The sequence below is a fragment of the Protofrankia symbiont of Coriaria ruscifolia genome, from assembly GCF_900634745.1.
In the GTDB taxonomy this organism is placed as follows: Bacteria; Actinomycetota; Actinomycetes; order Frankiales; family Frankiaceae; genus Protofrankia; species Protofrankia californiensis.
On the sequence record NZ_CAAAFR010000047.1, the window covers coordinates 1 to 57671 of the forward strand.

Consider the following 57671-nt stretch of genomic DNA (forward strand, 5'->3'; position numbering starts at 1 on the left):
GGACCTGCCCCCGGACCCGGTCGGCAGCCGGGCCGGTAACGCCGCCCCGCCCCGGCCTTCGACAGCATCGGCCCCGTTGCCTGCCGTGGCCGCCGCCGCACCCGCCGGTCATCCGGCTGCCGACACCTTCGGTAACGCCCTGCGCTCCGAGTGGACGAAGCTGTGGACCGTCAGGTCCACGTACTGGACACTGTTCGCGGCCTTCGCCATCACCATCGGCCTGGCCGCGGTCGTGTGCGGAGCAACCGCCAACCAGGGCGGGGACGTCGGCGGGGAACCAGCCGCGCTCAGCCTCAGTGGAATCTTCATGGCCCAGATCGCACTGGGCGCTCTCGGCGTTCTCGTGATCAGCTCGGAGTACGGCAGCGGGATGATCCGGACGACCTTCGCGGCCGTCCCGAACCGGCTGGTCGTGCTTGCGGCGAAGGCCGTGGTCTTCGCGGGTGTGGTGATGGCCGGCTCGTTCGTCGCCTGCTTTATCGCCTTTGTGCTCGGTCAGCGACTGCTGCATTCGACCGGCCAGCAGGCCTCGCTCGGTGATCCGGAAATGTTCAGGATCATCCTCGGTGCCACCGCCTATCTCACGCTGATCGGGCTGATCGGGCTGGGGCTCGCGGCCGCGATCCGCCATACCGCGGGAGCTCTGGGCGTCCTGTTCGGCGTCATGGTGGTGCTGCAGATCGCCGTTCAGTTCCTGCCCGGGGGCCTGCAGGAAAACATCCTGCCCTACCTGCCCGCGATGATGGCGGTCTCGGTCGTCACCGTGAATCCTCCGGCTATGAGCCTGTCCGCCGGGGGAAGTATCGCGATGCTCGGCGTCTATGCGGCAATCGTGCTGCTTCTCGGGGCATGGTCGATGGTCGCGCGGGACGCCTGATCGGGTGGCATCCGGATTATGACCTCCCCTGGGCAGGCGTGCCGTTGAGGGCAGACCCTCGCATGCCGTCCAGTGCAGGTCTGGTGCCGGCTCCGGGCGCCCAGTGTGTGGATCAGCGGTCCGACGGGTTCGCTGTGACGTCGGGAACCAGACTGCTTCGCTAACCGTTCATAAGTCTGAGTCTGTTAGACTCAACAATTCTGAGACGATCCCAAGCCGGTGATGTTAGTCGTCGGTTAGTGGTTGGCCGGGGCAGGGGTCGAACCTGGAAGGAGTAGCCATGAGCACCTACCTGTGGGAGCCGTTCGCCGCGTTCGGGCGTCTGGACCGGGAGTTCCACGAGATCGTCCAGCGTAGCTGGGATGCCTCCGACCGGCCGCGGATGCCCCGCGTTGGTTTCGCCCCAGTAGCCGATGTGGTTATCGACGGCAATGATGTTGTCGTCCACCTCGAGCTTCCCGGTGCCGACATCGACAAGGACGTCGCGGTCGAGCTGGAGCGTGGCCGGCTCGTCATCCGCGGGGAGCGCGCGGACAGCCGCGAGAACGACAACGGTCGCGTCGTCGTGCGGGAACGCCGGTACGGGGCCTTCCACCGTGAGTTCACCCTGCCAGAGGGGGTAGGCGCCGACCAGATCTCCGCGACCTACGACAAGGGCGTGCTGTCGGTCCGGCTCGCGGGTGCGCTCGCGTCTGCCTACGGGACACGCATCCCGGTTATCCCGGGCACCTTCTCGGCCCTGGCGGATGCCGAGTCGTCCGAGACGTCGGACAGCCGGCCGTCCGAGCCGGTGCAGGCGGTCGAGGCCGAGGGGATGCCGGGCCGCTGACCACGGCGGCCACGCGTCGCCCGGTGGTGCCGGATCGGTCCACGGCACCACCGGGGCCTGCCCTACCTCGGCCGGTCAGTCCGTCTGCGTATCTGCTGTACCTGCTCTCCCGTGTTCTGGGTATCTGCGTCCGCGGCATCGGTGCCGGCATCGGTTCCGGTTCCGGTGCGGCTGGCCGCCGCGTCCGGCTTCGCTGCCGTCCTCCCCGGTTTTCCTGTTGTGCGGCCGCGGGCGGCGGCCGCCCGCGGCGCGGATGGCGGCGGGACCATCGGACCGATGTCGCCATCCGGTGCCTCGTCGAGGTCGACGACCACGGGCGCGTGGTCAGAGGTGCCCGTCCCCTTGCGGGCCTGCCGGTCGACCCACACCGCGCGTACCCGGTCGACCAGGTTCCCGCTGGCGAGGAGGAGATCGATGCGCATGCCCATGTTCTTCGGGAACATCAGCGCCCGATAGTCCCAGTAGGTGAACACCTGGTCGTCCGGCCAGCGCTTGCGCATGACGTCGACCAGGCCGAGGTCGGTCAGCTCCCGCAGTGCCCGCCGCTCGGCGTCGGTGACGTGCGTGGCACCGACGAAGGCGGACGGGTCCCAGACGTCGGCGTCGGTCGCGGCGATGTTGAAGTCGCCGCAAGCGATCACCGGAGCGGTCGTGAGGGCCTTTTCGACGGATGCGTGGAGCGCGGCGAGCCAGCTGAGCTTGTAGGCGTAGTGCGGATCGTCGATCGCGCGTCCGTTCGGCACGTACAGCGACCAGATCCGGATGCCGCCGCAGGTTGCGGCGAGCGCCCGCGGTTCGGGCTCGGGGAATCCCGGGCCGTCCACGAGACCGGGCTCGACGTCGTCGAGGCCGGCCCGTGAGAAGATCGCTACGCCGTTCCAGCGTCCGTCGCCGTGGTGGGCGACGCGGTAACCGCGCCGGAAGAGGTCCTCGTCGAAAAGCTCGAGGAAGGCCTCGTCGGACAGTTTGGTCTCCTGCAGGCACACGACGTCCGGCTGGACCCGGTCCAGCCATTCGATCAAGCGGGCCTGCCGCGCCTTCGCTGAGTTGATGTTCCAGGTTGCCACCCGCACACCATCCGACGTTAGTCTGCCGGCGCTGCTGCCGACGACAGCGGTGTCCGCAAACCGACTGTTGCCGATCGGTGTGACCGGCTGGGATGGTGCCTTGTGGGCGATAGCGTCATCAGGTGTCGGCGGCTCGCCGAATGCCCGGAGGGAGACCGGACCATGCCAACCATGGCTCGCAACCGTGCCCGGCGTGTCCGGCTGGTCGGCCCGGCCGTCACCACCGCGGTGGTCATCGGCCTGGTCGGTTGTGGCGCGGTGTCCGAGGAGACCAGACAGGCCGGCACCGATGCACTCTGCTCGCAGATCGACGCCCGGTCGGCGGACGTCCGTTCGAGCGCGGACGCGGCCCGGCTGGTCGCCCTGACGATCCGCGACCTTGCACCGGACGAGAACGCCCGTCAGCTTGCCGGCCGTGTGTCGCAGAGCCCCGGAGAGCTTGCGCTCCGGGGGCAGCTCGCCGATTGGATCGACAACAAGTGCTCACGGTGACCGGTCGATCGCAAGAGTCCGACTGACGAGGGTGCGACCGGGAACAGAACCGGGGACACAGTGGTGCGAACCGGGTGTTCAGGACGGCCCGGGCGGTCCTTGTCTCAGACGGCTCCAGGGGTCCTGCCGGCCGGGTCTTTCTGGCGAAGGTCTTGCAGATGCAGCTTTCATGTGATTTGCAAATAGTGGCCCTTTTTCTCCCTTTGGCACCACAGGAACCTGTATCACGACAGCCGCCACCACAGCGATCGGCACCACAACGATCAGCCGACGATCCCGCCGGACGTCGTGCCGTCCCCACACCCGAACGTCGTCCCCGGCGCCGTCACGGGCAGGCGCGGCCGCATCCTGGTGACGATCGGGGAAGGGAACAACGCGCCGGCCGCTCAGCCCGGCGTCACAACTGACTGGTTCCGCCGCCTTCGTGCGGGATACCGGTGGCGGCGAGGATCAGGTCGCTTTGCTGGGGCGAACGCTGTTGAAGGTCAGGCTGCTCGTGCGACCATCAGGCCGTGACCACATCGGCGAGCGCGTCCCAAGTCGAGGACCTGGTCCTGCTGGAGCAGGCCGGGCAAGAACTGGATCTTCTGTTCTTCTGGGGTCACCGGTCACCGCGCGGTGGTGCCCGCGGTGTCGGTACGGGATGTCTGAGCCAGTGGTGGCCGTCCGCCTTCACCGTGGACGGGCTGCGCTACCCGACGGCCGAGCACTTCATGATGGAACGCAAGGCCCGGTTATTCGGTGACCTTGTTGCCGCGCGAGGAGTTCTTGCCACCTCGGATCCCGCCGCCGCGAAAAAATACGGACGGCAGGTACGCGGCTTCGACGAGACAGTGTGGAACGAACACTGCTTCGACATTGTGGTCCAAGGTAACGCGGCGAAGTTCACTCAGCATCCGTCGCTGCGCAACTACCTGCTCGGCACGGGGGATCGTGTACTCGTCGAGGCGAGCCCGTTGGACCGGGTGTGGGGGATCGGCCTGGCCGCCGACGACAGCCGTGCCCACCGGCCTTCGGCATGGCCCGGACGCAATCTGCTCGGCTTCGCGCTCATGCGCGTCCGGGCCATGCTGCGTGACTCTGCGGCGGGCATACCCGGACAAGCAGGCAGACTCGGGTAAGGAAGCGCTGCTCACTCTCCCTTCACCCACCACCCCTCCCACTGCCCGCGGGTGGCGCGGGGCCGGACGTCTGCGCCACTGTGCCCGGATGCCTACCCCGCCTGGCCGTGTTCGGCGCGAGGATCAATACCAGATCGGGATGGTCAACGAAGTTGTGGAGCATCCTGAGAAGCGCGATACGCATGAACAGCTGTGCAAGTTCCCCCGACCGTGCTGACGGATCATGTTCGAACTCCTGCTGCACGCGCTCGGCGACGGGCGGAGCAAACAACGGGAACACCCACAGTATGGCCGCGCCAAGCCACGTGGACCGCTGCCCTGCCCTTCCCAATCCAGGAAGCTTATTCAGAACCTCTAGCTCAGGTGATCTAGATCATGCATCGTCACAGGTCGGAGCGTCGCTACAGATCTTGATCGGGGAGTTCTGAATAACTCTCGGGGGACTTTCCGTAGGCTCAGGTCCTCGGGTCGCTCAGAGCTGGTCGACGGCGGTGACGCGCAGGACGGCGCTGCCGGCCTCGTCGGAGGCGGCGAGGTCGACCTCGGCGCTGATGCCCCAGTCGTGGTCGCCGGCCGGATCGGCGAATATCTGCCGCAGCGTCCAGCGCCCCGGCTCGGTGTCGATGATCAGAAATCCGGGGCCGCGGGCGTCGGGGCCGGTGCCGATCTCGTCGTGGAGGTCGAAGTACAGCCGCAGGGCCTGCTCCCACCGGTCGGCGTCCCAGCCTGCGTCGGCGTCGAGCGCGCCGAGATCGTCATAGTGCCGCAGCGCCGCCAGTTCCACCCGCCGGAACAGCGCGTTGCGGACGAGCACCCGGAACGCGCGGACGTTGGCGGTCACCGCCGGGGGCTGGGAGTCGATTCGAACGGGCGGGCCATCCGGTGTCGGGTTGCGCAGCTGCTCCCACTCGTCCAGCAGGCTGGAGTCGACCTGGCGGACCAGTTCCCCCAGCCACTCGGTGAGATCGGTCAGCTCCTCGGTCCTGGCCTCCTCGGGGACGGTCTGCCGCAGGGCCTTGTAGGCGTCGGCCAGGTAGCGCAGCAGCAGCCCCTCGGAGCGGGCCAGGCCGTAGAACCCGATGTACTCGACGAAGGTCATGGCCCGCTCGTACATGTCCCGCACCACCGACTTGGGCGCGAGTTCGTGGTCGGCGACCCACGGGTGGCCGCGCCGATATATCGCGAACGCGGCGCCGAGGAGTTCGTCCAGCGGTTTGGGATAGGTGACCGTCTCCAGCAGTTCGAGGCGCTGTTCGTACTCGACGCCGTCCGCCTTCATCTGGGCGACGGCCTCGCCACGGGCCTTGAACTGCTGGGCGGACAGGACCTGACGAGGGTTGTCCAGGGTGGCCTCAAGGATCGACAGGACGTCCAGCGCGTAGCCGGGTGAGTCGCGGTCGAGCAGCTCCAGAGCGGCCAGGGCGAAGGGGGACAGCGGCTGGTTGAGGGCGAAGCCGAGCTGCAGGTCGACCGTGAGGCGGACGGTGCGGCCGGCCGCGTCCGGCACGGCAAGTTTTTCCACGACTCCGGCGGCGAGCAGCGCCCGGTAGATGGCGATGGCCCGGCGGATGTGCCGGCGCTGGGCGGGCCGGGTCTCGTGGTTGTCGGTGAGCAGACGGCACATGCCGGCGAAGGCGTCACCCGGCCGGTTGATCACGTTGAGGAGCATGGAGTGGCTGACGGCGAAGCTCGACGTCAGGGGTTCGGGCTCGGCGGCCACGAGCCGTTCGAAGGTTGCCGTGCCCCAGGAGACGAACCCTTCCGGGGGCTTCTTGCGGACGATCTTCCGCCGCTTCCTGGGGTCGTCCCCGGCTTTGGCCAGAGCACGCTCGTTCTCCACGACGTGCTCGGGCGCCTGCACGACGACCGTGCCGACGGTGTCGTAGCCGGCGCGGCCGGCACGCCCGGCGATCTGGTGGAACTCCCGGGCGCCGAGGTGGCGCGTCCGCGTTCCGTCGTACTTGGACAGGGCGGTGAACACGACCGTACGGATCGGCACGTTGATCCCGACGCCGAGGGTGTCGGTGCCACAAATGATCTTCAGGAGTCCTTCCTGGGCGAGCAGCTCCACCAGCCTGCGGTACTTCGGGAGCATGCCGGCGTGGTGGACGCCGATGCCGTGCCGAACCAGGCGGGACAGGGTCCGGCCGAACCCGGCGGTGAACCGGAATCCGCCGATCGTCTTGGCGATGGCGTCCTTCTCCGCACGGCTGCACACGTTGATGCTCATCAGCGACTGGGCGCGTTCCAGCGCCGACGCCTGGGTGAAGTGGACGACGTAGACCGGTGCCTGGTGGGTGCTCAGCAGCTCTTCCAGCGTCTCGTGCAGCGCAGTGGTCACGTAGCGGTGGAACAGCGGTACCGGGCGTTGCGCGGACCGGACGACGGCGGTCGGCCGGCCGGTCCGGCGAGTCAGATCCTCCTCGAAGCGGCGGACGTCACCGAGGGTGGCCGACATGAGGACGAACTGCGTGTCCGCGAGCTCGAGCAGCGGCACCTGCCACGCCCAGCCGCGGTCGGGATCGGCGTAGAAGTGGAACTCGTCCATCACGACCTGCCCCACCTGGGCGGCCGCTGCGTCCCGCAGGGCGATGTTGGCCAGGATCTCGGCGGTGCAGCAGATGACGGGGGCGGTCTCGTTGACGCCGGCGTCCCCGGTCATCATCCCCACACTCCCCGGGCCGAACGTGGCGCACAGGGCGAAGAACTTCTCCGACACCAGCGCCTTGATGGGCGCGGTGTAGAAGCTGCGCCGGCCGTGGGCCATCGCGGCGAAGTGGGCGCCGGTGGCCACGAGGCTCTTGCCGGACCCGGTTGGGGTGGCCACGATGACGTTGGATCCGGACACCACCTCGATGAGCGCCTCGGACTGGGCGGGGTAGAGGGTCAGACCCTGTCCCTGCGTCCACGCGGTGAACGCGTCGAAGATGCTGTCGGGATCGGGGTGCGCGGGCAGCTGGTCGGCGAGCGTCATGATAGGTCCGATCGTGCCTGACGAACTGTGTCCGGCAAACTCCTCCGCCCGATCGCCGGCTGCGGGACGGACCACGGGACCGCCGGGTCGTGGGCGTGGTCCCGCCCCGTTCGCTGCTCGGACGCCGTTGTTCAGCGGCTTTCCGGTCGGCTCGCCCGGCTGGTCAGCTTGGCTCGCCCGGCCGGTCAGCTCGTCTCGGTGACCTGGCCGGCCTCGACCTGCCAGCGGCGGGTGGTGTGAACCGCGCTCAGCATCCGACGGTCGTGGGTCACCAGGACCAGCGTCCCGGGGTAACCGGCGAGAGCTTCTTCCAGCTGTTCGATCGCGGGCAGGTCGAGGTGGTTCGTCGGCTCGTCCAGGACCAGCAGGTTGACCCCGCGGGCCTGCAGCAGGGCGAGAGCAGCCCGGGTGCGTTCACCTGGCGACAGGGTGGCGGCGGCTCGCCTCATGTGGTCCGCGCGCAGGCCGAACTTGGCCAGCAGGGTCCGCAGGTCGGCGGTGACCATGTCGGGCAGCAGTCGGGCGAGGACGTCGAGAACCGAGCCGTCGACCGCGAACAGCTCGCGAGCCTGGTCGATCTCGCCGACCAGCACCCCCGGCCCGAGTGCGGCCTGGCCGTGCTCGGGCGGGATCCGGCCGAGCATCGTGGCGAGCAGCGTGGACTTGCCGGATCCGTTCGGTCCGGTGATGGTCACCCGGTCGCCCCAGTCGATCTGTGCGGTGACCGGCCCCAAGGTGAATTCGCCGCGGCGGACCACCGCGGCGGTCAGCGCCGCCGCCACGGCACCGGATCGCGGTGCCGCGGCGATGTGCATCCGCAGCTCCCACTCCTTGCGGGGTTCGGCGACGACCTCAAGGCGTTCGATCAGGCGTTCGGTCTGCCGGGTCTTGGCGGCCTGCTTCTCGGACGTCTCGGCGCGCAGGTTACGGCCGATCTTGTCGTTGTCGCTGGACTTGCGCCGGGCGTTGCGCACCCCCTTGTCCATCCAGGACCGTTGGGTCCGGGCCCGGTCGCTCAGCGCGTCACGGCGCTGCGCGTACTCCTCGTAGGCTTCGCGGGTGTGCCTGCGGGCCACCGCGCGCTCATCGAGGTATGCCTGGTAGCCACCCCCGAAGAAGCCGACCTGTTGTTGAGCGAGGTCCAGTTCGCAGACGCCGGTGACGGTGCGGGCGAGAAACTCCCGGTCATGACTGACCACCACCACACCCGCCCGCAAACCGCTGACGAACTCCTCCAGGCGGGCCAGGCCGTCCAGATCGAGGTCGTTGGTGGGCTCGTCGAGCAGGAAGACGTCGAACCTGCTCAGCAGCAGGGCGGCGAGCCCCGCTCGGGCCGCCTGGCCGCCCGACAGCGCGGTCATCCGGGCGTCCAGGTCGATCGCGAGCCCGATGTCCGCTGCCACCGCCGCCGCGCGCTCGTCGAAGTCGGCGGCACCCAGGGCCAGCCAGTGTTCCAGCGCCTCCGTGTAGCCGTCGTCCGAGCCGGGTTCCTGCCGGGACAGCGCGTCGGAGGTGTCGTCGAGCCGGCGCTGGGCCTGCGCAACGCCGGTGCGCCGGGCGAGGAAACCGTGCACCGTCTCACCGGGACGCCGGTCGGGTTCCTGCGCGAGGTAGCCCACCGACGCCGTCGGCGGGCGTAGCCGCACCGTGCCGTGCGCAGGAGCGGCCAGGCCCGCCAGCAGGCGGAGCAACGTGGACTTGCCCGCACCGTTCGCGCCGACCAGCCCGATGACCTCAGCCGGGCCGAGGACGAGATCCAGCTGGCTGAACAGCTGCCGTCCGCCGTATCCGGCGGCCAGGCCTTTGGCGACGAGGGTAGCGCTCACGGACATGAACGCTACCGCTGCTGTGGAGCGGGTGACCGGGATCGAACCGGCATGGCCAGCTTGGAAGGCTGGGGCTCTGCCATTGAGCTACACCCGCGAGGCATCGTAGAGACTCTACCCCGTAGGATGGAGGAGCAACGCCACGGGGCGTAGCGTAGTGGCTAGCGCGCCTGCTTTGGGTGCAGGAGATCGGGAGTTCGAGTCTCCCCGCCCCGACCGGTAATCTCGGCGCGTCCATCCGATCCACCGCCGCATCAGGAGTTAGCCGCGCCGTGAAGGCCACTAAGGAAACCCTTAGCCCCACCCGGGTCAAGCTGACCGTCGAGGTGCCCTTCGACGAGCTCAAGTCGTCTGTCGACGCCGCCTACCGCAAACTCGCGCGGGACGTCCGGGTTTCCGGCTTCCGGCCGGGCAAGGTACCTCCGCGCATCCTCGACCAGCGTCTCGGACGGGGGACGATCCTCGAGGAGGCCATCAACAGCGCCCTGCCCCGGTTCTACACCGACGCCGTGCGCCAGGAGGAGGTCGACGTCCTGTCGCCTCCCGAGGTGGGCATCAGCTCGTTCTCCGACGGTGCCCCGCTGGTGTTCACCGCTGAGGTGGACGTCCGGCCGGACATCGCCCTGCCCGACTACGACGGTCTCGAGGTCACCGTCGATGCGACCGAGGTCACCGAGGAGCAGCTCCAGTCCCAGCTGACGACGCTGCGGGAGCGGTTCGCCGTCCTCAAGCCCGTGGAGCGTCCGGTACAGGCCGGTGATTTCATCTCGCTCGACCTGTCCGCGACCGTCGACGGTGAGGCCGTCGAGGGTGCCGACGCCACCGGCATGTCGTACGAGGTCGGGAGCGGTGATCTCGTCGACGGTCTTGACGAGGCGGTGACCGGCGCGTCCGAGGGCGAGAGCCGGACGTTCCAGACCGAGCTGCTCGCCGGTGAGTACGCCGGGAGCTCAACCGAGGTCACGGTAACCATCCGTGGCGTCAAGGAGCGTGAGCTTCCTGAGCTGGACGACGACTTCGCGACAACCGCCAGCGAATTCGACTCGCTGGAGGAGCTGCTCGAGGACGTCCGTGAGCGCCTTGACCGGGGCGCCAGGCTCAACCAGTTCAATCAGGCACGGGAGCGCATCCTCGACAGCCTGATCGAGTGGATCGACGTGCCGGTACCGGAATCGGTCCTCGACAGCGAGGTCGAGGCCCGTGAGCACCGTCTCTTCCGCGAGCTCGAGCGGCTGGGCCTCGACCGTGACTCCTATCTGGAGTCGCTCGGCCAGACCGAGCAGGAATACCGCGACGAGTTGCGGCAGCTGGCCGCAAAGGCGTTGCGGTCCCAGTTCATCCTGGATACCGTGATCAACGCCGAGCAGATCGGTGTCGAACAGGGCGAGCTGATGGAGCAGGTGATCGGCCGGGCGCAGCGCGCGGGCCTGAGTCCGGAGGTCTTTGCCCAGCAGATCTCCCAGGGCGAGGGGCTCGCCTCGATCATGGCGGACACCCTGCGTGGCAAGGCCCTCAACTTCCTGCTGGAGCAGGTGAAGGTCGTCGACGCCGAGGGTAACGCGGTGGAGCTGGCACTGCCTCGCCGGCCGGAAGCGGCGGCCGAGGCCGATGATGCCGAGGCTGATGATGAGGCCGAGGGGGTCGAAGAGGGTGCGGTGGCGGCATCCGCCGATGCCGGCGGCAGCGACGCCCGCGGTGCCGCCGCGAGCGACACCGCCACTGACACCGACGGCAGCGACGCGGTGGCCGGCGACGTTTCGGTCAGTCCCGCGCCCAACGCCTGACCATCCTGGCACTCACCGTCGCCGGGTGGATGAGGATCTTCCGGGCTGCTGCCCGGGTCCTCATCCACCCGACATCCACCTGACCGGTATTCGTATTACACCTGAATGTCCGAATTAAGATGATTTCGGACTGGCTCGTCCTCACGCCTAGCGCGAACATCGAGCATGAACTCCCGGAACCGCCGCGGGTCACAGATAGTGTCGAGCCGGTCAGATCAACCGCCGCCAGTGCGAGGAAGCCAAGGAGCTAACCGTGAGTGATATCGCAGCCCCGAGTTTGGCCGTCCCGCAGCTGCGCTCGCCGGGGCAGGGTGGGGTCGGTTTCGACGAGCAGGTCTTCAACCGTCTGCTGCGCGAACGGATCATTTTCCTGGGTTCGGTGGTCGAGGACCAGATCGCCAACACGATCTGTGCCCAGCTGCTGCTGCTCAACGCCGAGGATCCGAATCGGGACATCTTCCTGTACATCAATTCTCCCGGTGGTTCGGTCAGTGCCGGCATGGCGATCTACGACACCATGCAGTACGTCGAAAACGACGTTGCGACGGTGGCTCTCGGTCTCGCCGCATCGATGGGCCAGTTCCTCCTGTGCGCAGGCGCGGCGGGCAAGCGCTACTCGCTTCCGCACACAAAGATCATGATGCACCAGCCCTCCGGTGGTATCGGCGGTACCGCCTCCGACATCGCGATCCAGGCCGAGCAGATGCTCTACACCAAGCGGACGATGCAGGAGCGGATCGCGTTCCACACCGGCCAGCCCATCGAGCAGATCGAGCGGGACTCCGACCGCGATCGTTGGTTCACGGCCGAGGAGGCCAGGGACTATGGGTTCGTCGACCATGTCGTCTCGCAGGCCCGCCAGGTTCCCAGCGAGAGCTCGGTCAGCTAGCCAGTCGAGCTGGGGCCGGTCTGGTGGATCTTCAATCGTGCGAATCGACCGCTATCCACCGGACTGGCCCGAAGAGCGCGCGGGACGCTTGGCCCGCACCGTCGACATCGGCCACCGATCATCACAAGCCGTCGCGGAGGCACTCAGACATGAACCAGCCGATCACCGGTCAGGGCGGGAACAGCCGCCAGCCCGTCAGCCGATACGTCCTTCCGCGGGTCATCGAAAAGACCAGCCGCGGCGAGATCGCTCTCGATCCGTACGAGAAGCTCCTGCGTGAGCGCATCATCTTCCTGGGTGTGCCGATCGACGACACGTCCGCCAACGACGTGATGGCGCAGCTTCTGTTCCTGGAGTCCGAGGATCCCGATCGCGATATTTCGATCTACATCAATTCGCCGGGCGGGTCCTTCACCTCGTTGACAGCCATCTACGACACGATGCAGTTCGTCCGGCCCGACATCCAGACGATCTGCATGGGGCAGGCGGCCTCGGCCGCGGCGGTGCTGCTCACCGCCGGCACCCCCGGCAAGCGCTTCGGGCTGGAGAACAGCCGCATCCTGGTGCACCAGCCGTCCGGGCAGGGTGAGGGCCAGTCCAGCGACATCGAGATCCAGGCGCGGGAGATCCTGCGGATGCGCTCGTTGCTGGAGCGGATGCTTGCCCGGCACACCGGCCACACCGAGGAGGAGATCCGCCGGGACATCGAGCGCGACAAGATATTCAGCGCGGCCGAGGCCAAGGAGTACGGGCTGATCGACGAGGTCATCTCGACGCGTAAGTCCTCCCGGCTGACGGCCGCTTCGTCAGTCGCTCGTTAGCGACCGGCGGAGCGTGGCAAAAGCATGATCGCGCCGCCTTTGGCCTGCAGCACCCACCTTTGGCCTGCAGCACCCAAGGGATCCGGCTCTTCCGGACTCACCGGACCGGCTTTGCCGGTCCGGTGAGGGGTCCAGGGCGCGGAAGGCGCATGATCGTGTTGTCCGCGGGGGTGTTCGGGGCTGCTTCCCCGCGGTGCCAGGTGGGTATCGAGCAGTGGGTAGTCAGATGGGTGACCGGCCGGTGGGATGGGTGCCGCGTCCCGCGGCGTCCACAGATTCAATCCGTACGGCGTGGACGTGCCGGGACGCGGCAGGCGGACCATAGGCTGATCCACGCGAGCCGCGCGATAGAGCTCTCACGGGGCGTCTGTAAGAGGTACCGTCCCCACACGAGGATGTGACGGCCATCAGCCCGAAGTCGCCGGCATGCGCAACAGTCGGTAACGCGGGCAGGATAGTAACAGACAGGCGACGACTGGGCGGCCAGGCCGCCCCTGACCTGCAGGCGACACCATCGTCTGGACGAAGGGACTGAGTCCTCGGTGGCACGCATAGGTGACGGCGGCGACCTGCTCAAGTGCTCGTTCTGCGGCAAGTCCCAGAAACAGGTGAAGAAGCTCATCGCCGGACCGGGCGTCTACATCTGTGACGAGTGCATCGATCTCTGCAACGAGATCATTGAGGAAGAGCTGTCGGAATCTTCCGATCTCAAGTGGGACGAGCTGCCGAAGCCGCGCGAGATCTATGAGTTCCTGGACAGCTATGTCGTTGGTCAGGAGCAGGCCAAGAAGACCCTGTCGGTTGCCGTCTACAACCACTACAAGCGGGTCCAGGCCGGTGGGGCTGGCGGCGACGCCAAGAGTGATGTAGAGCTTGCGAAAAGTAATATTCTTCTGCTGGGGCCTACCGGGTGCGGCAAGACACTGCTGGCGCAGACCCTCGCTCGGATGCTCAACGTCCCGTTCGCGATCGCCGACGCAACGGCGCTCACCGAGGCCGGCTACGTGGGCGAGGACGTCGAGAACATCCTGCTCAAACTTATCCAGGCTGCCGACTACGATGTCAAGAAAGCTGAAACCGGCATCATCTACATTGATGAGGTCGACAAGATCGCGCGTAAGTCGGAGAATCCGAGCATCACTCGGGATGTTTCCGGCGAGGGTGTTCAGCAGGCGCTGCTGAAAATACTGGAGGGGACGACCGCGAGCGTGCCGCCCCAGGGCGGTCGCAAACACCCGCACCAGGAGTTCATCCAGATCGACACCACAAATGTCCTGTTCATCGTGGGTGGAGCTTTTGCCGGACTTGACCGTATCATTGACTCGCGTATAGGCAAGAAATCGCTGGGATTCCGGGCGGTCCTGCATGGAAAGGACGATCCGGACGCCGCGAGTGTCTTCACCGATGTCATGCCGGAGGATCTGCTCAAGTACGGGATGATTCCCGAGTTCATAGGTCGTCTACCGGTGATCACCAGTGTGTCGAACCTCGACCGGGAGGCGCTGATCCGCATTCTCACCGAGCCGAAGAACGCGCTGGTCCGGCAGTACAAGAAACTGTTCGAGCTGGACAGCGTCGACCTCGACTTCACCGCGGACGCCCTCGACGCGATCGCGGATCAGGCGATTCTGCGCGGAACCGGCGCGCGGGGGCTGCGTGCGATCATGGAAGAGGTCCTGTTGTCGGTCATGTACGACATCCCGAGCCGCAAGGACGTCGCCCGGGCCGTGGTGACGCGTGAGGTCGTTCTGGAACACGTCAACCCGACGCTGGTCCCGCGTGACCGTGACGTTGCCGCGTCCAAGCGAACCCCTCGCCAGGAGAAGTCGGCCTGACGTGGTGGCAGACGACGATGCCGGTCTCGCCCGGGTCGAGAAGGCCCTGGCCGGACGTTTCCCGCACCGGATGCTCCCGGATCTGGAACGGATGCGCGACCTGGTCGATCTGTTGGGCCGGCCGCAGCGGGCCTACCCGTCGATCCATCTGACCGGGACCAACGGCAAGACCTCCACCGCCCGCATGGCGGACTCGCTGCTGCGCGCATTCGGGATCAGACCTGGCCGTTACACCTCCCCGCACCTGGAGAGCGTCACCGAGCGCATCAGCCTGGACGGCCGGCCCGCCCCGGCGGACGTCTTCACCCGGGCCTACGACGACGTCATCGCGTGCGCCGAGCTTGTCGACGGCCGGCATCCGGAGAAGGTCACGTTCTTCGAACTGCTAACCGCGATGGCGTTCTCGGCGTTCGCGGACGCGCCGGTCGACGTCGCCATCGTCGAGGTCGGGATGGGCGGGGCCTGGGATGCGACCAATGTCCTGGACGCCGCGGTGGCGGTCGTGACCCCGATCTCCATCGATCACCCGGAGCTCGGGGACACCCCCGAGGCGGTGGCAGTGGAGAAGGCCGGAATCATCCATCCGGGCGCGCTCGCCGTGCTCGCCCAGCAGCCGTTGCCGGCAGCCGAGGTGCTCCTACGCCGGTGCGCCGAGGTGGGGGCGACGGTGGCGCGGGAAGGGCTGGAGTTCGGGGTTCTCGGCCGTACCGTCGCGATTGGCGGGCAGATGGTGACTGTCCGTGGGCTCGGCGGGGTCTACGAGAACCTGTTCCTGCCCCTGCACGGACAGCACCAGGCCCACAACGCCGCATGCGCGCTGGTGGCTGTCGAGAGCTTCCTCGGCGGCGGCCGGGAGCTGCTCGACATCGATGCGGTGCAGGCGGGCTTCGCCCAGGCCGACTCCCCGGGGCGCATCGAGGTGGTCCGGCGCTCGCCCACGGTGCTGCTGGACGGCGCACACAACCTCGCGGGCGCGCAGGCGCTCGTCGAGGCCGTGGACGAGGCGTTCGGCTTCGACTGTCTCGTCGGTGTCGTGGGGATACTTGCCGACAAGGACGCCGCCGGCATCCTGGCCACCCTCGAATCGGTGTTGCACGCCGTCGTCGTCACCCAGAGCGGATCACCGCGGGCGATGCCCGTCGACGACCTCGCGGCAGTCGCGGTGGACATCTTCGGCCCCGACCGGGTGGAGGTCGCCGCCCGCCTCGACGACGCGCTCGACGTCGGCGTCCGGCTGGCCGAGCAGGACGCCGACCTCGGCGGTGCCGGGGTCCTGGTGACCGGGTCGTTGGTGACGGTGGGGGAGGCCCGGCACCTGCTGCGTCGCTGACCGGTAGGTTGCCAGTGAACCGGACGTGGCGTGACTGTGGATCCGTGGCTGTAGATCATGGTCTGTCGCACCGCCGAGGCTGCAAGGTCCACACGCTGCAAGGTCTACAACAGCCGCGGAATACCGCGGCTGTCCGTGCGAGTAAGCAGAAGAAGGAGTTCCGTGTCCGTCGAACGTACCCTCGTTCTGGTCAAGCCCGATGGCGTCAGCCGTGGCCTCGTCGGCGAGGTCGTCGGCCGGCTGGAACGCAAGGGTCTGACCCTGGTCGCGCTCGAGCTACGCACCCTGCAACGGTCGGTTGCCGAGACCCACTACGGCGAGCACGCCGCCAAGCCGTTCTTCGGCGAACTGGTCGACTTCATCGTTTCCGGCCCGTTGGTCGCGCTGGTGGTTCAGGGGCCGCGGGCGGTCGAGGCCGTGCGCGGCCTGATCGGCGCCACCGACCCGGTCAAGGCAGCTCCGGGATCACTGCGTGGTGACTACGCCCTGGAGATCGGGCAGAACCTCGTCCACGGTTCCGACTCGCCCGAGTCCGCCAAGCGCGAGATCGACCTGTTCTTCCCCGGGCTGAGCTGACCCTCGCTCGAACGGACCCGGGTGCACCGACCGGTGGCGTGCCGCTCATCGGTCGGTGCACCCGCGGTGCGTCCGGCGGGTGGGTTCCTCGTTCGTCTGGGTTACGGAATGCTGTCACTCCGGCTGCCTTCAGTGGGTTGTCTCAGGTAGCATCCTTGCTACTCCGAGTGTTAGAACTGGTCGTACGGGTTGGGGTTGGCAGGCCTGGTGACCCGGCGTGGTGCGTGAACTGTTACACGCCACGTATCCCTCACACCCGCGGCAGGCTCGAGGGGCCCGGTTTACGCTCTTTGGTATCTGCAACAGCTGGTATCTGCAACAGCGTCTCTACTGGATTGCCGAACTACTGGACTACTGGATGGGGCCCGTCGAACAAGCAGTGGACACGTCGTTACGGACACCGCCTGCCCTGTACACCCAACACGCCCTGCGTGCGCACCCAGACCGCATACCCGGGAAGGCCGGCATCCGACGATGTCCAGTTCGTTGTCGTTCCTAGGCCGTGACATGGCCGTGGACCTTGGCACCGCCAACACCCTCGTCTACGTCCGTGGTCGCGGAATCGTGTTGAATGAACCCAGCGTGGTCGCGATAAACACCACCACGACGGGGATCCTCGCGGTCGGGACCGAGGCGAAGCGGATGATCGGCCGTACTCCCGGCAACGTGGTCGCGATCCGTCCGCTCAAGGACGGTGTCATCGCGGATTTCGACACCACCGAGCGTATGCTGCGCTACTTCATCCAGAAGGTCCATCGGCGGCGGCACTTCGCCAAGCCGCGCCTGGTCGTGTGCGTCCCGTCCGGCATCACCGGAGTCGAGCAGCGGGCGGTGAAGGACGCCGGCTACCAGGCCGGCGCGCGCAAGGTCTACATCATCGAGGAGCCGATGGCCGCAGCCATCGGAGCCGGGCTGCCCGTGCACGAACCCACCGGCAACATGGTGGTCGACATCGGTGGCGGCACCACCGAGGTGGCGGTGATCTCTCTCGGCGGGATCGTGACCAGTCAGTCCATCCGGACCGCGGGGGACGAGCTGGATACGGCGATCATCTCCTACGTCAAGAAGGAGTACTCGCTCATGCTCGGTGAGCGGACCGCGGAAGAGATCAAAATGGCAATCGGTTCCGCGCACAAGATGTCGGACGAGCCGAGTGCTGAGATTCGCGGCCGGGACCTGGTCTCGGGCCTGCCCAAGACCATCGTCGTCACCGCCGAGGAGATCCGCAAGGCAATCGAGGAGCCGGTGAACGCGGTCATCGACGCAGTCAAGGTCACCCTTGACAAGTGTCCGCCGGAGCTGTCCGGTGACATCATGGACCGCGGGATCGTGCTGACCGGCGGGGGAGCGCTCCTGCGCGGCCTGGACGAACGTCTGCGCCACGAGACCGGCATGCCGATCCACATAGCCGACAACCCGCTGCACTCGGTCGCCATGGGGTCCGGCAAGTGCGTCGAGGAGTTCGAGGCGTTGCAACAGGTACTCATCTCCGAGCCCCGTCGCTGACTGTCCGCAGGTACGGAGGTTCTCAGGTACGGAGGCCGGTGGTGGGACGTGACACCCGGCGTTCCCGCGTGATCATCCTCGTGCTGCTTGTCGTGGTCTTCACTCTGATCACCGTTGACTACCGCTCGAGTGACAGCTCGTCGGGCCTGCGCGGCGCGCTACGCGACGTCTTCGGCGGGGTCGAGACAGCGGTCACCACGGTCACCCGACCGATCGGGCGTACCCTGTCGTCGCTGGCCCATCCCAACCGCTACCAGAAGCGCGCCGATGCCCTCGCCGCGGAGAACGCCGAGCTCAAGCGGCGCCTGGCCGAGGATGACGAGGCGCGGCGGCAGGCCGCGGCACTGTCCAGCCTGCGGCTGCTCGCTGACCGGGGACAGTACACGATCATCCCGGCCAGGGTCGTCGCGATCGGTGACATCACCGGGACCGACTGGAGCGTCACGATCAATGCTGGTAGCGCAGACGGGGTCACCCCGGACAAGCTGGTACTCAACAGTGACGGGCTCGTCGGCACGGTCCTGACCGCGACCGCCCACACCGCCGTGGTCCAGCTGGCCTCCAGCCCGGCGAGCCATATCGGCGCGCGACTGGAGAACACCAGGCTGCTCGGTGCGGTGGCGGGCCGAGGCGGTCCGGACGCCCTGACGTTCACCCTCTACGACGCCACACTCCAGGTGAAGACAGGTGATCGACTGGTCACGTTCGGCAGTGTCGACTATGCCGGTGGGGTACCGATCGGGGTCGTCACCAAGGTTCTGGACTCCGATGGGGGCCTCTCGCGCTCGGCCGAGGTCACCACCTTCGCCGCCCTGGGTTCGCTGGACCTGGTCGGTGTCGTCGTCGGCACACCCGCGACCGATCCGGGTGACCGGGTGCTGGCGCCGCGCCCGGTGCCGCCGCAGGCCACCGCGCCGCCGCCGACACCGGCACCGGCGGCTACCGCGCCGCCGTCGCAGCAGCCGTCAGCCACCGCGTCGCCGTCACCGTCATTCGTGCCCAGCGCGCCCGTGCGGATCTCCCCGACACCGACACTCGCCCCCGCGGCGAGGACGTCCACCGGCTGAGGCGGGGTCATGCGGAACATGGGCATGCGTGCCTCCGAGGTTCGGGGCAGGACCGTCGTGGTCACCGTCGCCGTGATGGTCGTCCTGACCGTGCTGCAACTGTCCGTCATCGCCGCGCTCGACCTGCCGCTGGGCAGCCCCGACATCGTCCTGATCGTGCTTTCCTTCGTGGCGCTGAGTCAGGGACCTGTTGTCGGCGCGGTTGTCGGCTTCACCGTCGGGCTGCTCGCGGACCTGCTCTCCACGCACGTCCTCGGCCAGACCGCGATGGTCTTCTCCCTGGTCGGGTACGGGGTGGGGCTCGCCGGCGACGAGACCGACCGGACGGCGTACCTGCCTCTGGTTGTCGTCGCCGCCGCCTCGGCGCTGGGGACGGCCGGTCATGCCGCGATGGCCGGCATCATCGGTCATCCGAGCCTGACCGGTACCCAGACGCTCCTGCGCGCGGTCGGCGCGGCCCTCTACGCGCTTGTGCTGACCCCGGTCGTCTTCCCGCTCGTCACGGCCGGGATGCGGCGCCCACGCGGGGACCGTTCGTGATCGGGCGGCGACCGTGAGACGGCCGAGCTTTGTCGAGGAGTCGCTGGACGACCGTACCCGGGTGCGGCTGGTCGTCCTGCGTGTCCTCGCGGTCTCCCTGCTGGTGACTCTCGGCGCCCGACTGTGGACCCTGCAGATACTTAACGGCGACCACTACCGTCACCTCGCGGAGACCAACCGGGTCCGTGAGGTCGTCACCCCCGCGACCCGCGGCCTGATCGTGGACGACCAGGGGCGAGCTCTCGTCCGCAACCGGACCTCTTTGGTCATATCGGTCAACCGGTCGGTGACCGATCGGCAGAAGGACTCCGGGCAGGCCGTGCTGGAGCGGTTGTCGAACGTGATCGGGATGCCCGTCGCCGACATCAAGGGGCGCATCCAGTTCTGCTCCGCCACGGTGAAGCCCCCGTGCTGGAACGGCTCGCCCTACCAGCCGGTTCCGGTGGCCAAGGACGTTTCCGCGCAGCAGGCGCTGGCCGTCATCGAACATCCCGACCGGTTTCCCGGAGTCTCGGCCGACCTGCAGGCCGTGCGCGAATACCCGTACGGCTCCCTCGCCGCGCACGAACTGGGATATCTCAGCCCCGTCACCCAGAAGCAGCTCGACTCCGACGGCGCCAGGAACGGATACCACCAGAACAGCCTGGTTGGTATCTCCGGGCTGGAGGACACCTATGACGCGGACCTGCGGGGCGCCGACGGTGTGCAGAGACTCGAGGTCGACCGGTTCGGGCGGGTCGCGGGCACTGCGTCGTCCACCGCGCCGCGCAGCGGCGACAACCTCGTGCTTTCGCTCGACCTCGGGGTCCAGCAGGCGGTCGAGCAGACTCTGCAGAAAACACTGGACTCCCTCGGCGGCGGGCGGGCGCGTACCGCCTCCGGTGTCGTGCTCGACGCCAGGACGGGCCATGTGATCGCCATGGCGAGCCTGCCCTCCTATGACCCGTCGGTGTTCGTCGGGGGCGTTTCCGAAGCCGACTACAAGGCGTTGTCCGACCCGGCCAACGGGATTCCGCTGCTGTCGCGGGCCTACCAGGGTTCGGGCGCGCCCGGGTCGACGTTCAAGCCGGTGTCGACCCTGACCGCGCTGACCAACCTCGGCGCGTCGACCACCGACGACTACGACTGCGGGCCCACACTGCAGGTCGGTGGCCAGACCTTCCACAACTTCGAGGGATCGTCCGCCGGGCCGATCACCCTCCACCAGGCCCTGGTCATCTCCTGTGACGTCATCTTCGACCGGTTCGCCTACGAGGCATGGCTTGCCGACGGTGGATTGCGCAACGGTCGCGGACCGTACCAGGAGCCCCACGAGTACTTCATGAAGATGGCCCGCACCATGGGATTCGGCAGCCGCACGGGCATCGACCTGCCGGGGGAGACAGCCGGGTCGGTCGTCGACCGGGCCGGCGCGAAGGCGATCTGGACGGAGCTGAAGGACTCCTACTGCCGCCGGGCCCACGACGGCTACCCGGAGGTCACCGACCCGGCCAAGGCGGAACGGTTCCGCCGGTACGCCGCGGAGGCGTGCATCGACGGCTACCTGTACAACGGAGGCGCGGCGGTCCAGTTCGCGATCGGGCAGGGCCAGTACCTGTCGGTCAGCCCGCTGCAGCTCGCGGCATCCTATGCCGCCATCGCCAATGGTGGGACGCTGTACCAGCCCACCCTGGCCAAGGCGGTGATGTCCCCGGACGGCCACGTCGTGCGGACCGTCGAACCCAAGGTCGCCGGCAGGATTCCGGCCACGCCCGAGACGCTCGCCTACATCCGCGACGCCCTGCACGGAGTGACCAGCGAAGGCGGTGGGACCGCGACCGGAGTGTTCGCGGACTGGCCGAACGACACCATCCCAGTCGCGGGCAAGACCGGTACCGCGGAGGTGGAGGGGGCCGGGGACACATCCTGGTTCGCCTCGTTCGCGCCCGCGAACGACCCGCAGTTCGTCGTCGTCGTGACCATTCCGGATTCCGGAACCGGCGCCGAGTACGCGGCTCCGGCCGCCAAGGCCATCTACCAGAGTATCTACGGCATCGGACACCCCGCGGCGCTGCCCGGCGGCAGACCGCCGCCGGAACTGCCCCGGGTCGAGCAGGACGGGACGTTCTCGACGGGTGCCGCACCCGCACCGGCCGCACAGGCACCGGCAGCCAGCCCGTCCGGGGTGTCGTTCGCGGATCGGCCCACCGGCGCTGTCGCGACGGCTGCGGTCCCGGGTACGTCGGGCCTGGGGATTGTGTACGCGGTCGCCGAGCCGGCCCTCGTTCGGGGGGTTCTCGTTCGCGGGGCTCTGGGCCGTGGGGCCTTCATAGGCGAGGGGGACGGGTCTGCCCGCGGGCCACCTCGTCCCCCTGAAGCCCGGGGTCCCTGGTGAAGCTCAAGGGTTCCTCAGGCCAGGCGCTCTTCTATCGGTGATCATGGATGGAGTGTTCATGACGAGCCCGACGGCACTGCGTTCGTCCCCGGTTCCTTCGCGTGGCAGGATAGGCCAGCTGCGTGACCGGGCGTCGGGTCGACACTCCCCGCTGCGCCGGCTGGACTGGCCGCTGCAGATCTCCGTGATCACGTTGTCGATGGTCGGGGCGTTGCTGGTGTGGTCCGCCACGCGGCAGCGCGAGATCGAAAGCGGTGGCGACCCGCAGATATTCCTCAAGCGTCATCTGCTCAACCTGGTCATCGGGCTGGCGCTCGCGGGTGTGGCAACCATTGTGGACTATCGAATTCTGCGGGCATACGCCCCGTTCGTGTACCTGGGATCGTTGTTCGGTCTGATCGCCGTCCTGCTCATGGGCGCGACGATAAACGGTGCGCACTCCTGGATCGTTCTGCCGGCCGGTTTCCAGCTGCAGCCCTCGGAGTTCGCCAAGGTGGCCCTCATCCTCGGGGTGGCGATGATCCTCGGGGAGAAACACGACGACCGCGACACCGGTATCCAGCTCAATCCCGGCCACCAGGACGTCGTCCTGGTGCTCGCGCTGGCGGCCGTGCCGATGGCACTCATCATGATGCAGCCGGACTTCGGTACCGTCATGGTCTTCGTGTTCGTCATTCTCGGGATGCTCGCGGTCAGCGGTGCCCCGAGCCGATGGGTGATCGGGCTCATCCTGTGCGGGATCCTGTTCGGCGGGGCCATCCTGCAGTTCCACCTGCTCAAGCCGTATCAGGAAGCGCGCCTCACCGAGTTCGTCCGGGACAACCAGAACACCTCGTCAACCGGGTACAACGTCGACCAGGCCATGACGGCGATCGCCAACGGTGGTCTCATCGGCCGGGGCCTGTTCAACGGGATGCAGACCCAGGGCCAGTTCGTGCCCGAGCAGCAGACCGACTTCGTGTTCACGGTCGCCGGGGAGGAACTGGGTTTTCTGGGTGCCGGTGGGGTCCTGGTACTGCTCGGCGTGGTGCTGTGGCGGGCGCTGTCGATCGCGTTCGACTCCGGTGACGCCTTCGGGACGATGATCGCGACCGGGGTGGTGTGCTGGTTCGCGTTCCAGATGTTCGTCAATATCGGGATGACCCTCGGGGTCATGCCGGTGACCGGCCTGCCCCTGCCGTTCCTGTCCTACGGGGGATCGTCGATGTTCGCGAACCTGCTGGCGGTCGGCCTGCTGCAGAACGTCCGCCTACGGGCCCGTTCGGACCCCTACGCCCTGTAGCAACCCGGGGGAGGTTGGGCCTGGCGAGCCCGCCTCCGGCCGGCGTGTGTGCCGTAGGCTCGCGGACATGTCCGGACAGTCGCTGTTCCCTCGCTTGGAACCGTTGCTGCCGCGGGTCCGCAAACCCGTGCGCTATCTCGGCGGCGAAGGAAATTCCCAGGTCAAGCCGTGGGAGGACGCAGTAGTTCGTTGGTGCCTGATGTACCCAGACGCCTACGAGGTCGGCCTTCCCAACCAGGGCGTCCAGATCCTCTACGAGATTCTCAACGAGCAGCCGGACGTCCTGGCCGAGCGCACCTACTCGGTCTGGTCGGACCTGGAGGATCTGCTGCGCGAGCACGGCATCCCCCAGTTCACCGTGGACGCCCACCGCGCGGTCGGTGACTTCGACCTGCTGGGGGTGAGCTTTTCCACCGAGCTCGGTTACACCAACCTGCTGACCGCCCTGGATCTCGCGGGCATCCCGCTGCATGCCGCCGACCGGGGCGAGGAACATCCGATCGTCATCGCGGGCGGGCACGCCGCATTCAACCCCGAGCCGGTCGCGGCTTTCGTCGACGCGGTCGTCCTCGGCGACGGCGAGCAGGCGGTCCTGGAGATCACCGACGTCGTCCGCGCCGTCAAGACCGCTGCGCGCCCCGGCGGCCGCGAGGAGCTGCTCATGCAGCTGGCTCGGCGCGGATTGGCCTATGTGCCGTCCTTCTACGACGTGGACTACCGGCCGGACGGGCGTATCCGCGCGGTCACCCCGAACCGTCCCGATGTGCTGGCCCGGCCGGCCAAGCACACCGTGAGTGACCTGGACGCCTGGCCGTACCCGAAGGCACCGCTGGTCCCGCTGGCGGAGACCGTGCACGAGCGGATGAGCGTGGAGATATTCCGCGGATGCACGCGTGGCTGCCGTTTCTGCCAGGCCGGGATGATCACCCGTCCGGTCCGGGAGCGCACCATCGACACCATCGGTGCGATGGTCGACCGGGGCCTGGAGGCGTCCGGGTTTGCCGAGGTCGGGTTGTTGTCGCTGTCAAGTGCTGACCACACCGAGATCGGTGAGATAGCCAAGGGTCTGGCCGACCGGTACGAGGGCACCCACACCTCGCTCAGCCTGCCCTCGACCCGAGTGGACGCGTTCAACGTCACACTGGCCAACGAGTTCTCCCGCAACGGCCGCCGCAGCGGGCTGACCTTCGCCCCGGAAGGCGGCTCCGAACGCCTGCGCAGGATCATCAACAAGATGGTCAGCGAGGAGGACCTGGTCCGCACGGTCAGCACCGCCTATGCCCAGGGCTGGCGGCAGGTGAAGCTGTACTTCATGTGCGGCCTGCCCACCGAGACCGACCAGGACGTTCTCGCGATCGCGGACCTCGCCCGCGAGGTGATCAGGGCCGGCCGGCGGGCCAGCGGGCACCGCGACATCCGCTGCACGGTGTCGATCGGTGGTTTCGTACCCAAGCCGCACACGCCGTTCCAGTGGGCGGCCCAGGCATCCCACGAGGTCACCGACGCCCGGTTGCAGATGTTGCGCGACGCGATCCGCGGCGACCGGGAGGTGGGACGGGCGATCGGTTTCCGTTATCACGACGGGCGTCCGGGCATGATCGAGGGCCTGCTCGCCCGCGGTGACCGCCGGGTTGGCGCGGTGATCGAACGGGTATGGCGCGACGGTGGCCGGTTCGACGGATGGAGTGAGCACTTCTCCTTCGAGCGCTGGGAGAATGCCTGCGCCGAGGTGCTCGGGCCGTTGGGGGTGTCCCTCGACTGGTTCACCACACGTGAGCGCGACGAACGCGAGGTGCTGCCCTGGGACCATCTGGACGCCGGCCTCGATCGTGACTGGTTGTGGTCGGACTGGCAGGAGGCGCTGCGCGAGACCGAGCTGGACGACTGCCGCTGGACCCCCTGCTACGACTGCGGGGTCTGCCCGACCATGGGCACGCAGACCCAGATCGGCCCGACCGGCCGGACCCTGCTGCCGCTCGTACCGACCAGGCCGGCCGGTGCCGCGGCGTCCTGAAGGTCCGCCCCCGCCGCCGGTCGTCGCACGGGTGCGGGTGCGGTTCGCCAAGCGGGGGCGGTTGCGTTTCCTGTCCCACCGCGACATCGCGAGGACCTTCGAGCGCGCCCTGCGACGTGCGGACGTCCCGATGGCGTACTCGGCGGGCTTCAGCCCGCATCCGCGTATCTCCTGGCTGGGTGCCGCCCCCACGGGCGCTGCCAGCGAGGCCGAGTACGTCGAGCTCGCCCTGGCCGAACATTGCCAACCGCGGGCGCTGGGGGAGGCGTTGGACGCGGCCCTGCCAGCCGGGTTGGACGTCGTGGCCTGCGCGCCGGCGACCTCGACACCGCTGGCGGATCTGGTGGACGCGTCGCGGTGGCGGGTGCGGTTGCCCGGTGTCGCGCCCGCCGAGCTGGCCGCCGCCGTGGACGCGCTGCTTGTCCGTGACCTGGTCGAGGTGGAGCGGGTCACCAAGAACGGACATCGGCGGTTCGATGTCCGTCAGGCAGTGGTCTTGATGGTTTGCCGTGCGGAGAACGACACGTGTGCGATACTGGATACGGTTGTGCGGCACACGACGCCCGCCGTACGACCCGACGACATGCTGACCGCCCTATGCGTGGTCGCCGGTCTTCGGCCGCCAGTACCACCCGAACTGCTTCGGCTCGGGCAAGGTCGGCTGCTGGAGGATGGCACCGTGGCGGATCCGCTCATGCCGGACCGCGACGACGCAGGACGGCTGGTCGGTCGAATCGATGCGTGATGCAGGGCGTCGCAGGATTCGCCGGTGGTACCCCGCCGGACCGAGACAGCGGTTCCTGAGCGGTCGCGACTGTGAGAGCAGCGCGCCCGGGGACCCCGAGAGGCTTCATAACCCGTGCCCGAAGACATTTCGACAGACTCCGATGAGACACCCGTCACTCGTCCCGCACCGAGACGGCGGCGCGCTGCCGCGCGATCTGCCGGACTCCCGCCCGAGGCCCTGACCGGAATCAGAGCTGAGACCAGCACCGAGATCAATACCGAGGCCCCGAGCGGGCCCTTGGGCGTACCGTCGTCGCCGGACAAGCCGGTAGCCGTCGGTGAACCCGCCGGTGCGACTCGACAAAGCGATCCGCCGGTGCCGCCGACCGCAGAACCGACAGTGCAGCAGCCGACGGCCGTGCCGTCGGCTGCTGCGCGGCCCGCCGACTCCGACCGGTCGTGGCCGGTTTCGTTTCGATCCGATCTTAGCGGTTCCGAGGTTGCGCAGACCGGCGGACTCCAGACGTCGGCGATCGCCGATGCCGACCCGGCCGCGCAGCGGGAGCCACGACCACGCCGTGGGCGGGCGGTCACGATGGTGACCTTCCAGGCGCCCGAGCCCGCCGCGATCGAGCCGGTGCAGCGTCGCCGCCGCGGGACCTCGCCGTTCGGTACCGACAACCCCCCGTTCAGCGCCGACAGGGTGAACGCGGACGCCGTGAACGACTCCGGCGGGGCGGCCACCCCCGATTTCGGCCCTTCCGCCGGTACCGGCGGGGACCCTCGTGCCGCAGACCGCCGTTCCGCGGACTCTCGTTCGAAGCCGGCCGTCGATACCGGCCAGCACGCCGAGGAGGATCCCGATCACGAGCTCGAGTCGGAGCTCGCCGCGTACGGCGACGTCGAGGCGTCGGCGACCGCGGAGGCGGCGGCCGACGACAGCGGTGACGGTGGTTCGACGCGGCGCCGCCGCCGCGGCCGCCGCGGCAGGGGTCGTGCCCGCTCCGATGAGGAAACCGACGGCATCGACGACCTGGACACTCCTGCCTCCGACGGGGCGCGTACGCGTCCCGACGATTTCGACTGGGACGGACCGGCTCGCTCCGGCCGTGCCGAGACCGACGACTCGGAGCCGGATCGGGATTCGGATTCGGATTCGGACGACTCCGGCGAGCCCGGGGAGTCCCGGGCCGGGCTGTCGCCCGATGGGGACGTGTCCGACGAGGAATCACTGCCGGGCAGCTCGCGCCGTCGCCGCAGGCGTCGTCGCCGGGACAGCACCGCGTTCGTCGACGAGGTCGCTCCCGACGACCCCCCGACGACGGTCGTGCACGTGCGCGAAAGCCGGGTCCGTGACGACGAGGTCCGCGGGGTCAACGGTTCGACCCGGCTGGAAGCCAAGCGACAGCGCCGGCGGGAGGGCCGTGACAGCGGTCGCCGCCGCCCACCGATCGTTACCGAGGCCGAGTTCCTCGCCCGCCGCGAAGCGGTCGAACGGCGCATGGTCGTCCGCAACGCGGGTGACCGCACCCAGATCGCGGTGCTTGAGGACGGGGTGCTGGTCGAACACTTCGTCACCCGGGCGAGTTCCTGGTCGTATGCGGGCAACGTCTACCTCGGCCGGGTCCAGAACGTGCTCGCGAGCATGGAGGCGGCGTTCGTCGACATCGGCAAGGGACGTAATGCCGTCCTGTACGCCGGTGAGGTCAACTACGACGCCAGCGGGCTCGACGGACGGCCTCGCAAGATCGAACAGGTGCTGAAGTCCGGCCAGTCGATCGTCGTCCAGGTCAGTAAGGACCCGATGGGTCACAAAGGTGCGCGGCTTACCAGCCAGATCAGCCTCCCCGGTCGTTACCTGGTCTACGTGCCGGACGGGCAGAACGCCGGGATCAGCCGTAAGCTTCCGGACACTGAACGTGCCCGCTTGAAGGCGATCCTGAAGAAAATCACTCCGGAGAACGGGGGAGTGATCGTCCGGACCGCCGCGGAGGGTGCCAGCGAACAGGAACTCGCCCGGGACGTGGCCCGCCTGTCGGCCCAGTGGGAGGACATCTGCCGTAAGGCGACGAAGGCCAGCGCCCCGGCGTTGCTCTATGGCGAGCCCGACCTCGTGATCAGAGTGATCCGGGACATCTTCAACGAGGACTTCGCTGAACTGGTCGTGCAGGGAGCAGAGGAAGCCACGATGATCGAGGACTACGTCGACATGGTGGCGCCGGACCTGCGTGACCGGGTCCGCAGGCATGCCGGCCCAGCCGACGTGTTCGACGAGTACCGGGTCGACGAACAGCTCGCCAAGGCCCTGGACCGCAAGGTGTGGCTGCCCTCGGGCGGATCCCTCGTGATCGACCGCACCGAGGCCATGACGGTCATCGACGTCAACACCGGCAAGTTCACCGGCAAGGGCGGGAACCTCGAGGAGACGGTCACCAAGAACAACCTCGAGGCCGCCGAGGAGATCGTCCGTCAGCTCCGGCTCCGGGACATCGGTGGGATCATCGTCATCGACTTCATCGACATGGTCCTGGAAAGCAACCGCGAACTCGTCCTGCGGCGCCTGACGGAGTGTCTCGGCCGGGACCGCACCCGCCACCAGGTCGCGGAGGTGACCAGCCTCGGGCTGGTCCAGATGACCCGCAAACGGGTCGGTCAGGGACTGCTGGAGGCATACAGCGAGCCGTGCACGCACTGTGGTGGGCGTGGGGTCACCCTGCACCTGGACGGTCCGTCCGCGCCTGCGCCCGTGCGCAACGCGCCGGCCGATCCGACAGTGCCGGTGCCGGCACCAGCGCCGGCCGCCGACACCACAGTTGTTCACGACGCGGCTGTTCACGACACGGCTGTTCACGACACGGCTGGGCGTGATGATACGGCCAACGGTTCGGGACCGTCATCGAATGCTTCCCGCCCGTCGGGCGTGCGCGCTGCCGGTCGCAGGCGCGCATCGCGGGCCGTTGCGGCGCCTCAGGAGAGCGCGCCCAGCGGTCTGGAGACGGTCGGGGGAGGAGCGCGCGAGAGCTGACCCCGCCGGCTGGTGGGACCTCAGGGTTGGCTGGCGGATGCGTCCGCCACGGTCCGGCGCTGCTGCACCGGTTCCCGGCGGACGAGGTCGCGCCGCCGGTGTTCGCGCAACAGCGCGTCCAGGGTGGCGCGGGACCGCCGGAGCGCACCGTCCACAGCGTCGCTGGCGCGGTGGGTGTCCCCCATCTGCAGGGCGTAGGTGGCAACCACCAGGGCCTGGACGACGTCGTCCTGGGCGGACAGGGCGTCACCGTCCGTGCTGCTGGCGCTCTTCTCGGCGAGCCCGTCCACGGCCAGTCCGCGAGTCCGCACCGCAAGCCAGCATGCGGCGCCCGCCGTGCTCAGCGCCCATAAGGCGCGGACCCCGGCGGGAAGGCCGACCAGACCGTTGACGGCAACCCCGGTCACGGTCGTGATGACGACAGCCGACGCTGCGATCGTTGCCGACCGTCGCGGCGGGTCCGCCGCGCGGGTCGAGGCCATCAGTGGCCAACCGGCAGTCAGGACAGCGGTTACCGTGACGGCACCAGCTCCCCAGATCACGACTTGCCACCCCACCGTGCACCCCCGTTTGGCTGGCGCTGTTGCGCTGGCTGCCGGTTTGGGCAGCCGTCCCCGCAGCCGATGGTCGCCTGGCCGTGGGCGGGACGCCATGGTTCATCCGTGCCATGGCCGGATGCGCCTGGTGGCGGGAGCGAGCGCGTCTGATAAGGACCCGTCCTGCTGGTCGGCAGCATGCTGGTCGGCACCATGCTGGTCTGGAGTGCTGGTAGGCGTCGTAGCGGTCCGGGCCGGCTGCCGGCGTCGGTGTGGTTGGCCGGCGGTGTTAGGGTAGTGCAATCAGGGCCGGGCGCGGCTGTTTCCGCCGCGCCAGTCAGGGCCTCTGAGGGTGGAAGCGTTCGATCACCAATCGGACAGTCCATCCTCGGCAGCTCCAACGCCCGTCCGACTTCAGCAAGGAGAACTGGTGTACGCGGTCGTGGCCAGCGGCGGCAAGCAGCACAAGGTCGCCGTCGGCGATGTCGTCGACGTCGAGCTCGTTCCGGGCGAGCCGGGTGCGGCCGTCAATCTGCCTGCGCTTCTGCTTGTTGACGGTGACGTGGTGACCCACGACAGGGACGCGCTCGCGTCCGTCGAGGTAATCGCCGAGGTCGTCGAAATCGTCAAGGGTCCTAAGATCAGGATCCACAAGTTCAAGAACAAGACCGGCTATCACAAGCGGCAGGGCCACCGTCAGAAGCTGACCCGCCTGCGGGTGACCGGTATCGAGACCGGGAAGGCCTGAAGCGACATGGCACACAAGAAGGGCGCGAGCTCGTCGCGCAACGGTCGTGACTCGAACGCTCAGCGTCTCGGTGTGAAGCGCTTCGGCGGCCAGTACGTCAATGCCGGCGAGATCATCGTCCGGCAGCGTGGCACGCACTTCCACCCTGGTTCGCAGGTCGGCCGTGGCAGTGACGACACGCTGTTTGCGCTTGCCGCCGGCCACGTCCATTTCGGTACCCGTCGGGGACGCCGGGTCATCAACGTCATACCTGCCGAGGAGCTCCTGTCCGCCTGATCCGGGTAGGCGTTCCAGTCGGCTGCGGTGGAGGAAGGCAGCGCTGCAGTGCCCACCTTCGTTGACCGCGTCATCCTTCATGTCACTGCGGGTGACGGTGGGCATGGTTGTGCATCGGTTCATCGGGAGAAGTTCAAGCCGCTCGGCGGGCCGGATGGCGGCACCGGCGGTCGCGGCGGTGACGTCATCGTCCGGGTCGACCCGGATGTGACCACCCTGCTGGACTTCCACTTCCACCCGCACCAGCGGGCATCCGGTGGGCGGTCCGGCCAGGGTTCCAACCGGCACGGCGCAGACGGGGCAGACCTCGTCCTGCCCGTGCCGGACGGCACCGTCGTCCTACGACCGGACGGCGAGCAGATCGCCGACCTTGTCGGTGCTGGTAGCTGCGTGGTCATCGCCCGCGGCGGGCGCGGTGGCCGTGGTAACGCCGCACTTGCCTCCGCTCGGCGTAGAGCCCCCGGGTTCGCCGAACTCGGCGAGCCGGGGGAGCAGTTCGACGCCGTCCTCGAACTCAAGACCGTCGCCGACGTGGCGCTGGTCGGTTTTCCCAGCGCCGGCAAGTCCTCGCTGGTGTCGGTGCTCAGCGCCGCCAAGCCGAAAATCGCCGACTACCCGTTCACGACGCTGGTGCCCAACCTCGGCGTGGTGAAAGCAGGCGACACCGCGCCGTACACGGTGGCCGACGTCCCGGGTCTCATACCCGGCGCGAGCACCGGACGCGGACTCGGTCTTGAGTTCCTGCGCCACATCGAGCGCTGCTCGCTCATCGTTCACGTGCTGGACTGCGCCACCATGGAACCCGGTCGTGATCCCCTGACCGACCTCGACGTCATCGAAGCCGAACTCGCGGCTTACTCCAGCGACCTGTCCGACCGGCCGCGGGTGGTCGTGCTCAACAAGATCGACGTTCCGGACGGCCGCGAGCTGGCGGAACTGGTCACACCCGAGCTCGCCGCCCGTGGGCTGGGTGTCTTCGCCGTGAGCAGCGCGACCCGTGAAGGCGTCCGAGCGCTCTCGCTCGCCCTGGCCGAACAGGTCGCCGAACATCGGGCCGCGCGGCCGGCGCTGGCGTTCCAGCGGGTCGTCCTGCGTCCCCGCGCGGTCGACGAACCCGACTTCGCCGTCCGCGCGCATGATGACGGATTCATCGTGACCGGCGCCAAACCACTGCGCTGGGTCCGTCAGACCGACTTCAGCAACGACGAGGCGATCGGCTTTCTCGCCGACCGCCTCGCCCGTCTGGGCGTGGAGACCGAACTCGCCCGCCTCGGCGCGGAATCCGGCGTGGCGGTGACCATCGGTGAGATCACCTTCGACTGGGAACCGCACCTGAACCGCCGCGGCAGCCGGACTATTAATGATCTTGATGGCGAGGTGGCGGCGGCGGAATCGTCCCTCGGCCCGCGGGGGAGTGACGACCGGCTTGTCGCCTCCACACGGTTGACCCGTGCGCAGCGGCTCGCCCGCCGGGCCGGCAGCCGCCAAGCCCTCGCCGACCGGGATGCCGATCTGGACGACCCGGACGATCTGGAGGGCGAGGCCGAAGTGTGACCGCCCGTGATTTCGTGATCCGGGCTGACCGGGTCGTGGTGAAGGTCGGCTCGTCGTCGTTGACCACCGCCAGCGGCGGCATCGACGGCGACCGTGTCGACGCCCTGGTGCGGGCGGTCCTTCCGCGGGCCGGACGGCTGGTGCTGGTCTCCTCGGGAGCCATCGCCGCCGGGCTTGCGCCGCTGGGCTTGGCGCGCCGTCCCCGGGATCTGGCAACCCTACAGGCTGCGGCCAGCGTTGGGCAGAGCATGCTGGTGCACCGGTACGCGACGGCGTTCGGACGAGCCGGCCACCAGGTCGGTCAGGTGCTGCTCACCGCCACCGACGTGGTGCGCCGCACCCACTACCGCAACGCGCGGACCACCCTCGACCGGCTGCTGGAGCTCGGTGTGGTCCCCGTCGTCAACGAGAACGACGCGGTGGCCACCCAGGAGATCCGGGTCGGTGACAACGATCGCCTCGCCGCGATCGTCGCGCATCTGGTGTCCGCGGACCTGCTGGTCCTGCTCTCGGACGTGGACGGTGTCTACGACGCCAACCCCCGACGTGGCCCGGCCGCCATGATCCGCGAGGTCCGGACGGACGCTGACCTCGAGGGGGTCGGCACCCGAGGTACCGGCAGTGCCGGCGTGGGCGTCGGCGGCATGGCAACAAAGATCGACGCCGCTCGGATGGCGGCCTCGGGTGGGGTCACAACGCTCATCACCTCGGCGGTGAACGCCACTGAAGCCCTTGCCGGAGCCGAGGTGGGGACGGTGTTCCACCCGAGCGGGCCGCGTCGGGCGTCCCGGCTGCTGTGGCTGGAGCACGCGACCACCCCGCAGGGCAGGCTGTTCCTTGACGACGGGGCGGTGAACGCGATCGTGAACCGGCGGGTGTCGCTGCTGCCGGCCGGGGTCACCAAAGTCGACGGTGACTTCGCCGCGGGCGACCCGGTGGACCTGGTTGACCCGTCGGGACAGCCGGTTGCCCGTGGGCTGGTCGCCTATGACGCCGCTGAGCTGCCCGGGATGCTGGGCCGCTCGACGTTCGCTCTCGCCGCGGAACTCGGTTCGTCCTACGAACGGGAGATCGTCCATCGCGACGACATCGTCATCCTGCAACGGAAGCCGTAGCAGCGGAAACCGTAAGTAGACATCCTGCAGCGGAAGCCGTAGGCAGAAACGGTTGTGATAGCGACGGTCTCCACCTACGGCTTCTGTATCTGTAGGTGGAGACCGTCGTGACAACAGCACTTTCCACCCACGCCTTCCGTCGTCAGCGGACCGCGCGGAGGAGGACGACCGGGATTTCCCGGCTGGTCTGTCCCTGGTGATCGCGGATGCTGGGGATCTCGTCGATCAGCGCCTGGTAAAGGCGTTCCCGCTCCGGGCCGGCGGTGGTGGACGCTGCGGCGTCGAACCGGTCGGCGCCGAGTTCCACGGTTACCCGCGGGTTGGCGACCAGGTTCCGATACCAGTCGGGATGGGCGGCCGAAGCCAGGTTCGAGGCGAAGACGACGATCCGGTCCGGGGAACCGTCGAGGATGTAGCCCAGCGGTGTCGTGTGGGGCCGGCCGCTGCGGGTTCCGACCGTCGTCAGCAGCAGCAGCGCCGCTTCGGGCAGAGTCGTGGTCAACGTGCCGTTGTTCGCCCGATATTCGGTAATCAGTGCCCGGTTGAACCCTTTTCGGTCGAAGTCCGGGCTGCGCGGGTCGATCTTGGTGGTCAAGCGCACCTTCTTGTCCGCATGTCAGTGCGCACTCAACCATACAGCGGTTCCATGTTCTTGCGCAGGGTGATTTTTCCTGTACGGATGTGCTGCGATGCACCGGCCGGAGCCCGGCCACGGGGCTACCGTTGCGGGTGACGAGAATCGTTTCGCCGTTCTCGACCGCGTCCATGACAGCCGCGGAGCCGTTGCGGAGCTCACACTATGTGATTATTTTGATCATAGTTCTTGGTAGCGCCACGTACTATATGGCGCTACGCACGGGTGGTGCGCTCGTGTTTCCGGGCTTCCTCGTCCGGGGCTCCGTTAGGGCCCCGTCAGGGGATGGTGGTACGTACGTGGCTGCCGTGGGCCTGCTTGACGACGGTGATCTGGGTGGGGATGCGTTGGCGCAGGTCCGCGACGTGGCTGACGATGCTGACCAGCCGACCGCCGGAGCGCAGGTCGTCCAGGACGTTCATGACCTCCTCGAGGCTGTCCGGGTCGAGGCTGCCGAATCCCTCGTCGATGAACAGCGCGTCCATGGCCTGGCCACCGGACTCGGCGGTGACCACGTCGGCGAGGCCCAGCGCCAGGGACAGGGCAGCCTGGAAGGTCTCCCCGCCGGAGAGGGTGGCGGTGTCGCGCCGCCGGCCCGTCCAGGCGTCCTCGACGAGAAGCCCGAGGCCGGCCCGCCGGCGCCGGTCACGCCGCTCACCGCTGTCGTGGACGAGGGTGAACCGGCCGCCGCTCATCGCCGACAGACGCCCGCTTGCCGCGGCCGCGACCTCCTCCAGACGGGCGGCGAGGACGAAGCTCGACAGCGGCATGCCGTGGCGGTTACCGCCGCGGCCCGCGGCCAGCTCGGCGAGGCCCCGCAGTTCCTCCGCGGCCTCACGCAGCGGCGGTATCGCGGCGAAGGCCTCGGCGAACGCGGGCGCCAGGTCGGACAGCCGCCGGGCCCGGTCGTTCGCGCGCGCCGCTTCGGTGAACGCCGATTCGTGCCGCTGCCGCGCCGCGAGCGCGTCGACTTCCCGCTCGGCCACCGGCGTCGGCGTATCCGGATCAACCGCCAGCTGGGGGTTGGCCAGACGGGACCGCACACCGACAAGGTCGTCACGGTGGGCCATCAGGCGCGCCTCGGTATCGACGATCCAGCTCTCCTCCCGACAGGCGTCTAGGGCCGCGGTCGCGTCCGGGAAGCCGGCGGCGTGGGCGTCGCTGTTCGCGCTCGACGCGGCGCGGCGGTACTCCTCCTCCGCCAGCGCTGCGGCTGAAGCGGCCGCGTGGCAGTCCGAGTAGGCGTCGGCGAACTGGGCAACCTCGCGCTGCCGGGCGGCCAGCCGCCCGGTGTCGCGCAGCTCCGGCGGGAGGCTGGAACGCTGCCGCTCAGCCCGGGCCCGGCACTCCTGCGCACGGGTACGGGCGAGCTGCTCACCGGTGGTGTGGCCGGCCAGTTCGGTCGAGGCCCGCGTCTCCTCCTGGTGCACGAGCTCGAGTGCCTGTTCGGCGGTCGGGACGTCGTCGGCCTGCGTGGCGAGTGCGTCGGCCCGGCCCGCCAGATGGACCGCGGTCCGCTCGAACATCTCGACGGGTAGTACGGCGGGCAGTTCGGAGCCTGCGGGCAGCTCCCTCAGCCGCGCAACACCGTCCACAGCAGCACGATCGGCAACCTGCCGATCTGCAGATTCATGATTGGCAGATTCATGATTGACGATGTTGCCGCCAGCACTCTTATGGTCGTTTTTCTCCTCGTTTCCGCTGGGGACGGGGTCGGTCATCCCCAGTACGGTGACCGTCGCGAACGCCTCGACCGGACGGGGCGGCCTGCTGCCGGTGTTTTCGGTGGGCAACGGGCCGCGCGGCACGGCGGGCTCGACGCGCACGCCGGTGGCCGAGCCCGCCCCCGCCATGTCTACCGCCGTGTCTACCGCTGTGCCCACCATCGCTGTGTTCGCCGCGTCCACCGCGCCTGCCGTGCCTGCCTTGCCTGCTGTGCCTGCCCTGTCGCCGTCCGCTCCAGGGCCTGCCGCGGGTTCCGCCCAATTCGGGGCGAGCGTGCCGGTGATGTCAACGGTGGTGCCGGCAGCGACAGCGGCGGGGCTGACACCGCGATCGGCATTGCGATCGGTACCGGGATCCACGTGGTTTGCCAGTGCACCCGTCAGCGTGCGGATCCGTTCGTCCAGCCGGTCGGCGTCGCGGCGGGCGTCAGCGGCCTGTGCCGCGAGTCGGTTGGCCACGGCTTCGGCTGCGAGTTCGTCGTCCTTGCTGACGTGGTCCGCGCGGACCTCGGCCGGGTCGGGATGCGCGAGGGATCCGCAGACCGGGCAGGGAGAACCGTTGACCAGGGCGGCACTGAGCTCCGCGGTGATCGCATCGAACCGCTGCCGACGGATGTCGCTGGCCTGGTTGCGGGCGTCCCGCGCGGACTGTTCCACGTCGTGCGCATGGGCGAGGGCATGCGCACGTTGACGCACGGCAGTGGCCAGCTCGGCGGCCATGCGTGCCTGCTCGCGCGCACCTGCCAGGGCAGCCACGGCGGCCCTGGCACGGGTGTGCCTGGCGTCGAGGGCACGGCGCTGCTCCGGCAGATCGGTTCGCAGGTATCCGGTGAGTGTGGTGGCGGCGGCCGCATGCGTGTCGGCGTCGGTGTCGGCTGCCTGTGCCGCGGCGTCGTCCGCTTCGGCGGCAGCCAGGACGTTTGCGAACTGCTCGAGGCGTCCCATGTCGGTGTGGGTGAGCCGGGACAGCCGGGCCAGCTCGTCGACGGCAGCGTCGTGGCGGGCACCGAGCAGCTCCAGTCGGTGGCGTCCGGCATCCTCGGCCAGGCGCGCCCGCGCCAGGTCGTCCGCCCGTTCCCGCACGTGGTCCAGGGCGCGGCGGACCGCGGCGGCGCGGCGGGCGGCGTCCAGCTCGGCGGCCATGCTTTCGATCGCCGGGAGCTGCGCCTCGAGCGCTGCCAGCCTCGTGTCGAGGCCACGCCGTTCCCGCTGGCGTTCGGCGAGTCCGCGGGCCTGGTCGAGTGATTCCTCGGCCTGCCGGCGGGCTTCGGCGGCCGTGGCGGCGTGGTCCATGGTGCTGTGGGCGGCGGCGCCCGCGGTGGCGGCGAGCCCGGCGGCCCAGCTGGCGTCGGCCTCGGGATCGTCGGGCTCGGCGATCCCGGCGGCTTCGGCAGCCCGGGCCGCCACCCGGGCGAGGTCACCGCGTGCGGCGGCAATCCGTTCGCCGGCAATCTTGGCCTGGTCGGCGAGCCACTGCTCGGCATGCTCGAACCGGCTGACGGCGAACAGGCGCTTGAGCAGCCGTTCCCGCGCGTCGTGGTCAGCCTGCAGAAAGTCGGCGAAGCGCCCCTGCGGCAACATGATCACCTGGAAGAACTGTTCGGCGGTCATACCGAGCAGCCGACCGGTCTCGAGCCCGACGTCGTCGTTGCGCTGGGCGACCACCTCCCAGCCGGCGTCGGTGCGGCGCTGCAGCAGGGCGGTGGGGTTCACCCGGGAGCTGCCGGCACCGCCCCGCCTGGGCCTGTCCCAGGCGGCTGTCCGGGCGATCCGGTAACGGCGCCCGGACACGCTGAACTCCAGGCGGACCCACGGCTCGGTGCCCGCGTCGGCATGGTGGGAGCGCAGGTCCTTCGCGCGCGCCCGAAGCCCCGGGACGACGCCGTAGAGAGCGAAGCCGAGCGCGTCGAGCAATGTGGTCTTCCCACCGCCGGTCTCGCCGCACAGCAGCACCAGACCGCCGGCCCCGAGACGGTCGAAATCCAGCTCAACCCGACCCGGAAAAGCTCCGAAAGCGGTGAGTTCCAGGCGGTGCGGACGCATCAGGCCGCCTCCTCGGCCCGGCGGGCGTCGTCCAACGCCGCCTGTAGCAGGGACTGCTCGCGCTCGCTCGGTTCGGCCCGTACATGGGTGACGAACGCCTCGGCCACGGCAAGGTCGGAACGTCCGTGGATGCGCCGGCCGTAGGTGAGTTCGTCGACGGACGCGTCGGTGGCAGGCTCGTGGCTCAGGGTGAGCGCGAAGGGAAAGCGGCGCTGCAGGGTCGCCATCGCATCCATCGGGCGGACCGGGTCGGTGAGCACCACCGAGACGAAGTCGGCGGTGTGTCGTTCGTGGACGGTGCCTGTCATCAGCTCCGCCAGCCGGCCCCGCAGCCTTGCGAGGTTGCGGTAGACGGGTACCGGGATTTCCTCCAGCCCGCTCAGGCCGTTCGCATCGATGTCCACCAGCAGCGACGATTTGACGTCGGTCGCCTCGGAAAACGAGTAGGGCAGGGGCGAGCCGCTGTAGCGCAGGCCCTCGTCCAACGCCTGCGGCCGGTGCAGATGCCCGAGCGCGGTGTAGGTGATCCCGTTGAACAGCTTCGCAGGGACGGCCGCGAGCCCGCCGACGCCGATGTCACGTTCGCTTTCGCTGACCTGGCCACCGCTGACCCAGGCGTGGGCGCAGACGATGCTGCGGCCGCCGCGCCGAGCCCGGTCGGCGTGCACGGCCCGCATGGCCTGGCCCAGCGTCGCGGCATGGCTCGGTGCCGTGCTGCCAGCGGGTGCCGTGCCGTCGAGGTGCGTCCCGTCGTCGGTGTCCGGACCGGGTGCCGCCGGCAGGATGGCGGCCACCGCCGCCGGTTCGAGGTAGGGAAGCGCGTAGACGTGGACGGGCCCGTGGGAGTCCTCGACAGTGACGGGTATGGCGATGGCGGATACGTCCGTCCTGATGCGTACCCGGGGGTCGAGCAGCCCGGCCTTGTCACCGAGGCGCGCCCCGGCGTCGTGATTGCCGCTGATCACCACCACGTGTGCGCCGGCGTCACGTACCCGCGACAGCGCCTCGTCGAACAGCCGCATCGCCGCGACCGGCGGGATGGCCCGGTCGTGCACGTCCCCACTGACCACGACGAGGTCGACGTGTTCGGCCCGGACGACCTCGACGAGATGGTCGACGAACGCGGCCTGCGCCGCCAGGAGGTCGAACCGGTGTAGGGCACGCCCTAGGTGCCAGTCGGATGTGTGCAGCACGAGCATGCCTGCACGGTAGGACGCGCCTCTGACGGTTCCGCACGCGGGTGCGGGTAGTGCGCGTGCCCGTCCCGAGCGGTCACCATAAAGACGATCATTATGAATCCCCTGACACGCCGGTAGCCTCGTAGTGCTCCGGGGTCCGGCGGCGCGGAAAGAATATGATCGCGGCGCCTTCGGCCCTCCGGTGCCCTGGAAACGTGGGCCGTCGGCGGCGCGGAAAACATTATCGCCCCGCCTCCGGCCTTCTAGGCGTGACGCGTTGGACGAGCGTCGGGAGGAACTGGTCATGAACAGCCTTGCGGAGGATGTCCGCGAGACCGCGGTCCGGGCGCGGGATGCCGCGGCCGTACTCGCCCCGTTGTCCCGCGCGGACAAGGACCGCGCTCTGCACGCGATGGCGGATGCGCTTCTCGCCGGTGCCGGGCCGATCCTGGCGGCCAACCGCGAGGACGTGGCCGCCGCTCGTGGCGCCGGCACCGGCGAGGCCATGATCGACCGGCTCACCCTTACTCCTGACCGCCTCACCGCGATCGCGGACGGTCTGCGCCAGGTCACGCTGCTCGACGATCCGGTCGGCACGGTGGTACGCGGTCAGGTGCTGCCCAACGGCATCGAACTGCGTCAGGTCCGGGTGCCTCTCGGCGTGGTCGGGATCATCTACGAGGCCCGTCCGAACGTGACGGTCGACGCGGCCGGCCTGTGCGTCAAAAGCGGCAACGCCGTGCTGCTGCGTGGTAGCGCCTCAGCCCTGCGTACCAACACGGCGCTGGTCGCGGCGTTGCGGGACGCTGTGGCGGGGGCGGGGCTGCCCGCCGACGCGGTCGCGCTCGTGCCCGGCGCCGACCACGAGTCCGTCAAGCAGCTCATGCGCCTGCGCGGCCTCGTCGACGTGCTGATCCCGCGTGGGGGTGCGGGGCTGATCCGGACCGTGGTGGAGGAGTCCACCGTGCCGGTGATCGAGACCGGGGTCGGTAACTGTCACGTCTATGTCGACGTCGACGCGGACCTCGACCAGGCACTGGCGATCGTCCTCAACGCGAAGACCCAGCGGGTGTCGGTGTGCAACGCGGCGGAGACGCTGCTGGTGCACGCGGGTGTCGCGGACGTCTTCCTGCCGCGGGTGCTCGCGGCGCTGCGCCAGGCGGGGGTGACGGTCCACGGTGACGACGTGGCCCGTTCCCACGACCCGTCGGCGCTGCCTGCAACGGAGGAGGACTGGGCCGCCGAGTACCTGTCGCTGGACATGGCGGTACGGGTGGTGGACTCCCTCGCCGACGCCGTCGCGCACATCCGCCGGTGGGGCAGCGGACACACGGAGGCGATCGTGACCCGTTCCCTGAGCGCGTCCCGCCGGTTCGTCGCGACCTGCGACAGTGCGGCAGTCATGGTCAACGCCTCGACCCGCTTCACTGACGGTGAACGGTTCGGGTTCGGTGCCGAGATCGGGATCTCCACCCAGAAGCTGCATGCCCGCGGGCCGATGGGCCTGACCGAGCTGACGTCCACCACCTGGGTGGGCGTCGGCGACGGTCACCTGGTGATCTAGGCACTGTATTCGTAGAGGCCAAAGGATTCCTGGAGACCAAAGGCAACGTGATCATTTTTTCGGGCCGCCGGTGGCCCGAGTCCCCGGGGCACTGAGCGGCTGACCGCACCTGCGGGACAGAGCACCTGATTGGCGACCTGGTGACGCCAGGGGACGCCTACGACCGAGCTGCGGCGCCAGGTACGCTTCTGACTCGGTAGGGGATAGCTCTAGACATTCCATTACTTGTCTTCTTGTCCAGGTCATGATCGGACAAGGAGTGGTCTGCCCGTTCGAGCGTTTCGGGGGCGTCGGGCGTCGGATTCCATGGTGGGGCTGTGCCAACGACGGGGGGGGAACGCCGTGTCGGATGGGGATGTGCCGACTGGTGTCGGGTCGCATACGGCAAACATGATCACTTTGGGATGCGGCGTGGCGGCGGTGGTCGCTGTGGCGGGGGTGTTCCTGCCGTGGGCGGGTGCGACCCTGTCCGACCGCGGCGCCGATCTGCTGCACCACAGCAGGACGGGGCTGGAGCTGTCCTGGCATGGCAAGGTGGTGCTCGGACTAGGCGTCCTCTGCGTTGTCGTCAGCGTGCTGCTGCGCGAGGTCCCGCGCGCTCGTCCGCTCGGGCTGGCGCTGCCCGTGGCCGGGGGCGCGATTGCCGCCCTCGCCGTCATTAAGATCAATGCTGGGGATGCGATAGCCGCCAGGTTCCTGCGGCTGCGGATCGGCACTTTCCAGACGGATCATCCCGTGGCCACCGCCGAGGTGGGTCTGGGCCTGTGGCTCAGCCTCACCGCCGGTGTCGTGCTGCTCCTCGGCGGGATCGCATGGCAGGCGGCCGGCCGTTCCGTGCAGGTATCCGGTGACATGGCCTGATGATGATCGGCTTCCAGGACGTCTGTTGCGTGTCGGTTTCGTGTGCCTGCCGCCCGGCATCCGGGGTCAGTGCCCCCCAGCCTCCCTAGCACTGCGGCGGCACGATGTCCTTGACGGATCGCAGATCGCAACCAGTACGGACTGATTCGGGTATGGCGTCGCCATCGCGTGGTCGACGCCGGGTGATCCGACCTGGATCCGGCGGATCGCCGACCGCGAACATGTCGACAACGGACAAGGTTTTGGCGCGTATCCCTGTCCCGGCGCGGGCCGGTTCACCGAACTGCATGCGACGCATGTCGTGGCGCTGACCACAGCCCGCCGGTGGCACGAGTCCTTGGAAGAGAATTGGCCTACGACTACACCTCCTTCTCGAAGCTCGCGGGTCCACTCACTCTTCCGCCTGCTGACGCAGAGTATCACGTTGCCTACCGTAAGGTGATGGTGGGTCGGGAGCTCTGGATGGTGCTGCCGCTCCTGATAGCTACTGTCGGGTTATCGTCGCTGTTTTTCGTCTGGCTGGTCCAACCGGATCACTTTCCCCAGAGCAGATACCTGCCAGCGCCGGTGCGCATCGGCAACGCGGTCATGTTCTGGATGATCGTCGTCTCCGAGGGCATCCGGTTACTCAATTCGATCACTCTTTGCTGGGCCGCCTACATCATGCGCAACCCGGTGCCGGTCAGGCCCCCGGCAGGTCTGCGGATCGCTTTCACGACCACCATCGTGCCGTCGAAGGAACCACTGGACGTCGTGCGCGACACCCTGATCGCGGCCCGGCAGATCCGTTACGGCACACCCATCGACATCTGGCTGCTCGACGAGGGGGACGACTCGACGGTCCGCCGGATGTGCGAGGACCTCGGGGTCAGCCATTTCACCCGCAAGGGGGTCGAGAGGTGGAACGAGCCCAAGGGGAGGTTCCGCGCCAAGACCAAACATGGCAATCACAACTCCTGGCTGGACGCCCATGGCGCCTCCTATGACATCGTACTGTCGGTCGATCCGGACCACATTCCGCTGCCGAACTTCGCGTCGCGCATGCTCGGCTACTTCCGCGACCCCCAGGTCGCCTTCGTCGTGGGGCCGCAGGTCTACGGGAACTTCCGCGGCTTTCTGACCCGGGGTGCGGAGGCCCAGAACTACATGTTCCACTCGGTCATCCAGCGGGCGGCCAACCGGTTCGGCTGCGGCATGTTCGTCGGTACGAACCATGCCTACCGCGTGTCGGCATGGCGGCAGATCGGCGGGTTCCAGGATTCGATCACCGAGGATCTGGCCACGTCCTTCGCCGTGCACGGGGCACGCCAGTCCGACTCCGGTCATCGCTGGAAGTCGGTGTACACCCCGGATGTGGTCGCGGTTGGCGAGGGGCCGGCCACCTGGACCGACTTCTTCAGCCAGCAGCTGCGATGGGCTCGTGGTTCCAACGAGGTTCTGATCACCGAGTCGGTACGCCGGCTGCGGAAGCTGCCGTGGGGGCAGCGCCTGCACTACGCCACCCTGATGCTGCATTATCCGACTGTCGCCCTCACCTGGCTGATGGGAATGCTGCTCACCTTCAGCTACATGGCGTTGGGGTCGACCGGGGTGACCGTGCATATATCATCCTGGCTGGCTCTCTACATCGACGTGGCCGTGGCCAGACTCCTGCTCTACATCTGGTTGCGGCGGTTCAACATCAGCCCGCATGAGGAGAAGGGCAGCGCCGGAATCTCCGGAATCTTCGTCTCCATGCTGTGCACACCGTTCTACTCGACTGCTTTCGTCGGCGCGCTGCTCCGGCGTCCGCTCGGGTTCGTGGTCACCCCCAAGGGCCAGAGCGCAAGTCCCGACCGGCTCCTGACCTTTCGCAAACACATCTTCTGGGCGGCGATTTCCACAGCCTCCATCGCCGCCGCGGCGGTCTTCGGTCACGTGTATCCGGCGAACACGGTCTGGGCGGCGTTATCGCTGCTCATCTGCCTCACCCCTATTGTCATGTGGTCGGTCTCCACGATTGCCGCCTGGCTTCGCTCCGCGGGAGTGCACGGCCTGCTGCCGATGGTGGTGTCCGAGCAGCCGGGAATACCGCAACAAACAGCGGCACCCGAACAACAAGCAGCGATGCCCGACGTGGCGGCAGCCGAAGTGGCGGTACCCGCCGCAGCGGCGGTCGCCGCCACAACCACGGCGTCATCGTCGGCCACGGTGCCCTGGGGGGAGGTCGAGGAGATCACCAGGGTGCTTGCGCGGCCGGCTGTGCTCGCGGCGTCCGCACCCGGCGGATACCGCGAGGAGGTCACCCAGACAACGGTCGTGCCGGCGCTGTCGTCGTCCGCACCCGGCGGATACCGCGAGGAGGCCACCCAGACGATCATTCTGCCGGCTGGGCTGTCCTCGCTCAGCCCAGGGAGTTACGTTGAGGAGACCACGCAGAAGCTGGTCCGGCCCGCGCCCGTGTCCACACCGGGCAAGCCGGGCTGGCGTACCCAGAACAGCTCCGCGCAGGTGGGCCGGTCCGCAGCCGCGGCCGGGCAGCCGGCACCGGGAGGTCCTGCCCGTGAGGGCCCGGCGTCCGGGGCCTATGTGGAGGATGTCACCCTGAAACTCACACCGCGCCGGCGCCGCGTCTCCGGCGATGGGCTGCTCGAGGAACTGGCATGACGGCCTCCACGCAGGTCAGCCGGGTTCGCCGGCGGCGGATGATCCAGCTCGGCGTACTCCTTCTTCTGATCATTGCAGGAAATGGTCCGTTCGCCGCCTCGTGGGCCACCGCGCAGTATGCCGAATGGCAGTCCCACCAGCCGGACTACATGCGCGGACATGGGCGCTGGGACATCGTCGCCGACAGCGGCACCCGGTCCATTCACGCGGCCATGCTGCGTACCGGCAAGGTCCTGCTCATGGCCGGCTCCGGCAACGACCAGGGCAATTTCGACGCGCAGAAGTTCACGACCGTGCTGTGGGATCCGATCGCGAACACCTTTGCCGACGTCTACACGCCGTGGGACGTCTTCTGCGCGGGGCACGCCTTCCTCCCGAACGGCAACCTGTTGATCGCCGGGGGTACCAAGAAGTACGAGCTGCTGGCGCAGGACTCGCCCGACGGCAAGAAGCACGAGTATCAGGGTCTGAAGGACTCCTACATCTTCAACCCGGGCACCGAGCGGTATGAGAAGACCGGCGAGCTGAACCACGCGCGCTGGTATCCGACACTGGTGACTCTCGCCGACGGCACGGTGGTGTCGGTCTCCGGTCTCGACGAGAACGGTGACATCGACCAGGGCAACACCGAGCTGTTCAGCGCGGCCACCAGGATGTGGAAGGACCATCCCGATCTCAAAAAGGTCTTTCCCACCTATCCGTCCCTGCTGCTTGCCGCCGACGGCCGGTTGTTCTTTTCCGGTGCCAACGCCGGTTACGGTCCGGCGGACGTCTCCGAGCGCCAGCCCGGTCTGTGGAACCTGGCGGACAACTCCTTCCAGCTGGTCGACGGGCTGCCCGAACCAGAGATCAACGAGACGGCCGGGACGATCATGCTTGCTCCGGCGCAGGACCAGAAGGTGATGTTCATCGCCGGTGGCGGCGTCGGCGACACCCAGGACGCAAGCGCCCGTACCGCCATCGTCGACCTGGCCTCGCCCGATCCCACCTACGTCAGCGGCCCGAACCTGACGAAGGCCAAGCGGTATCCCGGAGCCGTCGTCCTGCCCGACGACACGGTGCTGGTCTCCGGCGGTTCCACCGCCTACCGGGCCAAGGACTCCCTGACCGCCGAGATCTACCACCCGGACACCAACAGCTTCACCCCGGCGGCCGACCCGCACGTCGGCCGTGACTACCACTCCGAGTACCTGCTGCTCCCGGACGGGCGCGTGGCGGTCTTCGGCTCCAACCCGTTGAGCGACGAGAACGTCTTCGAAACCCGTGTCGAGGTGTACTCCCCGCCCTACCTCTACAAGGGCGAGCGTCCGAAGATCTCCTTGGTGCCGACCGAGATCACCCGGGGCTCGACCATCACCGTGGCGTCGTCACAGCCGGCGGCCAAGGTGCGCCTGATCCGGCCGGGTGCCTACACCCATGTCACCGATACCGAGCAACGCTCCGTGGCGTTACCCATCGTCCAACAGACAGCCGGCAGCATCACACTGGACGTCCCGGAGAATTCCAACCTGCTTCCGCCAGACTGGTACATGCTTTTCGTGACCAATGACGAGGGTGTTCCCTCCGTTGCCACCTGGGTTCATGTTGGATGAGGAGGGGCTGTATTGATCTCCAGGTCGGTCCGGCATGTCACGGGGGAACGGGGTCCGGGCACTGACCGGCCGCGGCGTGGCACTTGGGTCAGGGCTACCGCGGTCGCGGGCGCCATGTCGGTCCTTGCCGCCTGCGGTGGCGGGGGCGCGGCGAACCCCCCGGCGGTCAGGACCGCCGGGCTGACCACACCGCTGAATGCGGTCGGCGCGCAGTGTCCCGCCGGGGACCCCGCCGGTCGCGGCGCGGTGGCAGGGCCGGGTCCGCACGGCCCGGCGCCCCGGGTGCCGTTTCTCATCGACTCGAACAGCCAGCCGGCCCAGGCGGCGCGCCAGGACCCGGCCACCGGGACGGCCGCCGCGGCGGTTGCCGCCAGGCCGCTGGCCTACCCGGTCGGGGACTGGCTGGGGGAGAACGTCCAGGCCGAGGTGGCGGCGCGCACGGCTGCGGCGGACCGGACCGGCGCCACCGCCGTCTTCATGGTCTATGCGATCCCGCACCGTGACGTCGGCGCGGGCTTCTCCGCCGGTGGAGAAGCCGACGCGGCCTCCTACCGGGCCTTCACCAGGAAGGTCGCGGCGGCCATCGGCGCCCGCAACGCCGTCGTCATCCTGGAACCGGACTCGTTGGCACAGCTGGACAGTCTGACGCCCGCTGAGCAGGAGGAGCGTTACCAGCTGCTCAACGACGCCGTCGACGTCTACGGCGGACTAGCCGGCACCAGCGTGTACCTCGACGGTGCCAACTGCGGCTGGACAGCGGCACCGGTTATCGCCGACCGCCTGAACCGGGCCGGCGTGCAGCGGACCCGCGGGTTTGCCGTCAACGTGTCGAACTATTACCACACCCAGGACGAGGTGGCCCGCGCCGACGTGATCTCGGCACTGACCGGCGGCACCCACTTCGTGGTCGACACCTCACGCAACGGGCGTGGCCCGGCAGGCGGCACCCTGAAGGACTCCTGGTGCAACCCGCCGGCACGGGGGCTGGGAACCGCACCGACGACCGAAACCGGTAACCCGCGTGCGGACGCCTTTCTCTGGATCAAGGTGCCGGGGGCCAGCGACGGAGAGTGCGGACGGAAGAACCCCCCGGCCGGTACCTGGTGGCCGGCCCAGGCCGATGAGCTCGTCCGCAACGCCACACCCTGAGCGAACACCGAGCGAACACCGCTCTCCGAGCGAACCCAGACCCTGGGCGGGGCTGAGCAGGGCCGGCCGGGGGATGCCGCCGGTCAGCCCTGGCCGTTGGTCGTGCCGCCGACGGCCTGGGCCGCGCGGCGGGAGATCTCCTCGGGCGGGACGTCCTCGACGTGTGTCGACACGCTCCAGTGGTGCCCGAACGGGTCTTCGAACTGGCCGGAACGGTCACCGTAGAACTGGGTCTCGACCGGCCGCAGCCCTTTCGCGCCGGCTTTGACCGCACGGTCGTAGGTCGCGTCCACATCCTCCACGTACACGCTGATGGTGACCGGTGTCCCGCCCACCGACTTCGGCCCCATGGCGGCCATCTCCGGGTACTCGTCCGACAACATGATCAGTGAATCGCCGATCGCGAGCTCGGCATGCCCGATCTTGCCGCCCGGAGCGCCCATCCGCATCCGTTCGGTCGCGCCGAAGACCTGCGTGTAGAAATCGATGGCGGCTGCGGCGCCGTCAACACACAGATATGGGCTGATCGTGGGGTACCCGGCGGGTATCGGCTCGACTGACGTGGTCATCGTGTGTTCCCCTCGTTCGTGCGGTGGCCGCCGGGTTGTCTTGTCGGTGGTCATGGCGCTGCTTTCAGGCCACGTTGTCGTCGGTACCCCGTCCGGGCCGACAATCACAGCCACCGTCACAGCCACCATGGCGTCCACGCAATCATCGCGGCGCCCGTGACTGGGAGGGGACCAGCTCGTCGTGGACCGGGTGTTCCCAGATCGCCCACGGTCGCACGCCCGAACACCACAGTTCGTCCAGGATGAGCCGGTCCTTGGCGGTGTCCATGGCCCGCCAGAACCCGCTGTACCGGAAGCCGCCGAGCCGATCGGCCTGCGCCAGCCGGCCGAACGGAGCGTCCACCAGGTCCTCGCCAGGACCGATCACGTCGAACACGGCTGGTCGCAGGACGAAGAATCCCGCGTTCACCCAGACGTCCTGCATCGCCAGGGGAGCGATTGATCTGATCATGGACGAATCGGAGCTGAAACCGACGGCATGCAGGGTCGCCGGCGGCCGTACCGCGAGCAGGGTGGCGACGGCCCCGCTCCGGTCGGCTTCCTCGATCATCTCGGGTAGCGGGACGTCGGACAGTCCGTCCGCGTAGTTGGCCAGGAACAGCTCCTCGGAGCCGACCAGGTCGCGTACGGCGCGCAGGCGCTGCCCCACCGGCGCGGTGAGGCCGCTGTCCACGACCGTGACCGACCAGCCGGCGGCCTCGCCGTCGAGCAGCCGGTGGCAGGGCACGCCCGGCAGTGCCGTGGGTTCGTCGACGCGCACCGTAGACAGTTCCGAGACCCAGTCGCGCACGAACTCCCCGCGAAAGCCGACACAAAGGATGAAATCGGTGTGACCGTGTGTCGCGTACCATTTCATGAGATGCCAGAGAATCGGCTTGTCGCCGACCAGGTGCATTGGTTTCGGCGCGTCCGTCGTCCGCTTCGGCGTGAATACCTGGATCGTGCTTCCGTCCAGGAGGCGCTCCCCTCGGCCGCCGCAGAACAGAACAACCTTCATGCTGACTCTCCCCGCTCGCGCGGGCGGCAGGCGGGCCTCCCCAGGCATACGCCCCCGCCGGTCGAATTTTGCTGTCCACCATGCCGGACTATTCACAACGAAAAAACAACATCAATTGTTTTTTGATGGTTAAAAGTTACCGCAAGAAGTCGTTGTTGTCATCTTATCGACATACTCTTGTCGCAAGACATGTTAGGGTCGCCACCCTGGTCGATTCCGTGCTGCCGGTGCAGCCACTGCTAAACTGCCCGCACGGACAGGGGGCGCAGCAAGGAAACGCCGCATTGAACCGCCCGTTCGGAGGTCGTGTGTCGACAGGCGCGCACGGAAGGTCCACGCACAGGGCCGCCCGCCATGCGCATCGTCCGAAATCCGGCCGTCCTCGATGGATGTGGGCGGTGCCGGCCCTCGTCGTCGCTGTATTCGTGGGTTTCGGTTGTGTGCGCGTGATGTTTCCTTCGCTCTCCCCATCCTCGGTGGACGTGCTGATCCCGCGTCCGGCCGCTACGGCTATGATGGCGGCCGGACGACCGACGAGTGTTGCCGCGGTTTTCGGCTCGTTCGCCCCGGCACCGGTGGGAACAGTCACTGCGCCGGCCGCGAGGCCCACGCATCCCTCCGGGCGCACCGGGGTCATCGTCACGCCGTCGCCATCACCACTGCCGGTCCCGCCGGCACCACCGGCGCCAGCCGGCGGCAACCCGTTCACGGGGGCCGCGCTTTACGTCGACCCCAACAGTGACGCCATGGCCGCGGTCGCCCGGCTGCGTGGCAGCGCTCCCGCGAACGCTGCCACGTTGAACAGGATCGCGAACACCTCGCACGCGGACTGGTTCGGTGGTGACACCGCGAATCCGGGTGCCGTTCAGGCCAGGGTTGCCGGCCGTGTCAGTGAAATCCGGGCCGCCGGTGCGCTACCGGTATTGGTCGCCTACGCGGTCCCCAACCGCGACTGCGGCGGTTATTCCGGAGGCGGGGCCGGTGACGCGGACGCCTACCGGGCGTGGATCGCCGCTTTTGCCGCCGGTATCGGTCGAGGCCCGGCCGTGGTCATCCTCGAGCCCGACGCGATCTCCCAGACCGACTGCCTGTCCACGGCCGACCGCCAGACCCGGTACTCGTTGCTGGGGAACGCGGTGGACGTGCTTGCCCGCACCGGCGCGACCGTCTATCTCGACGCCGGGAACGCTACCTGGCGCAGCGCCGCCGAGACCGCCACCAGGCTGCGTGCCGCGGGTGTCGACCGGGCCCGCGGCTTCGCCCTGAACGTCTCGAACTTCGACGAGACCGCGGACGAGCGCGGCTACGGCGCCGCGGTCGCCGCGGCGCTGGGCGGGACCAGCCATTTCGTCATCGACACCAGCCGCAACGGACTCGGCCCCGTGTCCGGCAACATCTGGTGCAACCCACCGGGCCGGGCGCTGGGCGTCCACCCGACCGACAACACAGGTGATCCGCTTGTCGACGCGTACCTGTGGATCAAGGTTCCCGGGGAATCGGACGGAACGTGCAACGGTGGGCCTGCCGCTGGCAAGTGGTGGCTCGACTACGCACTGGGCCTGGCCGGTCGCGCCACCGGCTGACCGGTATCCCCGCGTGACCGGCATCCCCGCGGTGGGTCCGTTGCCGGCGAGTGCATTGTTGACGGGTGAGCTTCCGCCGATCCGGACTCGGGATGCGACGGCACCGGTCGCTGGTCGTCGTGCTCCTCGCCGGCATCCTACTCGCCGTGCCGGTTGCCGGCTGCGGTTCACCGGAGACGACCGGCCACCGGGCCGGCGGCGGGCCGGTGCATCTGGACGATCTCCAGGGTGCCGCGGGTGTGCGTGGGGTGGCGTTACAGAACCCGCTGGGCAAACCGGACATCCGGCTGACCGGCACGGACGGACGTTCCTACGATTTTCGGGCGGCCACCGCCGGCCGGCTCACCCTGTTGTTCTTCGGTTACACCCACTGCCCGGACATCTGCCCGACCACCATGGCGGACATCGCCGCCGCGCTGGGCGTGTTGCCGGCTGCTGACCGTGCCAAGGTGTCCGTGGTGTTCGTCACATCCGATCCACAGCGGGACACCGCAGCGGTCCTGGGCGCCTGGCTGGCCCAATTCGACCCGTCCTTCATCGGACTGACCGGCTCGTTCGAGCTGATCGCCGGTTACGCCGACCAGCTCGGTGTCACCCTCGAGCGGCCGCGGCAGCAGCCCGACGGGTCGGTGACCGTCTCGCACGGCACGCAGGTGACGGCCTTCAGCCCGGACGGGATAGCCCATGTCGTGTATCTCGCTGGCACCAAGGTCGTCGACTACGCCCACGACATTCCGCTGCTGATCGCCGGCCGTACCTGACGTTCCCGACAGCCCCGACGTTCTTTTGACGGCCCCGATGTTCCTGATGACCCTTGTGCGTGGCGTCGGTCAGGTCGCGGTGTAGTAGGCGGCGAGGCTGGAGAAGTCGTCCTCACCGTGCCCCGCGTCGGATGCCTCCGCGGCGAGAGCCAGCGTGATCGTGGCCATCGGCAGCGGTCGGCGTGCCGATCCGGTGGCGATCCGCAGATCCTTGATCAGACCGTCGAGGGTGAACGCGGCGGGCTGGAAGTCGTTGTCCGCGAGCATCGCCTGCTTGTAGCCCAGGATGAACCCCAGCGCGCCGCCGGAGAGCTCGCGGCGCAGCAGGTCACGGTCGACGCCCAGGTCCGATCCGAGTCGCAACGCCTCGCCCAGCGCTGCGGTGGTGAGCGCCAGCCCCAGGTTCACGACCGTCTTCAACGACGTGGCGGCACCGATGCCGCCGACGTGCCGCGTGGTGCCGAACAGGGACAGCAGTCCTTCGGCGGCGGCCGCGTCCTGTTCGTTTGCGCCGACCAGGACGCGCAGTGTGCCTGCCCGCGCTGGTCCGATCGTTCCGACCACAGGTGCTTCCACGTAGCGCAGCCCCGCCCTGGCGGCCACCTGTCCGAGCTCTCGTCCGGTCGCCGGCGCGATCGACGTCGCGTTGATCACTATGGTGTGCGCGGGCGCACCGGCGATCACCTCGTCGAGCACCTGGCGGGCGGAGTCGTCGTCGAAGAGCATCAGCACAATCGCGTCGGCGTCGGCCACCGCATCCCGCACGGACGCCGCCTCGCGCGCGCCCGCGGCCACCAGCTCCCCGGCCCGGCCCGGTGTCCGGTTCCAGACCGTCAGCCGGTGGCCTCCGTTGCTGATATGGCGGGCCATCTCCCGTCCCATCCGTCCCATTCCGAGAAAAGCGACGTTCATGGCTTTGCCTCCCCGTGTACGTACTGCCCCGTCGGCCCGGAGGTAGCGCGATGATGTTTCTTTCGCGCTGCCGGAGACCCAGGTCCCCGGGTCATTGGAGGGCCGAAGGCGGCGCGATGATGTTTCTTTCGCGCCCGGATCTGGAAGCCGAGCCGGGAGGACCGGGAGGCCCCCGTTACCAGATCACCGGTTTTGCCGGCTTCCGGGCACCCTCCGCTCATGAGAGTGTGGACCCGAACGTGTACTGCGGTAAGCAGGAGCCGTGAGGTCGCGCCGGGCAGCCCATCGCTGGCACTATGGATGGGGGCTTGAATCACACAAGAGGTGTATATGCCGCTACAGGAGCACGCCTTTACCGATGTGGCGGACGTCCACGACCGGCTGCGGGCGGCCGGTTACCTGCCTGACCACGCCATAGCGACGACGGTTTTCCTCGCGGACCGGCTTCGTAAGCCGTTGCTGGTCGAAGGACCGGCCGGCGTGGGCAAGACCGAGCTCGCCAAGGCCCTCGCGTCCGCGACCGACGCCGAACTGATCCGTCTGCAGTGCTACGAGGGGCTGGACGAGGCCCGGGCGCTCTATGAATGGAACTACAAAAAGCAGCTTCTTCGCATCCAGGCCGGTCGCAGCGACGAGGCATGGGACGAAACACACGATGACATCTTCAGCGAAGAGTTCCTGTTGTCCCGGCCGTTGCTGACCGCGATCCGGCGGGCCGACCCGACCGTGCTGCTGATCGACGAGACCGACAAGGCCGACGTCGAGGTCGAGGGCCTCCTGTTGGAGGTGCTCTCCGACTTCCAGGTGACCATCCCCGAACTGGGCACGATCGTGGCCCGCCGGCGTCCGTTCGTGGTGCTGACCAGCAACGCGACTCGGGAGCTGTCCGAGGCGCTCAAGCGCCGCTGCCTGTACCTGCACCTGGGCTATCCGTCCCCGGTGCGGGAGAAGGAGATCGTCCTCGCCTGTGTTCCGGAGCTGCCCGAGCAGCTCGCCGAGGCGATCATCGGCACCATCCGGGCCCTGCGCGCGATGGAGCTGAAAAAGGTCCCGTCGATCGCGGAGACGATCGACTGGGCGCAGACCGTCCTGGCGCTGGGAATCGACACCTTCGACGAGGAGGCGGTGTCGTCCACCCTGGGGGTCGTTCTCAAGCACGCGAGTGATCAGGCGCGGGCGATCGGCCAGCTCAAGCTCGGCTCGAATTGACATGACATGACATGACGTGGCATTGCGTGACGTGACCCGATGGGATGCCCGGGATGAGTCTGCTGGACCGTACGGTCGTGTTCACCACCGCGCTGCGACAGGCAGGGGTACCGGTGAGCAGCGCCGAGACCGTGGACGCCGTCCGCGCGCTCGGGGCGGTCGGGCTGCTCGATCGCGACGCGCTACGCGCCGGGTTCGCGGCGACGATGTGCAAGCGCCCGACCTACCGGGCGATCTTCGACACACTGTTCGATCTCTACTTCCCGTCGTGGATCGGTGACGGGTTGTCCGTCGACGGTTTCCCCATCACCGAGGACGACGTGTCGGGGACGCCGGAGGACTCGCGCAGTCCGGGCAATGCCGCTGATGGCGAGCACGATCTTGAACTGTTGCGCCAGGTTCTGCGCAGGCAGCTGTTGGATGTCCTGCTCCGCGGGGACGATGAGGAGCTGCGTCGCCTCGCCCGCGATGCCGTGACCGGATTCGGGTCGTCGCCGGCTGCTCCCGGCAAGCTTTCCTGGTTTGCCTACCGGGTCCTGCGGGCGCTGTCACCGGACACCCTTGTCGCCAATCTGCTGAGCGCGATGCTCGGGGAGCAGGAAACCGGCGGCCTTGCCGAGCGGGTAGCCCGGCAGACGATCGCGGAACGGATCCGTTCCTTCGAGGAGATGGTCGCCACCGAGGTACGCCGCAGGCTCGCCGAGGAACGCGGAGTCGACGCAGTCGCGAAGACCGCGGTCAAGCCCCTGGTCGACCAGGTCGACTTTCTTCGCGCGTCCCAGCGGGATCTGGTCGAGATGCGCCGCCGGGTCCACCCGCTTGCCCGCAGGCTCGCGACCAGGCTGACCGCGCGTCGTCGTCTCGGGCGGTCGGGTCGGCTGGACTTCCGCCGGACGGTGCGCTCCTCGCTGGCTACCGGTGGTGTGCCGCTGGAAACCCACCACCGGCCGCACAAGCCGCACAAACCCGAGCTCGTCGTCCTGTGCGACGTCTCCGGATCGGTGGCGTCGTTCGCGCACTTCACACTGTTGCTGACGCATGCGCTACGGGAGCAGTTCTCCCGGGTCCGGGCGTTCGCGTTCATCGACACCACCGACGAGATCACCCGCTTCCTGCGAGGGTCCGACCTCGGCGACATGATGGCGCGTATCGCGGCCGGGGCGGATCTGGTGTGGTTCGACGGGCACAGCGACTACGGCCATGCCTTCGACGTGTTCGCGGACAGGTATCCGGATGCGGTCGGCCCGAAGACCTCCCTGCTCGTGCTCGGAGATGCCCGCAACAACTATCGTGCGACCGCCGCGCCGGTGTTCGGGAAGCTGTGCGCGCAGGCCCGGCACACCTACTGGCTGAACCCCGAACCGCGTACCTACTGGGGTTCGGGCGACTCGGCCACCCACGCCTACGCCGACCTGGTCGACGAGATGGTCGAATGCCGCAACGTCGAGCAGCTCCAGGCATTCATCGAACGCATCCTGCCCTCCGGCTAGATTCCGCGGGGTCCCCGAGCGCGCGAAAAAGAATCATGGTCACGCGCTCCCGGCCGACCAGGGTTCGGGCCAGTCAAGGTGACGGAGGGTTCCATCATGATGCCGTCCGTCACCGAAGTGTACGATGATGGCCTGTTGTGCCCGCTCCCTGATCCTTGGAGCCGCTGTGTCCGTGATGACGCCGCTGGAATGGCAGTCGGTCGCATCCGAACGCAGCCGCGATGCGGAGGTTCTCCATCAGGCGGAGCGGTCACTGGCCGCGGCCTACATGGCCTGGTACACCGTTGAGTGCCTTGCAAAAGCGCTCATCGCCGCCCGGGGTGGTACACCTCCGACCGGCAGCGGTGCGGGTCATGACCTGGCCCTGTTGTTGGATCTCGCTGGATTTCGCCGTTCCGACTTCAGCGTCGACATCCGCACACACTACGAACAGCGCACCGTGGGTATGAGATACGAGTATGAAGGGACGGAGCATCATCGCGAGCAGTTCCGGGCAGCGGTCGATCTGGCTGGACGATTGACTACGCGGCTACGAAGAGTGTCAGCGAGGAGAGACCGGTGACCGGCTCCGTCGTCGGACCTCGAACAAACGACCAGGAGGTTCCGGTGCTCACCGAGTCGGACCTGCGGCACCGGTTGACCGAGGCGTTGGATCGCGCCGGCATCGGATCCGCTGATGTCCGGATCAGGGCTGATCCTTTTGGGGGATGGAGAGTGCTGGTCGTAAGCCAGGAGCTCGCTGGGCTTTCCGATGCCGAGCGGCGGAGGATCGTCCCTGCCGGTATCGACGAGCACATCGCTCTGGCAGTCTTCAGGACACCCGAAGAAGGTGTGGATGAGGTGCTTGTTCTTGATCAGAACATGGACGTCGTTCCACTGTGGCCGGAGTCACTTGCGCGTGGGGCTGTCGGGGAAAGAGTAGAAGTACGCTTCCCCGCTGATGTCGAGGCGAGTCTCGACCCGCCTGTCGTCGTGACCTTCTATTCCCTCCGCGGTGGAGTTGGAAGATCTACCGCATTGGCCTATGCCGCTCGGATTCTCGCGCGTGAACACCGGGTGCTGTGCGTCGACATGGATCTCGAAGCACCCGGTCTGGCCGCACTCTTCGGCGTCGAGGAGGCGCTGACCGACGGGCAGGGGGTCGTCCCCCTCCTCGTAAATATCGATCTCGGTGCGGAGCCGGATATCACCGAGCATCTGGTCCGGGTCGACCGGGACGCAGAGCTCTACCTGCTGCCAGCCGGCCTGCCGACCCCGAACTACGCCCGCCAGCTCGCCCAGATAGATCCGGCCGCATACTACCGGGAAGACTTCAATCCGCTACGCGCTCTGATGTCCAGGATTCGATCCCTGCGCCTTTCTTTCGACGTCATACTACTCGATGCGCGTACGGGCATAAGCCCGCTGTCCGCGCCGCTCCTCTTCGACCTGGCAGATCTTGCCGTTGTCGCTTTTTTCCCGCACCCGCAGTCGTTCCGGGGAACTCGCGCACTTGTCCGTGCGCTGTTGCACGCAAGTACGGAGAGAAGTGCCGGGGGAAGCCATCTGACCCCGGCCCCCTCGTTTCTCGTCTCACCTGTTCCATCAGGTGACCAAGAATCGATCGAACGCTATGAGGAGCGCGCGCTCGAACAGATCAACTCGTGGGTGGACGGCTCTGTTCTCCCGACCGGAGCGAGCGCCTTCGACGATGCGAAGATAGCGGATATAACCAACTTCATCGTATACAATGAGGCTGTGGCGACCAGCGATTCGGTCGTTGAATCAGCGGATCTTTCCCGACCCTACGAGCCTCTTGCCGAGTGGATTTCCGGATATCTCCCCAGTAATGTATCCCCGTTGCCGGACGTCTTTTTCAGTGGTCGTTCCAGCGGTCGGGACACTGTTTCCATCGCGTTTTCAGAGCCGAAATCGGAGAAAGAGCTGGCGCTGGACGAACTCTCCTTCTCGACGGTAGTCGCCGAGCAGGAGGACGACGAGGAACTGAGGATCTTCTTTCTCCGGACCAGCGCCACCGGCCGGGCGTTGTCCCCCGATATTCCCCTCGTCATCGGACGCAAGGGGACCGGGAAGACGATGATTTTTCGAAAACTGTCCGCCCCGGACACATCCAATGTCACCGTGGTCGCACCCAGTGGTCTGGGTGCCGCCTGGCTCCCCGGCGTCGACGAGTTCGCCCTCCTCGACTCCGTCCGGGCCGAACTCGGCCTTGAGTGGCGGGCGGTCTGGCAGGCACTGACCGCCCTTGCCGTCGCGAAGGCGACGCCGGATGTCCAGCCCCCTGCCTGGGCGCCGACACTCGGTCTTCTGCGGCCCGGTTCGCCGCAGACCGGCTCGTCTCTTGTCGAGGATCTACGCGCTCTGCTTGCCGCGCCTGATGTCGGACCGCGGAGCTGGGAATGGATCCGGGCGCTGGACGAGGCGGCGCGACCGGGAACACTGCTGCTGTTCGATGGGCTGGATTCGGGCTTCGGGGGTACACCGGCGGCGCTGTTCCGGCGTGCCGAGGCCATAACCGGCCTTCTCGAACTCGTCAACACTCGCGGTGACGGCCTGGTAAACCTCCGGTACAAGATCCTGCTCCGTGAGGATCTGTACCGGGCTGTCAACATTCCGAACAAGAGTCACTTCTTCGGCCGCGAGGTCCGGCTGTCCTGGGCGGATCCGACTGAATATCTCAAGGTCGGGGTCAAACGAGCCGTACGGGCACCGGCATTCCGCCTGTTGCTGGACGCAACGGTGACCAATGATCATCTTCCGTTGCTGGACGTCGCTGTCGAGGTGTGGTCCGAAGATCTGACCCGGACGGCATGGCGGCTGCTCGCCGGTGAACGGGTAGCCGGTAGCAAGACCGCATTCACCTGGAACTGGGTGTGGAAGCGTCTCGCGGACGCCAACGACGATCATTCCCCACGTGCCCTGCTGCAGCTCCTGGGACTGGCCAGGGACCGCGAGCGGACACTGAACATCCAGACCGGCCACTCGCGGAGCGTCATACGGCCGAAAGCGATGATTGATTCGCTTGGCGACGTCAGCGAGCAGGCTCTCATATCCCTTCAGGAGGAGTTTCCCGAACTGAAATCGCTGCTGGACGAACTCCGTTCGCTTCCGTTGACCCCGTTCGCAGCCTCCGACATCCGGGCTCCTGAGGACATTCGTCGGCTCGCCCAGGAGGTCGGGTTGCTCGGGGTCAGCATGGGGACACCCGAGCAGCCCGAACGGTTCCGGGTTCCCGAGCTCTACCGGCTGGCTCTGAACATGGGGCGCAAGGGGCAACGCTGACCGCGTCCGCGTATCCGGTCATGATCGGGAAATTAGGGTGAACCGAAGCGCCTGACGGGGCGTCCAACCTTCCGAGAGCTGACAGCTGACGGAAGGGTGGCCACCGTGATGGTCAGAACAGGTTCGGACGTCCAGGATCCCGGCACCGTCCCGCCGCTGGCGCCGCCACCAGCGCTGGCGGCAGCGGCGGCGGAGTCGGCACCGACACCGGCGCCCGGCACGGGTCGGCGCGGCGGTGACGTGGCTGCGGGAGCGGTGGGAGCCGTCTCCGCACGCACCACGTCCAGGCGGCG

The 57671-nt window shown here is 68.1% G+C and carries 44 protein-coding genes, 2 tRNA genes and 2 pseudogenes (1 of these 48 running past the window's edge); 36 read left to right on the forward strand and 12 right to left on the reverse strand.

Features of this window, described 5'->3' with window-relative positions; all coding sequences use genetic code 11:
• Both CV1CTNOD_RS24525 and CV1CTNOD_RS07235 read left to right on the forward strand, forming a co-directional pair.
• A partial coding sequence (locus tag CV1CTNOD_RS24525; RefSeq protein ID WP_165485362.1) for an ABC transporter permease occupies positions 1-877 on the forward strand: 877 nt, incomplete at its 5' end.
• Positions 878-1157: 280 nt separating this feature from the next.
• A complete protein-coding gene (locus tag CV1CTNOD_RS07235) occupies positions 1158-1706 on the forward strand; it encodes an Hsp20/alpha crystallin family protein (RefSeq protein WP_131785384.1) in 549 nt (182 codons plus the stop codon).
• A gap of 62 nt (positions 1707-1768) precedes the next feature.
• Here the strand turns inward: CV1CTNOD_RS07235 and CV1CTNOD_RS07240 are convergent, their stop codons facing one another.
• Positions 1769-2779, reverse strand: coding sequence for an exodeoxyribonuclease III (locus CV1CTNOD_RS07240; RefSeq protein ID WP_131785385.1), 1011 nt, complete (start codon positions 2777-2779; stop codon positions 1769-1771).
• A 156-nt stretch (positions 2780-2935) separates the two neighbouring features.
• Here CV1CTNOD_RS07240 and CV1CTNOD_RS07245 point away from each other — a divergent pair, with 156 nt between their 5' ends.
• Positions 2936-3265 (forward strand): hypothetical protein, encoded by a 330-nt coding sequence (locus tag CV1CTNOD_RS07245; protein WP_131785386.1) that lies wholly within the window; start codon positions 2936-2938, stop codon positions 3263-3265.
• 512 nt (positions 3266-3777) lie between these two features.
• Complete coding sequence (locus CV1CTNOD_RS07250) at positions 3778-4386, forward strand: NADAR family protein (RefSeq protein WP_131785387.1); 609 nt, start codon at positions 3778-3780, stop codon at positions 4384-4386.
• 472 nt (positions 4387-4858) lie between these two features.
• Here the strand turns inward: CV1CTNOD_RS07250 and CV1CTNOD_RS07255 are convergent, their stop codons facing one another.
• From CV1CTNOD_RS07255 to CV1CTNOD_RS07265, 3 genes are all read right to left on the reverse strand, one after another.
• Positions 4859-7360, reverse strand: a complete 2502-nt coding sequence (locus tag CV1CTNOD_RS07255; RefSeq protein WP_131785388.1) for a DEAD/DEAH box helicase — start codon at positions 7358-7360, stop codon at positions 4859-4861.
• Between the two features lie 185 nt (positions 7361-7545).
• Entirely contained in the window at positions 7546-9186 is a 1641-nt protein-coding gene (locus CV1CTNOD_RS07260) for an ABC-F family ATP-binding cassette domain-containing protein (protein WP_131785389.1), read from the reverse strand.
• A gap of 23 nt (positions 9187-9209) precedes the next feature.
• Positions 9210-9283: transfer RNA gene (locus tag CV1CTNOD_RS07265), tRNA-Gly, on the reverse strand.
• Positions 9284-9329: 46 nt separating this feature from the next.
• On the opposite strand from CV1CTNOD_RS07265, the gene CV1CTNOD_RS07270 reads away from it, so the two are divergent.
• The 15 genes and pseudogenes from CV1CTNOD_RS07270 to CV1CTNOD_RS28155 all read left to right on the forward strand — a co-directional run.
• Positions 9330-9402: transfer RNA gene (locus CV1CTNOD_RS07270), tRNA-Pro, on the forward strand.
• 56 nt (positions 9403-9458) lie between these two features.
• Positions 9459-10970 carry a trigger factor gene (tig, locus tag CV1CTNOD_RS07275; RefSeq protein WP_131785390.1) on the forward strand — a complete coding sequence of 504 codons (1512 nt, stop codon included), beginning with the start codon at positions 9459-9461 and terminating at the stop codon, positions 10968-10970.
• A gap of 253 nt (positions 10971-11223) precedes the next feature.
• Positions 11224-11859 (forward strand): ATP-dependent Clp protease proteolytic subunit, encoded by a 636-nt coding sequence (locus CV1CTNOD_RS07280; RefSeq protein WP_131765988.1) that lies wholly within the window; start codon positions 11224-11226, stop codon positions 11857-11859.
• Between the two features lie 149 nt (positions 11860-12008).
• Positions 12009-12680 (forward strand): ATP-dependent Clp protease proteolytic subunit, encoded by a 672-nt coding sequence (locus CV1CTNOD_RS07285; protein ID WP_131785391.1) that lies wholly within the window; start codon positions 12009-12011, stop codon positions 12678-12680.
• Positions 12681-13222: 542 nt separating this feature from the next.
• Positions 13223-14515, forward strand: coding sequence for an ATP-dependent Clp protease ATP-binding subunit ClpX (gene clpX, locus CV1CTNOD_RS07290; RefSeq protein WP_131785392.1), 1293 nt, complete (start codon positions 13223-13225; stop codon positions 14513-14515).
• A 1-nt stretch (position 14516) separates the two neighbouring features.
• Positions 14517-15845 (forward strand): bifunctional folylpolyglutamate synthase/dihydrofolate synthase, encoded by a 1329-nt coding sequence (locus tag CV1CTNOD_RS07295; protein WP_165485363.1) that lies wholly within the window; start codon positions 14517-14519, stop codon positions 15843-15845.
• A gap of 162 nt (positions 15846-16007) precedes the next feature.
• Entirely contained in the window at positions 16008-16421 is a 414-nt protein-coding gene (ndk, locus tag CV1CTNOD_RS07300; RefSeq protein ID WP_131765991.1) for a nucleoside-diphosphate kinase, read from the forward strand.
• 474 nt (positions 16422-16895) lie between these two features.
• Positions 16896-17927: a rod shape-determining protein gene (locus CV1CTNOD_RS07305; protein WP_013872948.1), complete on the forward strand. Its 1032-nt coding sequence runs from the start codon at positions 16896-16898 to the stop codon at positions 17925-17927.
• A gap of 41 nt (positions 17928-17968) precedes the next feature.
• Positions 17969-18994 (forward strand): rod shape-determining protein MreC, encoded by a 1026-nt coding sequence (mreC, locus tag CV1CTNOD_RS07310; protein ID WP_131785393.1) that lies wholly within the window; start codon positions 17969-17971, stop codon positions 18992-18994.
• 24 nt (positions 18995-19018) lie between these two features.
• Entirely contained in the window at positions 19019-19534 is a 516-nt protein-coding gene (mreD, locus tag CV1CTNOD_RS07315; RefSeq protein WP_242606447.1) for a rod shape-determining protein MreD, read from the forward strand.
• 43 nt (positions 19535-19577) lie between these two features.
• Positions 19578-21908 carry a penicillin-binding protein 2 gene (gene mrdA, locus CV1CTNOD_RS07320; RefSeq protein ID WP_131785417.1) on the forward strand — a complete coding sequence of 777 codons (2331 nt, stop codon included), beginning with the start codon at positions 19578-19580 and terminating at the stop codon, positions 21906-21908.
• 58 nt (positions 21909-21966) lie between these two features.
• Complete coding sequence (gene rodA, locus CV1CTNOD_RS07325; protein ID WP_131785395.1) at positions 21967-23190, forward strand: rod shape-determining protein RodA; 1224 nt, start codon at positions 21967-21969, stop codon at positions 23188-23190.
• A gap of 67 nt (positions 23191-23257) precedes the next feature.
• A complete protein-coding gene (locus CV1CTNOD_RS07330) occupies positions 23258-25204 on the forward strand; it encodes a TIGR03960 family B12-binding radical SAM protein (RefSeq protein ID WP_131785396.1) in 1947 nt (648 codons plus the stop codon).
• Complete coding sequence (locus CV1CTNOD_RS07335; protein ID WP_131785397.1) at positions 25188-25949, forward strand: TIGR03936 family radical SAM-associated protein; 762 nt, start codon at positions 25188-25190, stop codon at positions 25947-25949. The genes CV1CTNOD_RS07330 and CV1CTNOD_RS07335 overlap by 17 nt, the downstream gene beginning before the upstream one ends.
• Before the next feature lie 1218 nt (positions 25950-27167).
• Positions 27168-28955, forward strand: a pseudogene (locus CV1CTNOD_RS28155) (Rne/Rng family ribonuclease); the annotation flags it as partial.
• Positions 28956-28975: 20 nt separating this feature from the next.
• Here CV1CTNOD_RS28155 and CV1CTNOD_RS25485 read toward each other — a convergent pair.
• Complete coding sequence (locus CV1CTNOD_RS25485; RefSeq protein WP_207386250.1) at positions 28976-29497, reverse strand: MFS transporter; 522 nt, start codon at positions 29495-29497, stop codon at positions 28976-28978.
• Positions 29498-29921: 424 nt separating this feature from the next.
• Here CV1CTNOD_RS25485 and rplU point away from each other — a divergent pair, with 424 nt between their 5' ends.
• Genes rplU through proB form a run of 4 tightly spaced genes read left to right on the forward strand, consistent with a single transcriptional unit; the run spans position 29922 to position 33184 of the window.
• Positions 29922-30239, forward strand: a complete 318-nt coding sequence (gene rplU, locus CV1CTNOD_RS07350) for a 50S ribosomal protein L21 (protein WP_131785398.1) — start codon at positions 29922-29924, stop codon at positions 30237-30239.
• 6 nt (positions 30240-30245) lie between these two features.
• The gene (gene rpmA / locus CV1CTNOD_RS07355) at positions 30246-30515 is read left to right on the forward strand and encodes a 50S ribosomal protein L27 (RefSeq protein WP_131766002.1); all 270 of its coding nucleotides are present in this window, start codon (positions 30246-30248) and stop codon (positions 30513-30515) included.
• Positions 30516-30563: 48 nt separating this feature from the next.
• Complete coding sequence (obgE, locus tag CV1CTNOD_RS07360) at positions 30564-32069, forward strand: GTPase ObgE (RefSeq protein ID WP_131785399.1); 1506 nt, start codon at positions 30564-30566, stop codon at positions 32067-32069.
• Complete coding sequence (gene proB / locus CV1CTNOD_RS07365) at positions 32066-33184, forward strand: glutamate 5-kinase (RefSeq protein ID WP_165485364.1); 1119 nt, start codon at positions 32066-32068, stop codon at positions 33182-33184. Before obgE ends, proB begins: the two co-directional genes overlap by 4 nt.
• Before the next feature lie 142 nt (positions 33185-33326).
• On the opposite strand, the gene CV1CTNOD_RS07370 is transcribed toward proB, so the two are convergent.
• From CV1CTNOD_RS07370 to CV1CTNOD_RS07380, 3 genes are all read right to left on the reverse strand, one after another.
• The gene (locus tag CV1CTNOD_RS07370) at positions 33327-33779 is read right to left on the reverse strand and encodes a nitroreductase family deazaflavin-dependent oxidoreductase (protein WP_131785400.1); all 453 of its coding nucleotides are present in this window, start codon (positions 33777-33779) and stop codon (positions 33327-33329) included.
• A gap of 317 nt (positions 33780-34096) precedes the next feature.
• On the reverse strand, positions 34097-37585 hold the full coding sequence (locus CV1CTNOD_RS07375) for an AAA family ATPase (protein ID WP_131785401.1): 3489 nt from the start codon (positions 37583-37585) through the stop codon (positions 34097-34099).
• Positions 37585-38784 (reverse strand): exonuclease SbcCD subunit D, encoded by a 1200-nt coding sequence (locus CV1CTNOD_RS07380; RefSeq protein ID WP_131785402.1) that lies wholly within the window; start codon positions 38782-38784, stop codon positions 37585-37587. Before CV1CTNOD_RS07380 ends, CV1CTNOD_RS07375 begins: the two co-directional genes overlap by 1 nt.
• Before the next feature lie 283 nt (positions 38785-39067).
• Between CV1CTNOD_RS07380 and CV1CTNOD_RS07385 the strand changes: the two genes are divergently transcribed.
• The 5 genes from CV1CTNOD_RS07385 (at position 39068) to CV1CTNOD_RS07405 (ending at position 46575) form a co-directional block, all read left to right on the forward strand.
• Positions 39068-40327, forward strand: a complete 1260-nt coding sequence (locus CV1CTNOD_RS07385; RefSeq protein WP_131785403.1) for a glutamate-5-semialdehyde dehydrogenase — start codon at positions 39068-39070, stop codon at positions 40325-40327.
• 342 nt (positions 40328-40669) lie between these two features.
• A complete protein-coding gene (locus CV1CTNOD_RS07390) occupies positions 40670-41188 on the forward strand; it encodes a hypothetical protein (RefSeq protein ID WP_207386251.1) in 519 nt (172 codons plus the stop codon).
• 462 nt (positions 41189-41650) lie between these two features.
• Complete coding sequence (locus CV1CTNOD_RS07395; protein WP_242606448.1) at positions 41651-43834, forward strand: glycosyltransferase family 2 protein; 2184 nt, start codon at positions 41651-41653, stop codon at positions 43832-43834.
• A complete protein-coding gene (locus tag CV1CTNOD_RS07400; protein WP_242606449.1) occupies positions 43831-45426 on the forward strand; it encodes a galactose oxidase-like domain-containing protein in 1596 nt (531 codons plus the stop codon). Before CV1CTNOD_RS07395 ends, CV1CTNOD_RS07400 begins: the two co-directional genes overlap by 4 nt.
• A gap of 114 nt (positions 45427-45540) precedes the next feature.
• The gene (locus tag CV1CTNOD_RS07405; protein ID WP_242606450.1) at positions 45541-46575 is read left to right on the forward strand and encodes a glycoside hydrolase family 6 protein; all 1035 of its coding nucleotides are present in this window, start codon (positions 45541-45543) and stop codon (positions 46573-46575) included.
• Between the two features lie 83 nt (positions 46576-46658).
• Here CV1CTNOD_RS07405 and CV1CTNOD_RS07410 read toward each other — a convergent pair whose 3' ends face one another.
• Positions 46659-47144, reverse strand: a complete 486-nt coding sequence (locus CV1CTNOD_RS07410) for a VOC family protein (protein WP_131785407.1) — start codon at positions 47142-47144, stop codon at positions 46659-46661.
• Positions 47145-47286: 142 nt separating this feature from the next.
• The gene (locus tag CV1CTNOD_RS07415) at positions 47287-48141 is read right to left on the reverse strand and encodes a glucose-1-phosphate cytidylyltransferase (RefSeq protein WP_131785408.1); all 855 of its coding nucleotides are present in this window, start codon (positions 48139-48141) and stop codon (positions 47287-47289) included.
• 449 nt (positions 48142-48590) lie between these two features.
• Here CV1CTNOD_RS07415 and CV1CTNOD_RS07420 point away from each other — a divergent pair, with 449 nt between their 5' ends.
• Complete coding sequence (locus CV1CTNOD_RS07420) at positions 48591-49724, forward strand: glycoside hydrolase family 6 protein (RefSeq protein ID WP_242606453.1); 1134 nt, start codon at positions 48591-48593, stop codon at positions 49722-49724.
• A gap of 65 nt (positions 49725-49789) precedes the next feature.
• Positions 49790-50485, forward strand: coding sequence for an SCO family protein (locus CV1CTNOD_RS07425; RefSeq protein ID WP_242606451.1), 696 nt, complete (start codon positions 49790-49792; stop codon positions 50483-50485).
• Between the two features lie 69 nt (positions 50486-50554).
• Here CV1CTNOD_RS07425 and CV1CTNOD_RS27290 read toward each other — a convergent pair whose 3' ends face one another.
• Together CV1CTNOD_RS27290 and CV1CTNOD_RS27295 are read right to left on the reverse strand one after the other, a co-directional pair.
• Positions 50555-50962 (reverse strand): NAD-binding protein, encoded by a 408-nt coding sequence (locus tag CV1CTNOD_RS27290; protein ID WP_278043875.1) that lies wholly within the window; start codon positions 50960-50962, stop codon positions 50555-50557.
• Positions 50951-51412, reverse strand: a pseudogene (locus CV1CTNOD_RS27295) (NAD(P)-dependent oxidoreductase); the annotation flags it as partial. The pseudogene CV1CTNOD_RS27295 and the gene CV1CTNOD_RS27290, both read right to left, overlap by 12 nt.
• A 101-nt stretch (positions 51413-51513) precedes the next feature.
• Between CV1CTNOD_RS27295 and CV1CTNOD_RS25490 the strand changes: the two are divergent.
• The 6 genes from CV1CTNOD_RS25490 to CV1CTNOD_RS07455 form a co-directional block, all read left to right on the forward strand.
• Complete coding sequence (locus CV1CTNOD_RS25490; protein ID WP_207386252.1) at positions 51514-51663, forward strand: hypothetical protein; 150 nt, start codon at positions 51514-51516, stop codon at positions 51661-51663.
• Between the two features lie 64 nt (positions 51664-51727).
• Positions 51728-52606 carry an AAA family ATPase gene (locus tag CV1CTNOD_RS07435; protein ID WP_131785411.1) on the forward strand — a complete coding sequence of 293 codons (879 nt, stop codon included), beginning with the start codon at positions 51728-51730 and terminating at the stop codon, positions 52604-52606.
• A 53-nt stretch (positions 52607-52659) separates the two neighbouring features.
• Positions 52660-54096, forward strand: a complete 1437-nt coding sequence (locus CV1CTNOD_RS07440) for a vWA domain-containing protein (RefSeq protein WP_131785412.1) — start codon at positions 52660-52662, stop codon at positions 54094-54096.
• A 175-nt stretch (positions 54097-54271) separates the two neighbouring features.
• A complete protein-coding gene (locus tag CV1CTNOD_RS07445; protein WP_242606454.1) occupies positions 54272-54658 on the forward strand; it encodes a HEPN domain-containing protein in 387 nt (128 codons plus the stop codon).
• Positions 54655-57378: a KGGVGR-motif variant AAA ATPase gene (locus CV1CTNOD_RS07450; protein ID WP_131785414.1), complete on the forward strand. Its 2724-nt coding sequence runs from the start codon at positions 54655-54657 to the stop codon at positions 57376-57378. The genes CV1CTNOD_RS07445 and CV1CTNOD_RS07450 overlap by 4 nt, the downstream gene beginning before the upstream one ends.
• 108 nt (positions 57379-57486) lie before the next feature.
• Positions 57487-57671, forward strand: the 5' end (the start) of a protein-coding gene (locus tag CV1CTNOD_RS07455) for a DUF4349 domain-containing protein (RefSeq protein ID WP_242606455.1). It continues 1033 nt past the right edge of the window; only the first 185 of its 1218 coding nucleotides appear in the window; its start codon is at positions 57487-57489; its stop codon lies off the right edge, out of view.

Excerpts from the sequence above, each read along its gene's own strand:
- CV1CTNOD_RS07235 (WP_131785384.1), top strand. The coding sequence starts at position 1,158 with ATGAGCACCTACCTGTGGGAGCCGTTCGCCGCGTTCGGGCGTCTGGAC.
- CV1CTNOD_RS07245 (WP_131785386.1), top strand. The coding sequence starts at position 2,936 with ATGCCAACCATGGCTCGCAACCGTGCCCGGCGTGTCCGGCTGGTCGGC.
- CV1CTNOD_RS07255 (WP_131785388.1), bottom strand. The coding sequence starts at position 7,360 with ATGACGCTCGCCGACCAGCTGCCCGCGCACCCCGATCCCGACAGCATC.
- CV1CTNOD_RS07285 (WP_131785391.1), top strand. The coding sequence starts at position 12,009 with ATGAACCAGCCGATCACCGGTCAGGGCGGGAACAGCCGCCAGCCCGTC.
- CV1CTNOD_RS07305 (WP_013872948.1), top strand. The coding sequence starts at position 16,896 with ATGTCCAGTTCGTTGTCGTTCCTAGGCCGTGACATGGCCGTGGACCTT.
- mreD (WP_242606447.1), top strand. The coding sequence starts at position 19,019 with ATGCGTGCCTCCGAGGTTCGGGGCAGGACCGTCGTGGTCACCGTCGCC.
- rodA (WP_131785395.1), top strand. The coding sequence starts at position 21,967 with ATGACGAGCCCGACGGCACTGCGTTCGTCCCCGGTTCCTTCGCGTGGC.
- CV1CTNOD_RS07330 (WP_131785396.1), top strand. The coding sequence starts at position 23,258 with ATGTCCGGACAGTCGCTGTTCCCTCGCTTGGAACCGTTGCTGCCGCGG.
- rpmA (WP_131766002.1), top strand. The coding sequence starts at position 30,246 with ATGGCACACAAGAAGGGCGCGAGCTCGTCGCGCAACGGTCGTGACTCG.
- CV1CTNOD_RS07375 (WP_131785401.1), bottom strand. The coding sequence starts at position 37,585 with ATGCGTCCGCACCGCCTGGAACTCACCGCTTTCGGAGCTTTTCCGGGT.
- CV1CTNOD_RS07380 (WP_131785402.1), bottom strand. The coding sequence starts at position 38,784 with ATGCTCGTGCTGCACACATCCGACTGGCACCTAGGGCGTGCCCTACAC.
- CV1CTNOD_RS07385 (WP_131785403.1), top strand. The coding sequence starts at position 39,068 with ATGAACAGCCTTGCGGAGGATGTCCGCGAGACCGCGGTCCGGGCGCGG.
- CV1CTNOD_RS07395 (WP_242606448.1), top strand. The coding sequence starts at position 41,651 with ATGGTGCTGCCGCTCCTGATAGCTACTGTCGGGTTATCGTCGCTGTTT.
- CV1CTNOD_RS07400 (WP_242606449.1), top strand. The coding sequence starts at position 43,831 with ATGACGGCCTCCACGCAGGTCAGCCGGGTTCGCCGGCGGCGGATGATC.
- CV1CTNOD_RS07405 (WP_242606450.1), top strand. The coding sequence starts at position 45,541 with ATGTCGGTCCTTGCCGCCTGCGGTGGCGGGGGCGCGGCGAACCCCCCG.
- CV1CTNOD_RS07410 (WP_131785407.1), bottom strand. The coding sequence starts at position 47,144 with ATGACCACGTCAGTCGAGCCGATACCCGCCGGGTACCCCACGATCAGC.
- CV1CTNOD_RS07415 (WP_131785408.1), bottom strand. The coding sequence starts at position 48,141 with ATGAAGGTTGTTCTGTTCTGCGGCGGCCGAGGGGAGCGCCTCCTGGAC.
- CV1CTNOD_RS07420 (WP_242606453.1), top strand. The coding sequence starts at position 48,591 with ATGTTTCCTTCGCTCTCCCCATCCTCGGTGGACGTGCTGATCCCGCGT.
- CV1CTNOD_RS25490 (WP_207386252.1), top strand. The coding sequence starts at position 51,514 with ATGATGTTTCTTTCGCGCCCGGATCTGGAAGCCGAGCCGGGAGGACCG.
- CV1CTNOD_RS07435 (WP_131785411.1), top strand. The coding sequence starts at position 51,728 with ATGCCGCTACAGGAGCACGCCTTTACCGATGTGGCGGACGTCCACGAC.
- CV1CTNOD_RS07440 (WP_131785412.1), top strand. The coding sequence starts at position 52,660 with ATGAGTCTGCTGGACCGTACGGTCGTGTTCACCACCGCGCTGCGACAG.
- CV1CTNOD_RS07445 (WP_242606454.1), top strand. The coding sequence starts at position 54,272 with ATGACGCCGCTGGAATGGCAGTCGGTCGCATCCGAACGCAGCCGCGAT.